57 protein-coding genes and 1 tRNA gene (2 of these 58 running past the window's edge) are annotated in these 55496 nt (G+C 59.2%); 32 read left to right on the top strand and 26 right to left on the bottom strand.

Annotated features, from left to right (window positions below; genetic code table 11):
- A protein-coding gene (locus GbCGDNIH8_RS01760) for a methanol/ethanol family PQQ-dependent dehydrogenase (RefSeq protein WP_072571880.1) crosses the window boundary here: on the bottom strand, positions 1-1450 show its 5' portion. 428 nt of this gene lie to the left of the window's left edge; 1450 of the gene's 1878 nt are visible here — the first part of the coding sequence; the start codon lies at positions 1448-1450; its stop codon lies beyond the left edge, outside the window.
- Positions 1451-1667: 217 nt separating this feature from the next.
- On the opposite strand from GbCGDNIH8_RS01760, the gene GbCGDNIH8_RS01755 reads away from it, so the two are divergent.
- A complete protein-coding gene (locus GbCGDNIH8_RS01755) occupies positions 1668-2273 on the top strand; it encodes an SRPBCC family protein (RefSeq protein ID WP_253736074.1) in 606 nt (201 codons plus the stop codon).
- 66 nt (positions 2274-2339) lie between these two features.
- On the top strand, positions 2340-2924 hold the full coding sequence (locus GbCGDNIH8_RS01750; protein ID WP_072571878.1) for a DUF1643 domain-containing protein: 585 nt from the start codon (positions 2340-2342) through the stop codon (positions 2922-2924).
- Here the strand turns inward: GbCGDNIH8_RS01750 and GbCGDNIH8_RS01745 are convergent.
- The 3 genes from GbCGDNIH8_RS01745 to GbCGDNIH8_RS01735 form a co-directional block, all read right to left on the bottom strand.
- Positions 2876-3808, bottom strand: a complete 933-nt coding sequence (locus GbCGDNIH8_RS01745; protein ID WP_408874682.1) for a CDP-alcohol phosphatidyltransferase family protein — start codon at positions 3806-3808, stop codon at positions 2876-2878. The two genes, GbCGDNIH8_RS01750 and GbCGDNIH8_RS01745, sit on opposite strands and share 49 nt — an antisense overlap.
- Positions 3805-4476: a phosphatidylserine decarboxylase gene (locus tag GbCGDNIH8_RS01740; RefSeq protein WP_253736073.1), complete on the bottom strand. Its 672-nt coding sequence runs from the start codon at positions 4474-4476 to the stop codon at positions 3805-3807. Before GbCGDNIH8_RS01740 ends, GbCGDNIH8_RS01745 begins: the two co-directional genes overlap by 4 nt.
- Positions 4477-4565: 89 nt before the next feature.
- Positions 4566-5603, bottom strand: a complete 1038-nt coding sequence (locus GbCGDNIH8_RS01735) for a hypothetical protein (protein ID WP_072571876.1) — start codon at positions 5601-5603, stop codon at positions 4566-4568.
- Between the two features lie 121 nt (positions 5604-5724).
- On the opposite strand from GbCGDNIH8_RS01735, the gene GbCGDNIH8_RS01730 reads away from it, so the two are divergent.
- The 14 genes from GbCGDNIH8_RS01730 to GbCGDNIH8_RS01670 all read left to right on the top strand — a co-directional run bounded on the left by GbCGDNIH8_RS01730 (position 5725) and on the right by GbCGDNIH8_RS01670 (position 17004).
- Positions 5725-6423: a cytochrome b/b6 domain-containing protein gene (locus tag GbCGDNIH8_RS01730; RefSeq protein ID WP_081368782.1), complete on the top strand. Its 699-nt coding sequence runs from the start codon at positions 5725-5727 to the stop codon at positions 6421-6423.
- Between the two features lie 67 nt (positions 6424-6490).
- Positions 6491-7105, top strand: coding sequence for an LOG family protein (locus GbCGDNIH8_RS01725; protein ID WP_072571874.1), 615 nt, complete (start codon positions 6491-6493; stop codon positions 7103-7105).
- Positions 7106-7149: 44 nt separating this feature from the next.
- The gene (locus GbCGDNIH8_RS01720; protein ID WP_072571873.1) at positions 7150-8490 is read left to right on the top strand and encodes a hypothetical protein; all 1341 of its coding nucleotides are present in this window, start codon (positions 7150-7152) and stop codon (positions 8488-8490) included.
- 212 nt (positions 8491-8702) lie between these two features.
- Positions 8703-8779 (top strand) — tRNA-Pro (locus GbCGDNIH8_RS01715).
- A 57-nt stretch (positions 8780-8836) separates the two neighbouring features.
- A complete protein-coding gene (locus tag GbCGDNIH8_RS01710) occupies positions 8837-9307 on the top strand; it encodes a hypothetical protein (RefSeq protein WP_157692515.1) in 471 nt (156 codons plus the stop codon).
- 145 nt (positions 9308-9452) lie between these two features.
- On the top strand, positions 9453-9968 hold the full coding sequence (locus GbCGDNIH8_RS01705) for an adenine phosphoribosyltransferase (RefSeq protein ID WP_072571871.1): 516 nt from the start codon (positions 9453-9455) through the stop codon (positions 9966-9968).
- 218 nt (positions 9969-10186) lie between these two features.
- Positions 10187-11329, top strand: coding sequence for a hypothetical protein (locus tag GbCGDNIH8_RS01700; RefSeq protein ID WP_072571870.1), 1143 nt, complete (start codon positions 10187-10189; stop codon positions 11327-11329).
- Positions 11330-11365: 36 nt separating this feature from the next.
- On the top strand, positions 11366-12547 hold the full coding sequence (locus tag GbCGDNIH8_RS01695; RefSeq protein ID WP_157692513.1) for an OpgC domain-containing protein: 1182 nt from the start codon (positions 11366-11368) through the stop codon (positions 12545-12547).
- Entirely contained in the window at positions 12547-13440 is an 894-nt protein-coding gene (locus GbCGDNIH8_RS01690) for a hypothetical protein (protein WP_072571868.1), read from the top strand. Before GbCGDNIH8_RS01695 ends, GbCGDNIH8_RS01690 begins: the two co-directional genes overlap by 1 nt.
- A gap of 171 nt (positions 13441-13611) precedes the next feature.
- On the top strand, positions 13612-13734 hold the full coding sequence (locus GbCGDNIH8_RS13235) for a hypothetical protein (RefSeq protein WP_257786266.1): 123 nt from the start codon (positions 13612-13614) through the stop codon (positions 13732-13734).
- A 90-nt stretch (positions 13735-13824) separates the two neighbouring features.
- Entirely contained in the window at positions 13825-14319 is a 495-nt protein-coding gene (locus GbCGDNIH8_RS01685) for a hypothetical protein (RefSeq protein ID WP_072571867.1), read from the top strand.
- A gap of 61 nt (positions 14320-14380) precedes the next feature.
- Entirely contained in the window at positions 14381-15226 is an 846-nt protein-coding gene (locus GbCGDNIH8_RS01680; RefSeq protein WP_072571866.1) for a carbon-nitrogen hydrolase family protein, read from the top strand.
- A gap of 29 nt (positions 15227-15255) precedes the next feature.
- Entirely contained in the window at positions 15256-16059 is an 804-nt protein-coding gene (locus tag GbCGDNIH8_RS01675) for an NAD kinase (RefSeq protein ID WP_072573518.1), read from the top strand.
- A gap of 15 nt (positions 16060-16074) precedes the next feature.
- Entirely contained in the window at positions 16075-17004 is a 930-nt protein-coding gene (locus tag GbCGDNIH8_RS01670; protein WP_072571865.1) for a glycosyltransferase family 9 protein, read from the top strand.
- A 6-nt stretch (positions 17005-17010) separates the two neighbouring features.
- Here GbCGDNIH8_RS01670 and GbCGDNIH8_RS01665 read toward each other — a convergent pair whose 3' ends face one another.
- A complete protein-coding gene (locus GbCGDNIH8_RS01665) occupies positions 17011-18156 on the bottom strand; it encodes a glycosyltransferase family 4 protein (protein WP_172822878.1) in 1146 nt (381 codons plus the stop codon).
- Positions 18157-18244: 88 nt separating this feature from the next.
- On the opposite strand from GbCGDNIH8_RS01665, the gene radA reads away from it, so the two are divergent.
- From radA to GbCGDNIH8_RS01650, 3 genes are all read left to right on the top strand, one after another.
- Positions 18245-19627 (top strand): DNA repair protein RadA, encoded by a 1383-nt coding sequence (gene radA, locus GbCGDNIH8_RS01660; protein WP_072571864.1) that lies wholly within the window; start codon positions 18245-18247, stop codon positions 19625-19627.
- 2 nt (positions 19628-19629) lie between these two features.
- Positions 19630-20604: a retroviral-like aspartic protease family protein gene (locus tag GbCGDNIH8_RS01655; RefSeq protein ID WP_072571863.1), complete on the top strand. Its 975-nt coding sequence runs from the start codon at positions 19630-19632 to the stop codon at positions 20602-20604.
- An 887-nt stretch (positions 20605-21491) separates the two neighbouring features.
- Positions 21492-23114, top strand: coding sequence for a hypothetical protein (locus GbCGDNIH8_RS01650; RefSeq protein WP_072612670.1), 1623 nt, complete (start codon positions 21492-21494; stop codon positions 23112-23114).
- A 32-nt stretch (positions 23115-23146) separates the two neighbouring features.
- Here GbCGDNIH8_RS01650 and GbCGDNIH8_RS01645 read toward each other — a convergent pair whose 3' ends face one another.
- The 7 genes from GbCGDNIH8_RS01645 to htpG all read right to left on the bottom strand — a co-directional run bounded on the left by GbCGDNIH8_RS01645 (position 23147) and on the right by htpG (position 32932).
- Complete coding sequence (locus GbCGDNIH8_RS01645; protein ID WP_081368780.1) at positions 23147-23884, bottom strand: YoaK family protein; 738 nt, start codon at positions 23882-23884, stop codon at positions 23147-23149.
- A complete protein-coding gene (gene gyrB / locus GbCGDNIH8_RS01640; RefSeq protein WP_072571861.1) occupies positions 23877-26309 on the bottom strand; it encodes a DNA topoisomerase (ATP-hydrolyzing) subunit B in 2433 nt (810 codons plus the stop codon). Before gyrB ends, GbCGDNIH8_RS01645 begins: the two co-directional genes overlap by 8 nt.
- A gap of 128 nt (positions 26310-26437) precedes the next feature.
- On the bottom strand, positions 26438-27547 hold the full coding sequence (gene recF / locus GbCGDNIH8_RS01635; RefSeq protein ID WP_253736072.1) for a DNA replication/repair protein RecF: 1110 nt from the start codon (positions 27545-27547) through the stop codon (positions 26438-26440).
- Positions 27548-27614: 67 nt separating this feature from the next.
- Positions 27615-28742 (bottom strand): DNA polymerase III subunit beta, encoded by a 1128-nt coding sequence (gene dnaN, locus GbCGDNIH8_RS01630; protein ID WP_072571859.1) that lies wholly within the window; start codon positions 28740-28742, stop codon positions 27615-27617.
- 216 nt (positions 28743-28958) lie between these two features.
- Positions 28959-29342 (bottom strand): MarR family transcriptional regulator, encoded by a 384-nt coding sequence (locus tag GbCGDNIH8_RS01625; RefSeq protein WP_072571858.1) that lies wholly within the window; start codon positions 29340-29342, stop codon positions 28959-28961.
- Between the two features lie 204 nt (positions 29343-29546).
- Entirely contained in the window at positions 29547-30995 is a 1449-nt protein-coding gene (locus GbCGDNIH8_RS01620; RefSeq protein ID WP_172822877.1) for a leucyl aminopeptidase family protein, read from the bottom strand.
- Positions 30992-32932 (bottom strand): molecular chaperone HtpG, encoded by a 1941-nt coding sequence (htpG, locus tag GbCGDNIH8_RS01615; RefSeq protein ID WP_072573513.1) that lies wholly within the window; start codon positions 32930-32932, stop codon positions 30992-30994. The genes GbCGDNIH8_RS01620 and htpG overlap by 4 nt, the downstream gene beginning before the upstream one ends.
- Before the next feature lie 165 nt (positions 32933-33097).
- On the opposite strand from htpG, the gene GbCGDNIH8_RS01610 reads away from it, so the two are divergent.
- The 4 genes from GbCGDNIH8_RS01610 (at position 33098) to GbCGDNIH8_RS01595 (ending at position 36911) form a co-directional block, all read left to right on the top strand.
- A complete protein-coding gene (locus GbCGDNIH8_RS01610; RefSeq protein WP_072573514.1) occupies positions 33098-35656 on the top strand; it encodes a helicase-related protein in 2559 nt (852 codons plus the stop codon).
- A gap of 22 nt (positions 35657-35678) precedes the next feature.
- Positions 35679-36104 carry an RNA-binding S4 domain-containing protein gene (locus tag GbCGDNIH8_RS01605; RefSeq protein ID WP_081368779.1) on the top strand — a complete coding sequence of 142 codons (426 nt, stop codon included), beginning with the start codon at positions 35679-35681 and terminating at the stop codon, positions 36102-36104.
- A gap of 102 nt (positions 36105-36206) precedes the next feature.
- Positions 36207-36539: a ferredoxin FdxA gene (gene fdxA, locus GbCGDNIH8_RS01600; RefSeq protein ID WP_072573511.1), complete on the top strand. Its 333-nt coding sequence runs from the start codon at positions 36207-36209 to the stop codon at positions 36537-36539.
- Between the two features lie 108 nt (positions 36540-36647).
- On the top strand, positions 36648-36911 hold the full coding sequence (locus tag GbCGDNIH8_RS01595; RefSeq protein WP_072571857.1) for a DUF2165 domain-containing protein: 264 nt from the start codon (positions 36648-36650) through the stop codon (positions 36909-36911).
- A gap of 162 nt (positions 36912-37073) precedes the next feature.
- On the opposite strand, the gene GbCGDNIH8_RS01590 is transcribed toward GbCGDNIH8_RS01595, so the two are convergent.
- From GbCGDNIH8_RS01590 to GbCGDNIH8_RS01580, 3 genes are all read right to left on the bottom strand, one after another.
- Complete coding sequence (locus GbCGDNIH8_RS01590) at positions 37074-38264, bottom strand: phosphoglycerate kinase (RefSeq protein ID WP_072571856.1); 1191 nt, start codon at positions 38262-38264, stop codon at positions 37074-37076.
- A 16-nt stretch (positions 38265-38280) separates the two neighbouring features.
- Entirely contained in the window at positions 38281-39294 is a 1014-nt protein-coding gene (gene gap, locus GbCGDNIH8_RS01585; RefSeq protein WP_072571855.1) for a type I glyceraldehyde-3-phosphate dehydrogenase, read from the bottom strand.
- 216 nt (positions 39295-39510) lie between these two features.
- Positions 39511-40749 (bottom strand): Zn-dependent hydrolase, encoded by a 1239-nt coding sequence (locus GbCGDNIH8_RS01580; RefSeq protein WP_072571854.1) that lies wholly within the window; start codon positions 40747-40749, stop codon positions 39511-39513.
- Positions 40750-40847: 98 nt separating this feature from the next.
- Between GbCGDNIH8_RS01580 and GbCGDNIH8_RS01575 the strand changes: the two genes are divergently transcribed.
- The 4 genes from GbCGDNIH8_RS01575 to GbCGDNIH8_RS01560 all read left to right on the top strand — a co-directional run bounded on the left by GbCGDNIH8_RS01575 (position 40848) and on the right by GbCGDNIH8_RS01560 (position 43953).
- The gene (locus GbCGDNIH8_RS01575; protein ID WP_072571853.1) at positions 40848-41357 is read left to right on the top strand and encodes a hypothetical protein; all 510 of its coding nucleotides are present in this window, start codon (positions 40848-40850) and stop codon (positions 41355-41357) included.
- Between the two features lie 236 nt (positions 41358-41593).
- Positions 41594-42847: a 5-aminolevulinate synthase gene (gene hemA, locus GbCGDNIH8_RS01570; protein WP_072571852.1), complete on the top strand. Its 1254-nt coding sequence runs from the start codon at positions 41594-41596 to the stop codon at positions 42845-42847.
- A gap of 248 nt (positions 42848-43095) precedes the next feature.
- The gene (locus GbCGDNIH8_RS01565) at positions 43096-43434 is read left to right on the top strand and encodes a hypothetical protein (RefSeq protein ID WP_072571851.1); all 339 of its coding nucleotides are present in this window, start codon (positions 43096-43098) and stop codon (positions 43432-43434) included.
- A 132-nt stretch (positions 43435-43566) separates the two neighbouring features.
- Positions 43567-43953, top strand: coding sequence for a helix-turn-helix domain-containing protein (locus tag GbCGDNIH8_RS01560; RefSeq protein WP_072571850.1), 387 nt, complete (start codon positions 43567-43569; stop codon positions 43951-43953).
- An 82-nt stretch (positions 43954-44035) separates the two neighbouring features.
- Here the strand turns inward: GbCGDNIH8_RS01560 and GbCGDNIH8_RS01555 are convergent, their stop codons facing one another.
- Positions 44036-44422: a DUF6481 family protein gene (locus tag GbCGDNIH8_RS01555; protein ID WP_011631013.1), complete on the bottom strand. Its 387-nt coding sequence runs from the start codon at positions 44420-44422 to the stop codon at positions 44036-44038.
- Between the two features lie 272 nt (positions 44423-44694).
- On the opposite strand from GbCGDNIH8_RS01555, the gene GbCGDNIH8_RS01550 reads away from it, so the two are divergent.
- The gene (locus tag GbCGDNIH8_RS01550) at positions 44695-44982 is read left to right on the top strand and encodes a hypothetical protein (RefSeq protein ID WP_025319554.1); all 288 of its coding nucleotides are present in this window, start codon (positions 44695-44697) and stop codon (positions 44980-44982) included.
- Positions 44983-44989: 7 nt separating this feature from the next.
- Entirely contained in the window at positions 44990-45376 is a 387-nt protein-coding gene (locus GbCGDNIH8_RS01545) for a hypothetical protein (RefSeq protein WP_072571849.1), read from the top strand.
- Here the strand turns inward: GbCGDNIH8_RS01545 and GbCGDNIH8_RS01540 are convergent.
- Positions 45370-46515, bottom strand: coding sequence for an AI-2E family transporter (locus GbCGDNIH8_RS01540; RefSeq protein ID WP_081368777.1), 1146 nt, complete (start codon positions 46513-46515; stop codon positions 45370-45372). The genes GbCGDNIH8_RS01545 and GbCGDNIH8_RS01540 overlap by 7 nt on opposite strands.
- A 161-nt stretch (positions 46516-46676) precedes the next feature.
- Entirely contained in the window at positions 46677-47150 is a 474-nt protein-coding gene (locus GbCGDNIH8_RS13315; RefSeq protein ID WP_072571848.1) for a CsbD family protein, read from the bottom strand.
- 161 nt (positions 47151-47311) lie between these two features.
- Here GbCGDNIH8_RS13315 and thiM point away from each other — a divergent pair, with 161 nt between their 5' ends.
- Complete coding sequence (thiM, locus tag GbCGDNIH8_RS01530) at positions 47312-48136, top strand: hydroxyethylthiazole kinase (protein WP_072573509.1); 825 nt, start codon at positions 47312-47314, stop codon at positions 48134-48136.
- Positions 48137-48155: 19 nt separating this feature from the next.
- Here the strand turns inward: thiM and GbCGDNIH8_RS01525 are convergent, their stop codons facing one another.
- Positions 48156-48941 (bottom strand): class I SAM-dependent methyltransferase, encoded by a 786-nt coding sequence (locus GbCGDNIH8_RS01525; protein ID WP_072571847.1) that lies wholly within the window; start codon positions 48939-48941, stop codon positions 48156-48158.
- A gap of 135 nt (positions 48942-49076) precedes the next feature.
- Between GbCGDNIH8_RS01525 and GbCGDNIH8_RS01520 the strand changes: the two genes are divergently transcribed.
- Positions 49077-49883: an AraC family transcriptional regulator gene (locus GbCGDNIH8_RS01520; RefSeq protein WP_072571846.1), complete on the top strand. Its 807-nt coding sequence runs from the start codon at positions 49077-49079 to the stop codon at positions 49881-49883.
- 286 nt (positions 49884-50169) lie between these two features.
- Here GbCGDNIH8_RS01520 and GbCGDNIH8_RS01515 read toward each other — a convergent pair whose 3' ends face one another.
- From GbCGDNIH8_RS01515 to GbCGDNIH8_RS01505, 3 genes are read right to left on the bottom strand one after another with little or no spacing between them, the layout of a single operon-like run.
- Entirely contained in the window at positions 50170-50409 is a 240-nt protein-coding gene (locus tag GbCGDNIH8_RS01515; RefSeq protein WP_072571845.1) for a ribbon-helix-helix domain-containing protein, read from the bottom strand.
- Positions 50406-51467: a tRNA epoxyqueuosine(34) reductase QueG gene (gene queG, locus GbCGDNIH8_RS01510; protein ID WP_216634496.1), complete on the bottom strand. Its 1062-nt coding sequence runs from the start codon at positions 51465-51467 to the stop codon at positions 50406-50408. Before queG ends, GbCGDNIH8_RS01515 begins: the two co-directional genes overlap by 4 nt.
- Positions 51468-51483: 16 nt before the next feature.
- Entirely contained in the window at positions 51484-52410 is a 927-nt protein-coding gene (locus GbCGDNIH8_RS01505; protein ID WP_072571844.1) for a LysR family transcriptional regulator, read from the bottom strand.
- Positions 52411-52515: 105 nt separating this feature from the next.
- On the opposite strand from GbCGDNIH8_RS01505, the gene wrbA reads away from it, so the two are divergent.
- A complete protein-coding gene (wrbA, locus tag GbCGDNIH8_RS01500; protein ID WP_072571843.1) occupies positions 52516-53115 on the top strand; it encodes an NAD(P)H:quinone oxidoreductase in 600 nt (199 codons plus the stop codon).
- On the opposite strand, the gene GbCGDNIH8_RS01495 is transcribed toward wrbA, so the two are convergent.
- The 4 genes in view from GbCGDNIH8_RS01495 to tgt are tightly spaced (at most 5 nt apart) and all read right to left on the bottom strand, a layout consistent with a single transcriptional unit that may run on beyond the window.
- Positions 53079-53558, bottom strand: a complete 480-nt coding sequence (locus GbCGDNIH8_RS01495) for an acyl-CoA thioesterase (protein WP_072571842.1) — start codon at positions 53556-53558, stop codon at positions 53079-53081. The two genes, wrbA and GbCGDNIH8_RS01495, sit on opposite strands and share 37 nt — an antisense overlap.
- Positions 53559-53560: 2 nt before the next feature.
- Entirely contained in the window at positions 53561-54352 is a 792-nt protein-coding gene (locus GbCGDNIH8_RS01490) for a fumarylacetoacetate hydrolase family protein (protein WP_072571841.1), read from the bottom strand.
- A 5-nt stretch (positions 54353-54357) separates the two neighbouring features.
- Positions 54358-54819 carry a preQ(1) synthase gene (gene queF / locus GbCGDNIH8_RS01485; protein ID WP_072571840.1) on the bottom strand — a complete coding sequence of 154 codons (462 nt, stop codon included), beginning with the start codon at positions 54817-54819 and terminating at the stop codon, positions 54358-54360.
- On the bottom strand, positions 54812-55496 hold the 3' portion of the coding sequence (tgt, locus tag GbCGDNIH8_RS01480) for a tRNA guanosine(34) transglycosylase Tgt (protein WP_072571839.1). It continues 443 nt past the right edge of the window; 685 of the gene's 1128 nt are visible here — the last part of the coding sequence; its start codon lies off the right edge, out of view; it ends in the stop codon at positions 54812-54814. Before tgt ends, queF begins: the two co-directional genes overlap by 8 nt.

Raw genomic sequence — 55496 nt, 5'->3', positions numbered from 1 at the left:
TCTGACCCAGACCTTCATAGGTCTGACGATTGCCCTTCGGACCCGGATACATGTTCAGTGTCGCACCGACGAAGAACTGACCAGCGCGATACGGCAGCATGAACGGTTCCCAGTCCATGCAGATGTGATTCACACCCAGGAAGAACTGCTGCTTTTCCGGAGAATAGCTGTCGAAGCCCTGGTTGTGATAGCCCATGGCGGACGGGCAGATATCACGACCCTTGTGATCCATATAGGTCGCGTATTCAGGATCGCGAACCGGAATACCGGTCTTCAGATCGACATGCTTCACCCAGTTGACGGTGTCGTCGATCTTGTTGGCAGAAACCAGATCGCCATTCGTACGATCAAGGGTATAAACAATACCGTTACGATCCGGATGGGTCAGCAGCTTGCGCAGCTTGCCATCCTTGTCTTTCTGTTCGGACAGCATCATCACGTTGACGCCCGCATAGTCCCATTCATCGTGCGGGGTCTTCTGATAGCCGAACTTTGCTTCACCAGTGTCAACATCGCGGCCGAAGATGGTCATCGTCCACTTATTGTCACCGGGACGCATCGTTGCGTTCCACGGAGACGGGTTACCGCTTCCGTAGTAGATCAGGTTGGTACCGGGGTCATACGCATACCAGCCCCAGTTCGTGCCACCACCGATCTTCCAAGTTTCTTCCTGCCAGGTCTCGGTGCCGAGGCCGAACTGACCGTATTGCGGGTTGTGGATGTTGAAATCCTTGGCCAGCAGCAGGTCCGAATCCGGGCCGGTTTCGTAAGCGCGCCACTTCTGCGCACCGGTGTGCACGTCGTAGGCGGTGATGAAACCACGAACACCCAGCTCGGCGCCGGAGCTACCCGTGATCACGATGTCTTTGACGACATACGGGGCCTGGGTCTCGGTCTGACCCACCTTGATGTCACCGTTTTCCATCTGCCAGACGACTTCGCCGGTCTTGGCATTCATCGCAGTCAAGCGGCCATCGAGCAGGTTTTTGAAAATCAGGGCCGGGGTCTTGTCGTCACCGGGCCAGTAGGCCATGCCGCGGTTCACAACGTCACAACATGCCACAGAACGTGCATTGGCGCTCTGTTTCGGGTTGTTTTCCCAGAGAATGCGGCCAGGATTGTCCAGACCCAACGCAAAGGTGCGGTTGGGGAACGGACCCGTGACATACATCGTGTTGTTGACGACGAGCGGCGCACCTTCATGGCCGTTCAGAACGCCGTCAGAGAAGGTCCATGCAACCTTCAGATCCTTCACGTTTTTCGTGGTGATCTGCTTCAGAGGGCTGTAGTTCTGGGCCTCATAAGTACGGCCCGGCATCAGCCAGTTTTCATTGCTTTTGGACAGCTCGATCAGCTTGTCCTCAGCCATGGCGGACGTAGCGCCAGTGGCAACGCCCAACACCGCACAGAGCGATGCAGACGCGAGCAGTCCTATTTTGGATTTGCGCATCGACTTTTCGTCTCCTCCCGTTTCGTTGGGCGGATCGTATGAACGCCTTTGGTCGACTTCCTAGAGGCAAAATTCAATTAAGGACTTATTGTCTAAATCAAGCATATAGTGTTTTTTGTAAGTTATAAATTAGAATTTAGATTTGCATTATATGCAGAAAATAATAGAAAAAACCCCGATTTATTCCTCTTTTCAATAACAACCCTCTTCATGAGGTTTGCGTGTTCTTCGCGCTTGCGTACAGCCGTGCTGCTCACATGCTTCGCAAGAGGGTTATTCGATGAAAAGACGGCTTTTTATGGGCGCGATTCTCGGCGTTTCCCTGATTTCGCCCCTCACCGCGCATGCGCACGGCCCCACGCCGCAGAAGGTAGACGAATCCGTCACCGTGTCGGCACCACCTGACAAGGTGTGGGCGATCGTCAAGGACTTCAACGGAATCGGCAAATGGGATTCCCAATTTACGGCTGTCACCTTCAAAAACGACAAGGATCAGGGACAGGAACGCACGCTGACCCTCAAATCCGGCAAGAAAATTGTCGAAGGTCTGGATTTTATCGATGAGAACGCCAAACAGATCGGCTGGCGGCGCGTCGATGACGATGTCACCGCCCTGCCGGTCAGCTCCTATAACGTGAAGCTGACAGTCACGCCGGATGGCAGCGGATCAAAAATCACCTGGGATGGCCGCTTCTATCGTGGCGATACCGGCAATGAGCCGCCGGATAATCTGAATGATGCTGCCGCTGTGAGCGCCATGACCACGATGATCAAAACCGGCCTTGGCAACCTCAAAGATTATATCAATAAAAATGTAAAATAAGACAGAGTCGGAAAGGGGGCGGCCAGCCCCCTTTTTTGCGGCCCGTTTGCGTGCCAGAACAGGGCCATGACCACCATCGCTCGCAGCCGCCCGGCCTCTTCCTCCCTGCCTGAACATGATCCGGGCGGAAAACGTCTGCTTGCCCTGCCCCCCGGCACTGTTGGCAGTGCTGTTTTTGATGGTCCCGGCAATTGCTACCGCTATGAACTCCGCCGGTGCTGGGAAAAGTCTGCACCTGCGGTCATGTTCATCATGATGAACCCCTCCACCGCCATTCCTACCCATGACGACCCGAGTGTCGCCAAATGCGGCCGCTATGCCCGACGCTGGGGATATGGAACGCTGCTGGTCGGCAATACATTCAGCTATCGGGCGACCGATCAGCTTCAACTGGCCGCAGTCAATGATCCTGTCGGGCCGGGCAATGACGCAGCCTTGCTGCGCATGGCCGCTGAAGCCGATCTGGTCGTCCTGGCTTATGGTCGACCAAAGCTGAAACCGCTTCAGTCACGGGGGCCTGCCGTCATGCACCTGCTGCGTGACGCGGGGATCGTGCCCCACGCCCTGCGCCTGTCAGCCGATGGTTGCCCCCATCATCCGCTTTATCTGCCGGAATCGCTGACGCCGTTCCCCTGCCCTTCTGCCTCCTGATCCTCCAGCAGCGCCTCATTCTGCAAACGGTGGAAGCTGCGGACGCTGAAGGGCAGCATGGCGGCATACAGCAACCCAAACGCCGCCAGCGCCGCCCATGGATCCGCCACAAGGAAAGCAATATAAACCGTCAGGCCAAGCAACAGCGGCAGAACATACTGCGACGGCACCTTGAAGTTCTTGAAACTCCAGACCGGCAGGGTGGACACCAGCAGCAAGGCGGTACCGATCAGAATCGGGGCGCAGAACAGCGGGGAATGCGACAATGCCAGCAGGCCCGGCCACTCCATTTCTCGCGCTTCCAGCCCGATGAACAATGGGAACAACACAAGTGCAGCCCCCATCGGCGCCGGCACGCCGGTGAAGAAATTCTGCACATAGGCCGGTTTGCTGACATTGGAGTCCTTCGGCTCATCCAGCGCAGCATTGAACCGCGCAAGACGCAGCGCCATGCAGACCGCGAACATCAGACACGGCACAAAGCCGAATCCATGAACAGGGCGCAGCGACCACAGATACATCACGAAAGACGGAGCCACCCCGAAGCACAGAAAGTCAGACAAACTGTCGAATTCAGCCCCGAAGCGGGTGGTGGCTCGCAACAACCGCGCCAGCCTGCCATCCAGACCGTCAATACAGGCAGCAACACAAATCGCCACCGCCGCCCATCCGAACCGTCCCTCCAAAGCCAGCCGCATAGAGGTCAGCCCGGCACAAAGCCCAAGCAAAGTCAGCAGATTGGGGATGATCCGGTTGAAAGAAGGCCCCGCAAAACGCGGGCGACGGCGCAACCGGCGACGGCGGCGCATACTGAGCGATTTGGCAAAACGCGGATGCCTTGGCGCGTCTCCGTGCGGTCTCGCCGGTGTTTCGTCACCGCTCATGGTGTCAGATCAGCGATGACGGTCTCGCCACCGATCATGGTCTGGCCTTCCGTGACCAGCGGCACGACGCCTTCGGGCAGATACAGATCCGTACGACTGCCGAAACGGATAATGCCGAAACGGGATCCGGCATTCACCACATCGCCCTCCCGCGCATCGCAGAGGATACGGCGGGCAATCAGACCGGCAATCTGTACCACTGCCACTGTGCGCCCATCCGGCATGCGGATGGCCAGTGCATTGCGCTCATTATCCTCACTGGCCTTGTCGAGACTGGCATTGACGAATTTACCAGGTCGATAGGCGATTTTCGTGACCGTCCCATCCACCGGCATACGGTTTACATGCACATCCAGCACAGACAGGAAGGTCGCCACCCGCCAGCGCGGCGTATCCCCCAGCCCAAGCTCCGGCGGAGGAACGGCGGGGGCCACAGAGACGACATGACCATCGGCCGGTGCCAGCGCCAGCCCGGTCCGGCCCGGCGGCACACGCTCCGGATCACGAAAGAAGAACAGGCAGAACAGCGTAAAGGCAACGCCCAGCCAGACGATCCAGTGGGACAGAAACAACCCGACCAGCGCGACACCCACACCGCCGATCAGGAATGGTCGCGCCGCCGGATGCGGAGGAGCGAGAACCATTTTGACAGATTGAACCATGGACATCTGGGCAGACTTCCCTTTGGGGATGGAGCGTACGGTTATGAAACCTTCTGAATAGAGGAGCAAGCGAGAGGGGGGCACGCTGCTGCGGCCTATCGCAATCCGGTCAGGGCGGCTGCTGAATAGGTTACCAGGGCGGTCAGCAGGACAGCCATCATGGCTGCAACCGGCTCCGGCTTCAGGAATCGTCCCCTCCGCCGGAAGCGAGCGAATAAGAAAAGGCCTATCCAGGGGGGCAGCCAGATCAGCCCGGCCGCATATCCAGCTCTGGAGAGCGGAGAAACAGATGCTCCGCCCGGATGCAGGGCGACCAGCGCCACGGCCAGTATAAGTGTCGCCGCAGCACATTGAAGCGGCAGCAGAGGGTGGTCTTCCTGCTCCGCCCGATCCGCCCCAAGGGACAAGGCAGGCTGCTTGGTCTGCCCGTTTTTTTTCCCGGTGCTATGGGAAGCGCCCGACGTTTTTTTGCCCGCAGCCGGGCGTTTAACAACGGCAGGCCGCTCCCTTCCCCCGGCGAACCACGTTCCCAGCGCAGCCGTCGCCACAACCCATGCCAGACCGGACCATCGCAGCCCCACCGGGCTCGTCACACGACATGCGTCCAGCGTCAGAGCCAGACAGGCCGCCATGGTCAGCAACCCCGCTGCCCTCTGGCGCATGGAACCGTCAAGCAACAGAACAGCGCCAGTACCAGCCAAAGCAAACATCGCCCATCTGGCGATACCTACAGGTATCCCGATCACGCGGGCCAGCCACCAGCCTGCTGCCAGCAGGAGAAGCCCACAGGAAATAATCGGCACCCCGCTTTTCCCAGCACTGACAGCGGTCACCGCGCGGGACAGAAAGGATGGTAATCGCCATGGCAACAGCAAAGTAGACACAACCGCCAACAGCAGCAGCGACTCGAATAATGAAACCGCTTTGCCACCTGCATAAGAAGGCGCCAGCAGCAGCCAGCCCGCCAGCATGGCGGCACCGCCCCCGATCGTCGCCAGACCGTTCAGGCCGGACCATGCTGCCCCCCGCCTCAACAACCATGGTATCAGGGCCGCCAGAACCAGCGCATAGGGCACCGGACCACCCGGTATCGTCTGAAGCAGGCCCGGCGGTTGGGATGCCGCGATTGCCATGCGGTGCTGGCCTCCACAAAACGGTCAACTTGTCGCAAAAGGGGATCGCGTGATGCGCTGCCTTGCGTCAAGGTGCCGCAGCTTCGACCCTGAATAAACGGCCTGAACAAACGGATAGAGCATGAAATCGGCGAGTGGTATTCGGTTATCGATGCGAGTGTGGGATGCGCCTCTGCGCCTGTTTCATGGGGCATCCACCCTTCTGGCGGCCCTGCTGGCATTGAGCTGGGTCGAAGGCTGGCCTGATATTCACCGCTGGACCGCAGAGACGCTTCTGCTTCTGCTGCTGTTCCGTCTTGGCTGGGGATTCGCCGGGAGCGAGACCGCCCGCTTCAACGCCTTCCTCGTCGCACCGCTGAGCGGGGTGGAGAAGCGGGAGACAAAACGCCGCACAACAACCCGACTCACGGCTGCAGGACCCGGTCAAGCCACACGTACCGATTTCGGCCATGGTGCTGCTGGAGGATGGCTCATATTGGTGATGCTTCTGGCCCTGTCAGGAGCCTGCCTGACGGGATTATGTGCCTCACCATCAGATCCCTTTTTCCACCTGCTCCCGCCGGAGGCGACTGCCAACGCCGCTTTTGCGCATCGTATTGCCCTGATAGTGCTCGGTGCCCTGTTTGCGCTGCATCTGCTCCTGCTTCTGATCGCCGGGCGCATCTCCGGGGAAAACCCGTTACGGCAGTTCATCAGCGGGAAAAAACGCATGCCCGCCGCCACCAGAACACCAAAACTTGCCGGACCGGGCATGGCAGCGCTGGTCTTTTTGTGCGCCCTGCTGCTGACCCTGCTGCTCTTGCGGCAATTCGGGGGCTGATTGATCCTTCGCCTTATTCCTTTTCGGACATCGCGCAGTACAGGAGCCACTCTTGAAAGACGCCGGCATGAACGGGCTTCCTCTTATTACCACCACTCCGTACCCCATTGCGAAAGCGGTCGCCGTTTTCTGCGGCTCCCGCACTGGCAATCGCCCGGTCTGGTACGAAGCCTCCGTAGCGCTGGGACGCGGGCTGGCCAAAGCCGGAATCACGCTGATCTATGGCGGCGGCAAGATCGGCCTGATGGGTGCGGTCACGGATGGCGTGCTGGCCGAAGGCGGCAGGGTCACCGGCGTGATCCCCGATTTCCTGCGTCAGAAGGAGGTCATGCATGAGCAGGTCACGGACATGATCGTGACCGACAGCATGCATACCCGCAAACGCCATATGTTCGATCTGGCCGATGCGTTCGTCACCATGCCCGGCGGTCTCGGTACATTCGATGAAACGTTCGAGATCGTAACCTGGCGGCAGCTGGGCCTGCACGATAAGCCGATCCTGATCTGTAACATTGATGGCTGGGCCGATGCTCTGATCAAAGTACTGGACACTGCCATAGCAGATGGCTTCGCCGATGCCAGTTGCCGGAGATTGTATGAGGTGGTGCCGGATGTGACCGCCCTGCTCGACCGGTTACAAAAGATGCCTGAAAAGGAAAATGGCGATTCAGGTCGCCTGTAAAAACATGCCACCAGAAATTATAAAAAGCAGTATATAATAAAAATATGACACATACAAAAAACATTATTCAGAAAAAAATATTTATTTCATCCTTTTTCATAACAGCACTCATTCTGTTTTTCTGGATTTATCATTACGGCCCCATATGGCCCGCCAATGATTCTTATGGTTTTCTAAGATACATTAATTTTATTTCTAATGGAGATTCAGGTTTAATTGATGTGATCAGGGCGCGTAGCAACGAACATCTTATTGCATTTCATCTGGCTGTCGCTCTCGCAACCCTGCAAGCGACTGGAATCTGGATGAAAGCACTTATTTATGAAAACGCCATTCTTCTGTTGTCGAGTGGTATCATGCTTTGGTTTGCATTGCGTCAATCAACAATCATAAAGATTTATCCATTTCTGACCACTATGGCCGTTACCCTTCCACTTCTTAATCCGTCACAGACAAGTTACCTGCTATGGAGCTTCCAGATATGGTGGTATCTAGATCTAGCCATGCTGGCAGGTTCGTTTTTATTGATCGAACGCTATGGCTTCCGCGCCTATCCTGCTATTTTTATCATATGCCTTCTTGCAACAGGATCTGAAGCCCAAGGTGGTGCTCTGTGGCTGTCAAGTGGCGCACATTTTTTCATGATCTCGCTACGCTCCAGAGAAATACGCAAGGGCCTGTTTATTGGCTTGCTACATGCCATTCTTTTTGTTGTTGCTGTATGGCTGACACTGCTTGTATCCAGCACAAATATTCCGAAACCAGAAAAGGCAATAGGCCTTCTTGGGCACCTGATTTATTTCACCAAAATGATAGGAGGTGGATTTGGCAATCAAAACGAGTTGTTTGCCCTCATTACAGGGGCAATTTCACTGATCCTCTGGGCGTTGCTATTTATCCGCTCCCTAAGCTTTAATACAGTAGAAAAACGTCTTGGCGCTGTATTAACCGTGATACCGTTATTGTGGACAGCAGAATTTTCAGTTGGACGTGAAAACCTCGGTGTTAGTTGGGCATTTAGTGACTTTCACGAAGCACCTATGCTCGTGCCTTTCTTTATCGGTATCTCGATCTATGCATTAGATTCCCTTCCAAGAAAATTCGCCTCTGCTGTAGCAACGGCTTTCATAACTATTCCGCTCATGACGGGTGCGTCCTGGGGATATGCTCGTTCAGTAGAAATGCGTGCTATTTCCAACCTCGCAGCAGCAGCGAACTGCTCTGGCATAGCTGTTCCCCGCAAAGACATGCTTCGACTGATTCTTCTTGATAATTACGGTTCTATCTACGATGAAACGGCAAATTTCGTGCCCCAGATGTGCCACCATGCCGGCGATGTATCGAAGTGGATACCCGATCTGCAGGCCTACCTGAATCATCGGTGACCTCAAAAAAGCACCATCACTAACCAAAAGCCAATGATGGTGCTGACCCCCTTATCAACCCGTTTTTCCATAATTTTGCAGAAAACACTGATTTCTCTTTAAAACCATATACCAATGCCATCCGGAACAGAAAAAAGAACGATTAGGCTACTTTTATTATGCCCAGGCACCTTGCATGATCACAGGAGGTTGGGTATACGCCCGGCCTCGGCCGGAGTGTAGCTCAGCCTGGTAGAGCACTGTGTTCGGGACGCAGGGGCCGGAGGTTCGAATCCTCTCACTCCGACCAGCCGATTTTCTTTCCCGCATGTCTGATGGACTCCATCACATGGCTCGGGCTTTTCCTATGATAATATATCCTGTCAAAGCTGTGACGTTGTTGTGCCTGATGGCCGGTAGCATGGCCAATGCAAAGCACTCGGAACAGCCTGCTCCCTTTGCGGTTGATGTCACCCTTTCGCCATTGGCTCGGCAAACGCTGCTCAAGCGCCATGAGGCCATTACCGTTGCCGTCTTTTATGATGGCCTCCCCACCCCGGCGACTCAAAAAGAGGCCACGGAAGGGGAAATTGCTCTTGGTCAGGAAAAAACGACCCTCCCTGCAACTGGGGGCCGTACTACCATTTCCGGAAGCGGCTTCAGACAGAAAAATCTCGACAAGATCATACCGGACTCTGCCAGAATTCTGATCAACGTCTATTCGGCCAGACGCTCAGGCCCCGACAATCTTCTCGACTGCACCAGCCACGAAGGTCCACTGCCCAGACAGGGCGGGAAGACCATTCCTGTTCATTGCCGCCTGATCGGAGAGCGATAACGGGCCTGGCGGAACACATCCTGCATTTAAACGCCCTGCAGTTACCGCTATAGAAGCGCGCCCGCGGTTACCACTGAGAGGCGCATCCGCGCCATGCGACCGGTCCGGGCAGGTAAAATTTTGGACGAAAGCAGGACCCGCGCGCATGGATCTCAAGAAGTATATTCGGGATATTCCGGACTTTCCAAAGCCTGGAATTCTGTTCCACGACATCTCCACGCTGCTGGCAGATGCGGATGCCTGGCAGGTCACCATGGGTCGACTCGCCAACCGTGTGCGCGTTCACCATCCCGATATACTGGCCGGAGTTGAAAGTCGTGGCTTCCTGCTGGCCGCCCCGCTGGCGCTGAAGCTGGGCTGCGGCTTTGTCATGCTGCGCAAGCGCGGCAAACTGCCGGGCGAAACCATCGGGCTGGATTATACGCTGGAATATGGCACCGACCGTCTGGAAATTCAGGAAGGCGCAATCAAGCCGGGACAGCGCGTGGTCATTGTGGACGATCTGCTGGCAACAGGCGGGACACTCGCTGCCGGGATCAAACTGTTGCAGAAAGTCGGTGCTGACGTCGCCGCTGCCGCCACCATCATCGAACTCAGTTTCCTGAAAGGCCGCGAGCGGCTGAGCGTTCCGTGCGAAACGCTGGTTGATTATCAGGACTGATCCCATTTTCTGATGATGTGTCATTTTATATCCTGATTTCAGGCAAATTCATGGCATATGCGCCGTGTTTTCGCCTGAAAACGGATGAAAATATCTTTTGCATTCCCCGGAGCGTTTGCTGTCACCGCCCAACTCGGTTAAGGCAGATGCTTCGGACCGTGAGGAGACCGGGCTGGGCCGGCCCTCCTCCACCTCAGGGATGAAGGTAGGGGAACCCGGTGCCACATACCAATCAGCCGTTATTGTCAGGCATCAGAAACAGGGAAGGAGCTCCTGACACCCTGCTGACGGAGCAGGCCCGTCGCTCCTTCCTGATCAAGCTGTTTTCCTGCGCTGCTATGGGGGCGATTCCGGGGTCTGTGCTGGCTACTCCCCGCTATGGCCGTGCCCAGGGCACTCCTTTAAATCTTCAGACCATTCTGGTTGCCGGAACCGAACACGGCGCACTGGCGCCGCTGGCGCATGCTATCGCGGGTGCTCTTGGCGGGTATCTGAACGGATCAGCCCTACCCGCCATTGTGTTTCAAGGTGCAGCCGATGGCGTGACGGGCGCCAATCAATTTGAAGCCCGCACCGCACCGGATGGACAGACCGCCCTGCTGGCACCCGGCGCTGCCGTCCTTGCCTGGCTTGCCGGAGATACACGGGTTCACTTCGATGCGTCAGGCTGGGTTCCGGTCATGGCCGGAACCGTATCGGGCGTCGTACTCTGTCGGCGCGACAGTTTCTCGTTGAAATCAGGCAGTCGCCCCCGTATCGCCGTTTCCGGCTCTATCGGGCCTGAAATGCCGGTTGTGCTTGCACTGGATCTGCTCGGTCTTGACCCGGTGCCGGTGCTGGGTATCACGGATACAGCGGCCGCCTGCTCGGTTCTGGCCAATGGCTCGGTGGATGCCATTCTGTTACGTGGCCCGGCGATCCATACGTCTCTGCCAGCACTGAGCAGTGTCGCGCAGCCTCTTTTCACGCTCGACTGCGTGACCGAAGATGGCGCGCAGGAACGCGATCCGGCTCTGGCAGGTATTCCACGATGCGGAGAAATTCTGGCGCAACACGGGGTCAGAGGAGTTTCGAGCCCGGCCCTGCTGCTCGCGTTGAATGCCGCCATAGCAGCATCACGCCTCAGCTTCTCACTGGTTCTGCCTCATCTTTCCCCGGCAGCGACGATTGCCTTGTGGCGCCGGGCCTCCGGAGAGGCCGTCACAGCGACCGATCTGACCACTCTCGCAGAGTCCAGAACCATCAGCCTGCTGGCTCATGGGGCCGCCACCAGCAACACACTGGCCACCATTCCCACCACGGAAGCGTTGCTACAGCTTCGTCAGTGGCTGGGCCGCCGGATGAACTGGCGTCCCGCCTGACACGGAGGGGCCAATATTTCTGAGGCCACCCGCCATGTGGAACAAGACACCGCCATGGATCTGATCCGCTTCAATCGTGACCTCAGGATCGATTTTTTCCGGGGGGTGGCACTCTGGATGATCTTTGTCGATCACATGCCAGGCAATGTGCTGGGTGAGATGACGTTGAAAAACATCGCTCTGTCCGATGCGATGGAAGTCTTTGTCATGCTGGCCGGATACGGGGCCGGACTGGCTTACGGAAAGGCGATGGATCGCAGCGGCTGGCTTTATGCAGCTGCCGAGTGCGCTAGGCGGGCCTGGACGCTTTATATCGCCCATATCTTCCTGTTCGTGGTCTTCGCGGCCCAGGTCACCTATGCCGCTCAGTTCATGGACCGCACCGATTATCTGGATGAGATCAATCTGGATGTGCTGGGGGCAGACCCTTACGGGGCGCTGCTGCATGTGCTGTTGCTGCACTACCAGCCTGCCTACATGAACATCCTGCCGGTCTATGTGGTTCTGCTGCTGGCTTTTTCGGTCCTGATGCCTCTTCTGAGGCTGCCATGGCTGCTGGGCGGATTGTCTCTGACGCTGTATGCTGCCACCCGGCTTGATGGGTTGATCCTGCCGAACTGGACCGGCGGGGGATGGTATTTTAATCCGCTGGCATGGCAGGTGCTGTTCATGATTGGCGCAATCGTCGCCTATGCGCCCTCCACTATTCCGCATCCCCGTCAGCGGAGCCTGCAAATCGGCCTTGATGCGCTGGCTGCCATCATGCTGATTCTGGGGCTTGGTCTGCAAATTCTCTCCCGTTGGCCGGATACGGTTCATGACCTTTCTGCCACGCTGCCACATCTGCTCTTCTCCATTGACAAGGAAAGCCTGCACCCGCTGCGCCTCGCCTCCATTCTCGCTATGGCATGGCTGGCAGCGCGACTGATCCCGGCCTCGGCCACCTGGTTGCGGGGACGCATCGCCGCACCATTCATTCTGGCGGGGCAGCATTCTCTGCCGGTCTTCTGCAGCGGTATTTTCCTGTCTTTCATGGGTCGCCTGCTGATGGAGCAGGAAAGCGGCCTGTGGCGCCAGATCTGGGTCAATGCCTCCGGCACCCTGTTTCTGGCGGGGATTGCGATGGTAGCCGCCTGGTATCAGGCCAAAAGCCGCGATCGCTCCACCCGCAATGTCCAGGCCGCCAAGCCAGCGCAGGAAGCTGAAGGAGTCCGGTGATGAAACAGACTTTTTCTCTCTCCTTCCCGACCAAACTCTGGACAGTGCTGCTGCTGGCCACCGGTAGCAGTCTGCTCTTCACTATGCCCCTTGCTCTGGCCGGGAATGATGCTCCGCACGGGGCAGGTCTTCCGGCCACCATGGTGGAAATCACCCCTTCCGATGTGGCCCTGCTGCCCTCCGGACCGGCCGAATGCCCCCCGGATGCCGGGGCGGAAGATCCGGGTGAACTCGCCCATGTGCGGCAGGCCATACAGACCGGCCATCTTCTTCGCATCATCACGCTGGGACCATGGGGAACGCCAGCCAGCCGGACCGGCAAGGCCATGCCTGCCGTCCCATGGCTGACAGCGGTCATGCTGAAACAGGCCCTGCCGCAGGTTACGATTTTTCTCAGCCAGCAAGGTGCACGCGGCGAACAGGCGCAGACGACCGCTGACCGGCTACCCAGTATCCTGAAAGATGCCCATTACGATCTGGCGCTGTGGCAGAGCGGCACTGTGGAAGCGGAACGGAATATGCCGCCTTCAGCCTATTACGATGCGCTGAAGGACGGGGTAGGGCGTCTGTTGTCCGCCAATACCGATATCGTGCTGATCGACCTGCCCTACAGCCACCTGCTGAACACCTATGCCGATCCTACCCTTTACGAAGATGCGTTGGAGCAGGCCGCCGTGCCGGATGGTGTCGCGCTGTATCCGCGCTTCGACATCATTCGGCGATGGGTCACGACAGGGGCGATGCCACGGCATACGGAGGGTCATATCCGTGTCAAGGACATCGCCCTGCAGCATCGTGTATGCCTTGCCCGCAGCCTGATGCATTTCATCCTGCAGGGGGCCGGCATCACACCGGAAAACCCCGCAACACCCTACCCACCCCCCGGAAAATGAAGCAGCTGTCATCATCGGCGGGTTAATCATGTGATTGATGTAACATACAAAGGAAATAAGGTATCGCGTGCAACCGACTGTATCGGCAGCACTTATCACCCTATGATGGCACACTACCCTTTACAGCAAGGAGGCACTACCCGCCCCTCGGGTGGTGTCAGGAAACCGAAAATGGCCCAGGATGTCCTTGATCTATGGGTCAGCCGCTCTCTCAAGGGCAGTCTGGCCAGTGTTCTGGAAGAGCCGCTTCCCGACGAACTGCGTCAGCTTGTAGAGAAACTGACCCACCAGTAGCCGGCGCGGCGTTCATCAAGAGCGTAAAAACCTGTAAGCCCCTCTGAAACGAGGTGCAATGACGGTTGATTTCCAGATACATTCAACCGCATGACGATACCTTTTTCCCTGCCCGACTGGGCTCCTTCCTGGCTGACCTTCGCGGTTCTGGTCCCGGCGCTGCTGTATATGCTGGTTTTTCTGCTGATGCCGTTCAGCGTTTTCGGCGTCAAAAGCCGGCTGGATAATCTGGAAGCCCGACTGGACGAGATACAGGGGGAAATTCGTGCTCTCACCCTGCGCCTGCCCGAGCCGATACGCGGACAGTATGACGACATGGCGCTGAACTATCTGTCTCCTCCCGTGACCCGAAAGGAGCCGGATCGCCCTGCCTACACGCGTCCGCCAATTCCGCCAGCGCCACAGGAAGCCGAGTATTTCCCTCCCTCGGCCTATGACGCACCCACCTATGGGGATGATTTGCCCCCGATGCGTGGAGAGTCCCGGCGACGGGTGGATGATATGCGGACACCCCGCCAGAGCAGCCGACCACGGGACGGGGCAACCCGTTTCAGCAGATCAGAGCCGCGCTTCGACCGGGAGTGAGCCCGAACTGTTTGCCGCTATAAAAGGCGCCTCTTACACAGAGCCGGGAAGAAACCTGCCCATGCGCATCACCGTCATCCAGATGAATCCCGGCCATGACCGGGCTGCCAATATCGCGCAGGCGGCCACATTGATCGAGGCTGCCGTCGCAGCAGAACGGCCGGAAATGGTGCTGCTGCCGGAAATGTGGGCCTGTCTGGGGGGGGAACGGGTGGATAAATTCGCTCAGGCGGAATACCTGCCCGCACCCGGCAGCGATGCGGAGGCTGGCCCGGCCTATGCCTTTCTGCGCGATACAGCCCGTCGTCACGGCATCTATCTGCATGGCGGCTCCATCGGCGAGCGTGATCCGGCAGGATCGGAAGAACGCCTGTTCAACACCACACTCGCTTTCAATCCTGAAGGACAGGAGCTGGCCCGTTATCGCAAAATTCATCTGTTCGACGTTCAGACTTCGGACGGAGTGGGGTATCTGGAAAGCGCCACCTATGGCGCAGGACGGGAGATCGTCACCTATCGCGCCGGTCCGCTGACCGTGGGATGTGCGATCTGCTATGATGTGCGTTTTCCGGAACTGTTTCTGGCCCTACGACGACAGGGCGCAGATCTGATCATGCTGCCAGCCGCCTTTACCCTTCTGACCGGTAAGGATCACTGGGAAACCCTGATCCGTGCCCGCGCCATTGAAACCCAGTGCTGGCTGGCTGCATCCGGCACCTATGGCCGGCATGAAGAAAAAGGAGAGCCACGCTTCACCTATGGCAACTCCATGATCGCCGATCCGTGGGGCATGGTGGTGGCCCGCGTGTCTGATGGCATGGGTTGGGCAACCACGCGGATCGACACAGCCCTGAGCGCACGGGTCCGCCAATCCATGCCGGTCCTGACGCATCGGGTTCTGGCTTGAGTCCCCGCCCGCTTTCTTCCGCCCCGCTGATGCCGGAGGCCGCTTTCAGCTGCCGTGCAGCCGAGGCAGCCCCCGGGCGGATCGCTTTCCAGGCTGCACCAACCTCGCTGGCCGAGGAGTTCCGGGCGCGGCTGGTCGCCCAGTATGGAGATTGCCCGCTGGAAGAGGCCGTCTGCGTGGTGGCGCTGGGCGGTGATGGCTTCATGCTGGAGACACTGCATCATGTCATGGGGAAAGACCTGCCAGTCTATGGCATGAACTGCGGATCGGTCGGGTTCCTGATGAATCCGGCTCAGGAATCCAGCCTGCCGGAACGCCTTCGTAAGTCTCACGCGGCTCATCTGCATCCGCTGCGCATGCGGGCTGTCACGCGGGACGGCACCGTGGAGGAAGCGGTGGCGATCAATGAGGTCTCCCTGTTGCGGCAACGCAGCCAGACCGCCAAAATCCGCATTCTGGTCGATGGTCGGGTACGGCTGGAGGAATTGATCTGCGATGGCGTGCTGGTTTCAACCCCGGCTGGCTCCACCGCCTATAATCTGTCAGCCCACGGGCCAATCGTACCACTCTCGGCCAATCTGCTGCCATTGACGCCGATCAGCGCGTTCCGCCCCCGTCGCTGGCGCGGTGCGCTGCTGCCCTGCGATGCTCATGTCGTGTTCGAGGTGCTGGAGGCTGACAAACGCCCCGTTGCTGCGGTTGCCGATTCACGCGAAGTCCGGGACGTCGTCTCCGTCACGGTCAGCGAAGATCGCTCCATGTCGCTGACCGTCCTGTTCGATCCGGACCACAACCTGTCCGAGCGGATCATCGCCGAGCAGTTCACGGTCTAGCCACACGCGACAGTGATGGAACGGATTCTGGTCATCAAGCATGGTGCGTTCGGCGATCTGGTGCAGGCGCTGGATGCATTTCATGCCATCCGGCTTCATCATCCTGCCGCCCGGATTACCTTACTGACTGCACCAGCCTATCGCGGGCTGACCAGCCTGATTCCGTGGTTCGATGACATCACCTTCGATCCGCGCCCGGCATGGTGGCGGCTGGATGCCCTGCTGTCACGGCGGCAATGGTTCCGCCGGATGCGGTTTCAGCGCGTGTATGATTTACAGTGCTCCAGCCGGACGGCGCGCTACTTCGCGCTGATTCCTCATCACGAGCGACCCGAATGGATCGGTGCGGCACGGGGAGCGTCTCATCCCAATCCGGATTTTTCCACCGGCACATTCTCCAACCGGGATAAAATGGCGGCACAGCTCCGCACCGCCGGATTACCTCCGCCTGCGCCAGCACCGATGGACTGGCTGGATGCGAATATTGATGCCTTGGCACTGCCATCACGCTTTGCCCTGCTGATTCCCGGCTGCTCTGCGCATCTGCCATGGAAACGCTGGCCTGCACCGGGCTATGCCGCGCTGGCCACGGCCCTGGAGCGACAGGGACTGGCCTCCGTCGCAGTGGGAACAGGGGCGGATCGGGATGCCATTCGTGCTATCCGGCAGCAATTTCCGGCTCTGATTGATCTTGCTGGCCGCACATCCCTGCCTGCTCTCGCGGCGGTAGCGCGGCGCAGCGCAGTGGCTGTCGGGAATGATACCGGTGCGACTTTCCTTGCCTCCGCCCTTGATACACCGACCCTGATGCTGATGTCGGCACATACCGACCCGGTCATTTCCGCGCCATGGGGAAACGGAGCCTGCTGGATCAAACGGGATGATCTTTCCACCCTGCCGCCGGAAGACGTGCTGGCCGCTCTGCCCGCAATCAGGCCGGGCTGACCAATCTCAGCGCTGCCCCCAGCCGCTGATGGTTTTCAGGCGCAGCGCATCCAACCGGGCCGCGGCCAAAGCTGCGTCAAATTTCACCGCCTGCGCCCGTCCGGCTTCCGACAGGGCGGCCCGGCGCGCATCATCACTGGTCAGAGCCAGGAGAGAAGACTCAAATTGCTCCGGCTGTTCCGGGTCGATCAGGATCGCAGCATCGCCGGTGACTTCCGGAAGACCACCCCGGTTGCTGGACAGGACAGCAGCCCCGCAGGCCATGCCCTCCAGCGCCACCAGACCGAACGGTTCCTCCCAGATGCTCGGCACAACCAGAATGGCTGCCCGCGCCATGGCCGCCAACACCGCACCATGCGGCTGATAGCCATCGACCGTGATACCTGCCGCCTCTGCCTCCGCCCGCACACTGCGTGCATAGGGAAGATCCTCCCCCGGCCGCAGACGGGACGCGCCGATCATCATGGCCCTCCATCCCGGCCTCTGCGGCAAGACGGCGCGGCAGGCCGCCACAAAACGGTCAGCACCTTTTTCCTCCACCAGCCTGCCGGCAAACAGGATCAGCTTTTCCCGCTGCTCCGGCGGCAGAGAGGGTGGCAGGGCGGCCAGATCAAGGCAGTTGGGCTGAACCTCCGGAGCGGTCATATCCGCGTGGCCACTCATATAGCGATCCCGCAGAAAGGCGGAGACCACCGTTACCCCGGCCAGCATGCGGCTGAGCCTGATCCGCTTTTCGACCGTACGAGCGCCTTTCATGGTGGTAGGGTCGTTGTGCAGGAACAGACTCACCGGACAGTCCGGAAAGCGCCTTGCCAGGGCAATCGCAAGGCGCGGCCTGTTATGCACTTCGATCAGATCAGGCTGAGCCTGCGCCAAAGCCACTTTCAGTGCCTGAAAATAGCGCGCGGAGCGGGGAATCGGCAATGGCAAAGGACGGATCGGCCAGAATGGAATGCCGGGAAAGGCTGCCTCCTGCTTCGGTCCCGTCGCGAAAATAACCGGCCGGGTATGGTAGGCGTGCGGTGCCAACTGAGCCTGCAACAAGGCAATCGCGCCTGCGGCTGAAGGCTGGAAACGTTCATTGCCCGGCAGGACGACCGCAACCAGCGGACCACGGGCAGAGCGAGAGGCATTGGATCGGATTTGGGGCACAGCAGGGGCATAGCAAGCCTCCACCCAGAGCTCCAGCTTTCAGAATGGCGGCTTGACGATGATGCCATCCACCTGTTTCTGATCGGGGATGGTCAAAGATCGCGCCCGCTATGTATGTCAGGCCTGCGGAGCCGTTTACCCCAAATGGGCCGGACGCTGCGAAGCCTGTGGCGAATGGAACAGCATTGTTGAGGAAGCGCCCTCCTCGGCTCCGGTGCGGGTCACGCCGGGGCGCAAGCTGGCTTTCGTCAATCTGCCCGCCAGTGGCGCGGATGCCGCCCCTCCCCCCCGCATTGCAACCGGGATTGAGGAGCTGGATCGTGTGTTGGGGGGCGGTCTGGTTGCTGGCTCTGTCATTCTGGTGGGGGGTGATCCCGGCATCGGCAAATCCACCCTCATGTTGCAGGCCGCGGCGGCGCTGGCCCGGGCAGGCGGCAGAGCGCTTTATGTCTCCGGTGAAGAAGCGGTGGAACAGGTACGTCTGCGGGCACGCCGCCTGCATCTGGCCGATGCACCGCTGGAACTCGCTGCCAGCGGCCATGTGCGTGATATCGCCGCCACGCTGGAAACAGCCCGTGATGCGGCGCTGGTGGTCATCGATTCGATCCAGACCATGTGGCTGGACAGTCTGGACAGCGCCCCCGGCACCGTGGCGCAGGTCCGCGCCTGCGGTTTCGAGCTGATCCGTCTGGCCAAAAGCGTCGGCTTTGCCTTGGTCCTGGTCGGCCATGTCACCAAGGAAGGGGCCATTGCCGGACCGCGCGTGCTGGAGCACATGGTGGATGCCGTCCTGTATTTCGAAGGTGATCGGGGCCATCAGTTCCGTATTCTGCGCGGTGTCAAAAACCGTTTCGGTGCCACGGACGAAATTGGCGTGTTCGAAATGACCGATCTGGGTCTGGCCGAGGTCGCCAATCCATCCGCCCTGTTTCTGGCCGAGCGACGCGGCAATATCGCGGGCAGCGCGGTTTTTGCAGGGATGGAAGGCTCCCGCCCGGTCCTGCTGGAGGTGCAGGCCCTGCTGGCCCCCAATGCGGGCGGATCTCCGCGCCGGGCTGTGGTCGGCTGGGACAGTGCAAGACTGGGCATGCTGCTGGCGGTTCTGGAAGCGCGATGCGGGCTGAAACTGGCTCAAAACGACGTCTATCTGAACATCGCAGGCGGGCTGCGCATCACTGAACCAGCCGCCGATCTGGCCGTTGCCGCGGCCCTGATCTCGGCCGCAACAGAACAACCCGTCGCAGCCAACGAAGTCTTCTTTGGAGAAGTCGGCCTGTCCGGCGAAATCAGGCAAGTACCGCAGACGGAAGCACGGCTGAAAGAAGCCGCCAAACTTGGCTTCGAAGCTGCCTGCCGACCGCGCCGGGTAGCACGCGGCAAAAATCGTCCCTCCCCGCCAGAAGGGCTGAAGCTGGAGGAAATCGGGCATCTGTCTGATCTGGTCAGGCGGTTTGTTCCCGACCAGTCCTGATCATGTGGAGCCACACCCTGCGTTACACAGCACAGAGCCTGATCAGCCCCTTGCTGAAAGCTATCAGCATGCGGCGTAAAGGGTGGCTGCTGCTGCCCTTATTACTGTCCGCCTGCGACGCCTCAGCTGAATCCCGTTGTCAGCTGACGCGCCATGCCCATCTGACGCTGATCCCTTATGGGCATCTTTTCGCGGTGCCAGTCATCATTGATGATCAGCCAGCAACGATGATCGTGGATACGGGTGCAGCCGCAACCGTCATTGCCGTCAATGCCATCCAGAAACTGCATCTGGCGCCTGATCCGACCCAGTCCTCCATCATCCAGGGCGTAGGTGGTTTGTACAGCCATGCCAATGTTCAGTTGCATACATTGCAACTTGGTCAGGCCCGCATACATGATATCAGTCTGGCGGTCGCAGGTGTTCCGGATATCGAGGGTACCGCCTCCCCGGCGGTGGGCCTGCTGGGCCTTGATATACTGGGCCAATATGACATTGCGCTCGATATTCCTCATCGCACGCTGGATCTTTACGACAGCGAAGCATGCAGCGGCGCTTTTCTGCCATGGAAAGGTAAATATGCCGCCTTGCCCCTGCACACCGACTGGCAGAACGCACTGGTTCGACTGCCGGTGTACGTTAATGACACGTCTCTGACGGCTATTCTTGATAGTGGAGCCTCCATATCCGTCATCACCTTGGCCAGCACACACAAGGCGGGAGAAACCCTCCACCCTGATGATGTGCTGAATCATGGCTCAGGCATGGATATGCATCCGATCTCCATTTATCGTCATGCCTTTAACAGACTGACCGTCGGCAGAGAGGAATTCCTGAACCAGTCCATCGCCGTGGGCGATATCACACTTCCCGGTGGCGATATGCTGCTGGGAACCGATTATCTGGCCACCCGACGGGTCTGGATTTCTTTCAGGCATAAAACCATTTTTGTTCAGCAGCAGGAAATTGAAAAATAGTTATTTCCTGCTGCTTTCATCAAAAAAAATTTGTCTGATGACAGAATGCGTGCTCTTAATATTACTTTCTCTATTTTTATAAAAAATCTCACAATGAGCAGATAATTTTCTTTATTTTTCTTCTTTTTATTGTTATGCAAAAAATATTTTCAATATTTCTTATTTCTATAAATCAATCTGTATCAATGTAGATAATCAATTAAGAATTGAACATATATTCATTGACAATTTCATTTTCAACTGAACGTTATATATATTAATAATATTTAAAAATGATGTATTTAATATTATTCTTCTTGAAAAGAAATCTATTATTTATGATTAAATACAAATCAATGCAGAATTTTACAAATTTTCAAGTAATATTGTTAAAGAAAATTGAATGATAGCACACAAATAATTCAATAATATAATCTTCAATAAATACTCTTGTTATTGCGATAATATTCATTTTTCTACAAATTTTTATAAATATCACAAATAATATAACATCTTTTCAATTGTTCAAAAATAATATTTTGATTCAATTTAACAAACAAAGTTATACTACCATAAAGTATAACAATATTTGTTATATACTATAAATCATAAATTTACAGATTTTTTTCATAAATAAAGGAATCTATTCTTTGAAGTTTTTTGAAAAACAAGTTGATTTATCAACTGTAAGTTTTATATGTTAATATCATCAATAAATGATGATTGATACGTAATGTTTCTACTTTTGTAAGAAAGCCTCTTTTATGCCCAAAATATCGGCTTTCAATAATCCAAGTCTCCTTTCCCCCCGCTTCAGGTTCAATACCGGCTCTGTCGACAATGGCAGGGCAGGATATTACGCGAATCCACCTGATCTTCCCTATGCTGTAAATTCTCAGTGGAACATCATGCAGTGGCATTCCCAGAGCTTTCTGAATCCTGCGATCTATACCACCGAAAACCCGCTTTATACCGACAATATTCTGGGAACCGCTGATTACACATGGGCCAACGAGGACGCGACAATGGCGCTGTCCGTCTATGGTGCGCCTGATCAATGGACGTATCGTATCACGACAATAGACGGGCGGGACGGTTCCTCCGCCAATATTGGCGACACATCGCCGGGAGGCCGCAATCTGTTTTTGTCGACCTCGCTTAATGCTGCATCAGACTACACTTTCAACAAGCAAATTACTTTTTCTTCTGAAGAACGCCTGTCCGAGATTTTCCAGAATGGTCACGGACCAGGTGCAAGTTTTGGGCTGAATTCCTTCACCATCGCTTTTAACAGCCAATCCAACGCGAACTATAATCCCAATCTTCCCACCCTGAACGGTTTTCTCCAGTTCCCACTGGCAGATTCTCGTGGTGCACCACCGTCATGGGGGCGTCTATATTTTTCAGGCACAACCTTTGCCTGGAATGCACTCTCCTCTGATGCGGGCGGCGATTATCTGAAATGGGGAGAAGATCAGGGAGCGCTGCATCATATTACAATCGACCTGAATTCTGCTGTTGTAGATCTGGCCAAAAATCTTGCTCTGGAACATACATCATACACGTCATCCCTGATGAACATGTCTCTATGGAGTCTTGGTTCGTATTTCTATGGCAGTGAGTCCCTCGATGGAACGGGGGCAACACTCGACATCGCCAATCCTGTTATAACCCGGGATACCAACCAGAATTTTGACGCCTCCATGGCAAGTTCAAAATTCGTCACCATCGCCAACAACTATCAGACATTGTACGATACCGGGCTTGCCAGCACGGCAAAAACCCAGTGGTGGTTTGCATCTCCGTCCGGCAATGCATCCATTGATATGGATGGTCAGACACTTCATACCAATGTCGTCATCAGCAACAACGATACGGTTTATGCAGGATCGGCGGATGGTTTTATTTTTGCCAATGGTCCCAGTATGAAACTGGTCGGAGGCAGCGGTTACAGCGTGCCGGTCCTGTCCACGGGGAATGACACCTTGACGGGCGGAACCGGACAGCAGCTTGTATTTTTGGGCTCAGCCGGCACGCTTTCCTATAGCACGGACGCTTCAACTCTTCAGCCCGCTGGAGACAGCACCTATCGCCATTGGGTCATTGGCGATGGTCTTAACCAGGATCAGACTCTGAATTTCGTCGGTGGCGGCGTGAAAAGCGCGATTTTCCTTGGCCATGAAGATGCCAGCCTGCAACTGGGAAGTGCCGGGGATTTTGTCTCGATCGGTTTTGGAGCCACCAGACCAACCCTGGGTGGTGGTACCGTTTCTATCGTGATGGGCGCAGGAGATGACACCGTCTGGGTCAACAGCCTGGCATCAGGGCCCCTGACAATCAAAAATTTTGACCCTGATCATGATCGTATTGCGTTGATCGGTCAGCAGGAAGGCATCACGCGTACCTATCCCACCAGCGATACGGCAACGCGATATCTTCTCAACAGCGGCAAATATCTCGACATCTACACATCGGACGGAACCAAGCTTGCATCAGGAGATAATCTGATTAACGCCGTGCTGATGCAGTAGCGCAGGAAAAAAGCTGCTGTCGATCCTGCGTCCTATTTCTCCGGTCGGTTAGGATAATACCGATGCATGATCATGATCACGACGGCAAGGATCAGGGCCAGCGGCACACAGGTCAGTAACCCAACCTGGGTAAAGCTCAGTACTCCCAGCACACCACCCAGAAAAAACGATGTCACCAGACAGAGCAGCAGAACCAGCTTGTAGGGGTTGGAGGTCAGGCTGGGGATCACCCGGCGTCCTGACCGCTCATAGAGCAGTCGACCGATTTCAGTGCCGATATCGGTTACCACCCCGGTAATATGTGTGGTACGCATCCGCGCGCCAGAGATTGTGGTGATCGTCGCGTTTTGCAGCCCCATCAGGAAGCTGAAACCGATCACGACATCATAACGCCACTCCGGCAGCGCCATGGTCGAACCGATTCCATAGGCTGCAAGCAGGATTGCTTCCAGAATCAGCGGCCAGATATAGACGTTCCGATAACGTCTACGGACGGCTTCATTGACGATCATGGCAGAGCAGGCCGCCCCGGCCACGAACAGCGCGAACACCCCTGCCATCAGCAGAAGAATCTCGACCTCTCCGGCTGCTGCATGAAAGGCCATGGTCGAGACGACGCCGGACATATGTGACAGGAAGCGCCCGACCGCAAGGAAGCCACAGGCATTTGCAGCGGCCGCAACAGCGGTCAGCGTCAATCCCAACTGAGATTCCGGCTCCGTAACAACGCGTTCCAGTGCCGACAGGATCACCTTTGCGCGGTCATACATCCAGATTAGCCACTTTCAAGGCGTTACCGACGATGAAATCGCGCCGGGGCTCGACAACGTCGCCCATCAGCGTGCTGAAAATCTGGCCTGCATCTTCGATATCACCGACCTTCACCTGCAACAGGGTGCGGGTCGCCGGATCGAGCGTGGTGCTCCAGAGCTGCTCCGGGTTCATCTCGCCCAGCCCTTTAAAGCGCTGGAAGGAAAGACCCTTGCGCCCATGCGCCAGAATACGCTCCAGCACCGAGGCCGGTCCGGCAAGCTCCAGCCGGGTTGCATCCAGCGCCAGACTCACCGGCTGCGTATAGCGGGCTGCCAGTTGATCGGTCCGCTCCGCCAGCCAGCGGGCTTCCGCACTCCGCAGGGCGGTGGCTTCCAGTGTATGACGCTCCGCGACACCCCGTACTGTGCGACGCATGGTCAGCCCCTCGCCTTCCGAAGCGACGATCCAGCCGCGTTCGGACGCGGGAGAAATAGCATTGAGCCGCGCGCTGAGTGTTTGCAGGGTATCCGGCGTAGCATCAGGACGCAGCGCCCCTGCCACCACCGCCTGTTCCAGCAGCGCCAGAGGAATACCACCGGCCAGCCTGCGCATCCGGGCAGCAACATCACGCAGATGGTTGACTTCCTCGGCCAGTTCGTCACCGGCAAACACCCGTCCATCCGCCAGAGTCAGTTGCGCCTCGTTGAGTGCCTTGGAAAGAAGATACTCTTCCAGAGCACGCTCATCTTTCAGATAGCGCTCATCCTTGCCGCGTGTGGCCTTAAACAAAGGCGGCTGGGCGATATACAGATGTCCATTGGTGAAAAGCTGCGGCATCTGACGGAAGAAGAAAGTCAGCAACAGGGTACGGATATGGCTACCATCCACATCAGCGTCGGTCATGATGACGATGCGATGGTACCGCAGCTTGGCAATATCGAATCCGCCCTGCTCCGGCTCTCCACGACCGATACCGGTGCCAAGCGCGGTGATCAGCGTTCCGATTTCAGCACTGCCAAGCATACGATCGAAACGTGCCCGCTCTACATTGAGGATTTTACCCTTGAGTGGCAGAATCGCCTGAAATTTACGGTCACGGCCCTGCTTGGCGGAGCCACCGGCGCTGTCACCCTCGACGATGAAAATTTCGCATTTGGAAGGATCACGTTCCTGACAATCGGCAAGCTTGCCAGGCAGCGAAGAAATATCCAGCACACCTTTACGCCGGGTCAGTTCACGCGCCCGCCGGGCTGCCTCACGAGCCGAGGCCGCATCCATCGCCTTCTGAATGATGGAGCGGGTTTCCTTGGGATGCGTTTCAAACCAGTGTCCGATCGCATCCGCGACGGCTGCATGAACCACCGGCTGCACTTCGGAGCTGACGAGCTTTTCCTTGGTCTGCGAAGAAAATTTCGGGTCCGGAACCTTGACTGACAGAACGGCGGTCATGCCTTCCCGCATATCCTCGCCAACCAAAGCAAGCTGCTCTTTTTTGCCCAGCCCTTCAGCATATTTGGAAACAACGCGGGTCAGCGCCTGACGGAAACCGGCCAGATGCGTGCCACCATCACGCTGGGGAATATTGTTGGTGAAGCACAGCATGGTCTCATGGAAACTGTCGTTCCAGACCAGCGAAAATTCGACCTTGATGTCTCCCTGCTCGGCGCTGGCGGAGCCACCCGCACTGATCGGCGGATCAAACAGCGCCACCTTGCCGCGATCAAGCCATTCGACGAAAGCGGTCAGCCCACCTTCATAGCAGAACACGCTTTCCTGAGCCGGAACATGACGTTCGTCACGCAGCACGATCTTGAGGCCGGAATTCAGAAATGCCAGCTCCCGCAAGCGACGTTCCAAAGTGGCAAATTCAAATTCGACCCTGGTAAAGGTCTGATTGCTCGGCTTGAACGTGACCTGCGTACCGGAGTTACGTGCTGAGGGACCGATCTCGACCAACGGAGCCTCCGCATCGCCATGACGGAAGCGGATGAAATGTTCACGCCCCTCTCTCCAGATGCGCACTTCCATCCATTCGGACAGAGCGTTGACCACCGCCGCGCCCACGCCATGCAGACCGCCGGAAACCTTGTAGGAATTCTGGTTGAACTTACCGCCCGCATGCAGGCGGGTCAGCACCACCTCCGCCGCGGAAATGCCTTCCTCGGCGTGAATGTCCGTAGGAATGCCGCGTCCGTCATCGGTCACAGTCACGCTGCCATCCCCATTCAGGGTCAGAGTGACTTCGCTCGCGAACCCGGCCTGAGCCTCATCCACCGCATTATCGATAATTTCAAACGCCATGTGATGCAGGCCGGAGCCATCATCAGTGTCGCCGATATACATACCGGGGCGCTTTCTGACTGCATCAAGCCCCCGAAGCACGGAAATCGAAGACGCATCGTAAGCATCAGAGTCGGACGGCAACGGCGTAGGATCGGACATGCCGGCAAAAAGCTCCAGAAAAGCGCGGGAATCGCTTGTTTATACTCGACTATCACCACGAGGGACAGCCCTAACCGGGGCTGGCTCCATCAAGCGGCCCCATCAATCCCAAAAGGGGAGCATATCCTCTAGGATGCCGGGTGCAGGCATCCCTCCAGGCAGGTAACGCAGGATATATCCGCATCGAATGCATCGCGGTCTGTCGCTGTCAGCAAACCTTGTCCACCCAGCCCCCGCAATGCCGTCAGCAAAAGCTTCCGGCGTTCAGCGTCCAGATGGGTCATGGGCTCATCCAGCAGCATCACCGGCGCCCGCCCCCTCACCTTCCGCAACAGAACGGCGTGGCCCAAAGTTACCCCGATCAGCAGGGCTTTCTGCTGGCCGGTACTGGCAATCGATGCCGAGCGGCCGGTTGCCGCATCCTTCATCAGCAGATCGCTGCGATGGGCACCTATTCCCTGCGTGCCACTCTCCCCGTCAGTCTCGCGGCTGTCACGCAGGGCGGCACGCAGCCAGTCCTCAACCTCCACTGCCGGATGGCAGGAAAGACGGGTGGCAATGGCACAGTTCAGCTCCAGCCTTGCAGACGGAAAACCTCCTGCGCCGTCCTGAGCCAGGACATCATTCAACCGTGTGACATAAGCAAGGCGGGAAGCTGTCACCGCCGTCGCATGACGGGCAATGGAATCCTCAACCGCTGCCAGCCAGGCCGGATCGGCCCGCATGGCCAGCAGCCGTGCCCGTTCCGTAAGACTCGCCGCCTGAGCCGCGACTTCCCGTGCATGCGCCGGTTCCAGCCCGTAAACCAGACGATCGAGAAATCTCCGACGTCCGGCAGGGCCCTCCTGAAACAGCCGATCCATCTGAGGGGTCAGCCAGACTGTGGTGATATGGGTGCCCAGCTCAGCCTGACCCCGTATGACATCGCCATCAATCCGCACCTGACGACGCTCATTGCCCGGGAGCACACCGGTTGCCAGTTCTACCGGCCCTGTTGAAGACAGTATCCGGGCATGCACTGCCCAACTGCCATCTCCCCCTTCCCCCTGCCTTGCAAGCTGGTCCGTGCGGGCATTGCGCAGCCCGCGACCGGGGGAAAGCAGGGAAATTGCTTCCAGCAAATTGGTCTTGCCGCTGCCATTGGGACCAACAACCCCCACCAGCCCCGGCGGCGGAGACCATGCCAGCGCGGCATAATTTCGGAAGCTGGTCAGCGTCAGCGTCAGGATATGGGGCAACGGCCCCTCCACGCCGGGGAAAGCAGCCGCTTCAGCCGCAGAAAGAGAGATAACCAGCAGTTACCCCTCAGACGCGCATCGGCATCAGCACATAAAGCGCGCTGGAATCCGCCGCATCCTGCACCACGGTAGGGGCGGAACCATCGGCAAAGCGGAACTCAACTTCCTCGGCAATCTGATCGGTGATGTCGTTCAGATAACGTGCCTGGAAACCAATCTCCAGCGCCCCGGATTCATACTGGATGCGGTCACCATCCAGTTCCTCCGTTGCGGTTCCCTGATCCGGGCTGGAAGCGGAGAGTACCAGCAGATTGTGGTCGAGCGCCATTTTCACCGGGCGGGAGCGTTCGGAAGAAATAGCCGCCACACGGGCCACAGCAGCGGAGAAATCGTTTTTCCCCACCCGCAGAACCTTGTCGTTATCTTTGGGGATCACGCGCTCATATTCCGGGAACGTACCGTCGATCAGTTTGCTGGTCAGGGTAACTGGTCCCGCCACAAACTGGATGCGGGTATCGGAAAGGGCGACATCGACCGTATCCGTTACCTCATCCAGCAGCTTGCGCAATTCCGCGACCGTTTTGCGTGGCACGATGACTCCCGGCATACCGAGCGCGCCTTCGGGCAAAGGTTCCTCGACACGCGCCAGACGATGCCCGTCCGTCGCCACAGCACGAAGGGCTGCTCCATCAGGGCCACCCTGGGCCGCATGAAAATAAATACCGTTCAGATAGTAACGGGTTTCTTCAGTGCTGATGGCAAAGCGTGTACGGTCTATCAACCCCCTCAGCACATTGGCTGCCAACTTGAATTGATGCGGCAGAGCACCAGTGGTCATGCTGGGGAAATCATCGGTCGGCAACACTACCAGCTTGGTGGCATAGCGCCCGGATTTCAGCATCAATTGCTGGTCGCCGGCCTGATGATCAAGCTCCACATCCGCCCCGTCAGGCAGCTTGCGGACAATTTCATAGAGCGTACCAGCCGGAGCCGTTACAGCACCATCACGAAGGCCCTCCGCGGGAACATCCTCGACAATGGCAATTTCCATATCGGTTGCGGTGAAACGAAGGGCACCGTCTTTCACCTCAAGAAGCACATTGGCCAGAATCGGAATGGTGTTCCGCTTCTCGACCACGCTTTGAACATGCGCCAGCGCCTTGAGGAGCACAGCGCGTTCGGCCTTGAACTTCATTGCTTCAATCCTGCCAGCGCCCACAGCACCATGCATGAGCGCCCGGCTGCGGGGGCGACGAGACTAGCAACGCTTTTCCCAATGGAAAAGGCCGCCTTGCCCATATCACCCCATAATCAGTCAGCTTTTATGTGTTTATAAGCGGACATGCACCCGCCCCGCATACCATCGGATCACAGTTGATGGCAGCGGTCGGTGGCAGGAAGCGGGCGACAATCAGCCGTTCGCAACGCGTCGTCCTTCGTTGCTGCCGCGACGCTGCGGGGCAGCCGCCTCGGCCATGATCGAACGCAGATCGCGCAGGAAAGCATTGCCTTTCATGGTTCGCTGCACCAGCACGCTGCGACGATCCATCGGGTCCACCTTGCGGCGGGCCAAATCCAGCTCACCCAGCCGATCAAGCGCACGAGTAATGGCCGGCTTGGAAACATTCAGTTCCTGCGCCAGTCCACGCACTGTATGTGCGCCGTCCTGCATGTAGCAGGTCAGAAAAACGCCAAGCTGCCGGGCGGAGAGATCGGGACCGTCACGACGCACCATCGCAACAACCGTGTCGCGCAGAATGCCGACCATTTGATCCGTATTGCTAACACTACCCATAATAATGATCCTTTCCCTGCTTGTAACGCAACAATTGCAGAAATCGTTTCAACAGCCGAGTTACAAAATGTTTTATCCAGCCAACAACCATATATTATCCGATATATGGCAGACCACTCTACATCTGCGATGCAGCGTGGTCTGTGCTGATAAGGAAAATACTATCAAATTTACGATCGTGTTCTTAAAACTTCTCGTAATGAATTATTTGTAATAATGGGATAATGAACCTACAAAGCCTCGCAATATCTGGCCTTCACCACCGCGCGGACGACCCGGCCTATTCTCATCGTTCCATGCATAGAGGTCGTAATGAACCCATGCAGTCTCAGGCGGAACGAAACGGCGCAAAAACAGGGCTGCAATAATCGCACCGGCAAACGGACGGCTGGACACACTATTCAGATCGGCCACATCGCTGGACAGCCATGAATCATACCCGTCCCACAGAGGCAGCCGACAGACCGGATCAGAGACGTTGCCGCCCGCCCGTTCCAGCCGGTCCGCCCAGAGTGGATCGTTGGAAAACAGCACCGGCAGATCAGGACCGGCCGCGACACGAGCCGCCCCGGTCAGGGTGGCGGCATCGACCAACAGGGAAGGCGATTCTTCAGCGGCTTCTGCCAGAAGATCACACAACACCAAACGACCTTCAGCATCCGTATTGCCGACCTCGACCGTCAACCCGCTGCGCGTGGGCAGAACATCGGACGGGCGCATCGCGCGGCCGGAGACGCTGTTTTCCACGCACCCGACCCGCAGCACCAGCCGGACCGGCAGATCGCGCTGCATGATCAGCCGTGCCGCCGCCAGCATCACCGCAGCACCGCCCATATCTTTCTTCATCCGCAGCATGGCGGCGGAGGGCTTCAGATCATACCCGCCCGTGTCGAACACCACCCCCTTGCCGCACAGCGCGATCAGCGGAGAAATCTCATCGGCCCGGCTACCTTGCCAACGCAGAATGGCAACAGCAGGAGGCCGGTCTGATCCCGCCCCGACTGCGGCAATGGCCGGATAGGCTGCCTCCAGCGCCGGACCTGTCACGATCTCCACTGCCGCGCCTGCCTCATGGCCAATCCGGCGCACGGCTTCCGCCAGTTCCTGCGGTCCCAGCCGGTTGGGAGGCGTGTTGATGAGATCACGCGCCAGCCACACGGCACGGGCTTCTTCCAGCGCCCACGCACTTTCCGCCGGCACAACCAGACGGGCCGGGACGGGGGCATCCTGCCGCCCCTTGAACAGGTCGAACCGGTAAGCGCCCAGCGCGAAACCGAGCGCCGCCTGATCGGGGGCATAATCCCCCGCCTCCAGATGCCACACCGTGCCGGCAGGCAGGCGACTGGACAGATCACCGAAAACCCACGGATCACGGCTTGCGCCAAGACCAAGCACCGCGCCACCCGGACCAGTCCCGTCCGCTGCCGGATACAGCAGAAGCTGCCCCGCTTTCGCCGTCAGCCCGGCCCCACGCAGAAACCCGGCAGCATGCGCGCCCTCTCCAGCGAGAAAAGCTTCCAGACCCTCCGGCCGCAACGGAAAGATGGGGAGAGAATGACTCTCCCCCTCCACGAAACACTCCAGAGGCCGCCCCCAGACAATTTCATCCGGGGAAGCAACCACCCGTGAGCGGCCCTCCGGAGCGCCGCTCACGCGGAGGCCTCGTCCGCAGCCTGATGACCGGGCAGCCCCTGCTCGATCCAGTTCATAACCCGCCCGGCAAAGGCGGTCGGGTCGGCTGGTGCCTCACCTTCCTGAATCCGCGCCAGATCGAGCAGGGTTTCCGCGACACTTTCCATGCCGCGTGTCTCGCCCTCCCCCTGCGTGGCGGCACTGGCGAGGGAGGCGATCAGCTTATGGCGCGGGTTGATTTCCAGCACCGGCGGAGCGGGGGGCAAGCCGCGTCCGGCACGCGCCAGCAGGCGCTGCATCTGAAGATCAGGCCCCACGCCCGCAGAAGAAAGAATAACCGCGCTGGAGACCAGACGAGTGCTGGCACGCACCTCCGACACGCGCTCGCCCAGGGCTGCTTTCAGGGCGGAGGTCAGCGTCGACACATCCGGCACGTCGCCTTCCGGTGCCGCCAGATCCTCCGCCGAGCGGGCCACCGAGCGGATCGGCTTATCCGCGAACGACTCGGCACGCTCCGGCCAGAATGCGTCGATCGGGTCTTCCAGCAGCAGCACTTCGTAGCCCTGCGCCCGGAAGCCTTCGAGCTGGGGTGAGTTGCGCAGAGTCTCCACCCGGTCTCCGGCAAGGTAGTAGATCGCCTTCTGGCCTTCCTTCATGCGCGAGACATAAGCGTCCAGCGAGGTCAGGCCGCCATCCTGATCCGCCGGAATGGCAGAGGATGCGAAACGCAGCAAAGGCAGCAGATCCTTGCGATGCTCGGAATCGTCCCACACGCCTTCCTTCAGCACGCGGCCGAAATTCTGCCAGAAACCGCGGTAGTTTTCCTCGTCCCTGGCGCGGGTTTTCAGCTCCGTCAGCACACGGTTCGTCACCGCCTTGCGGATACGCGCCAGCACCGGAGTGGCCTGCAACATTTCGCGGCTGACATTCAGCGGCAGATCATCCGTATCAACCACGCCATGTACGAAGCGCAGCCAGGCAGGCAGAATCTCGGCACGATCGGTGATGAACATCCGCTTCACATGCAGACGGACGCGGCTCTCACGCTCCTCATCCATCGGCGTGAAGCCGGGACTGCCGGGGATAAACAGCAGGGCGGAGAAATCAATCGCCCCTTCTGCCCGCCAGTGCAGGGTCGCCCACGGCTTGTCGAAAAAGCTGCCGACATGGCGGTAGAAGGCTTCATATTCCTCCTCCGTCACCTCCGACTTGCTCTTGCGCCACAGCGCGGCCCCATCATTGGCAGCCCGGTCCTCGCCATCTTCCTGCGCCACCAGCACGGGAACAGCGATGAAATCGGCCCATTTGCGGATAATATTTTCCAGACGCCAGGAATCGAGGAATTCGTCAGCATCGGCTTTGATATGCATCACGATGGTCGTGCCCGCCGTATCCCGGCTGCCGGGCGCGATGGCAAACGTACCGTTCCCCTCCGACGACCATGTCCAGGCTTCATCCGTGCCGGCGCGGCGGGAGGTCACCTCCACCCGGTCGGCCACCATGAAGGCGGCATAGAAACCGACGCCGAACTGGCCAATCGTGGTCGGCTTTTCAGCGCCTTCCTTCTGCTCCTCGCGGGCTTTCAGAGCCTCGCCAAAGGCGCGGGTGCCGGATTTGGCAATGGTGCCGAGATGGGTGATCAGATCATCCCGGGTCATGCCGATACCACCATCGGCAATGGTCAGGGTGCGGGCGGCCTTGTCAGCGGAGATCCGGATCTTCGACTCATCCGCGCCAGCCAGCAGGGCGGTGTCGGACAACGCCTCGAATCTGCGGCGCTCGATGGCGTCGGCGGCGTTGGCGACCAGTTCGCGCAGGAAAATCTCGCGCTCGGTATACAGGGAATGAATGACGAGATGCAGCAGCCGGTCCACTTCGGCCCCGAAACGATGCTGCTCCGAACCGCTGGCCCCGGTTTCTCCGGCGGTGGCCTGTCCGGTTGTTGTCTGGTCGCTCATGATCTGAGTACGCTCCATCGTTGAAATGCTCAAACACGGCGGGAAAGGGAACCGGCCCCTGACGGCGGACGGACCTCCTCTTGCATTCCCCTCCGTTTCAGTCATGGAGATGGCGCACATGATGCCCGCTTGCAATCCGTCTCCCTGCACACAGACTATATATCCATGACGCAGTTACTCCCCCGGGTGAAGGCCGTGCTCGGCCCTACCAATACCGGGAAGACGCATTTGGCAATGGACAGGATGCTGGCGCATGCAAGCGGCATCATCGGTTTTCCCCTGCGTCTGCTCGCCCGCGAGAATTATGACCGTATGGTGGCCGCCAAAGGGGCCGATCGCGTCGCGCTGATTACGGGGGAAGAAAAAATTATTCCGCCCGGAGCACGGTGGTTTGCCTGCACCGTGGAGGCCATGCCGCTGGACCGGCCGGTCGAATGGATCGGGGTGGATGAAATACAGCTCTGCGCCGATCCTGATCGCGGGCATGTCTTTACCGACCGGCTGCTGCATGCGCGCGGGATGGTCGAGACCATGTTTCTGGGCGCGGAGACAATCCGGCCACTGCTGAAAAGCCTGGTACCGCAGGCCGAGATCGAGACCCGCCCCCGCCTGTCCGAGCTGCGCCATGCAGGGGCCGCGAAGCTTGGCCGCCTGCCGCCCCGCAGCGCCATCGTCGCGTTCAGCGCCGGCGATGTGTATGCCATCGCCGAGCTGATCCGCCGCCGTAAAGGCGGCTGCGCCGTGGTGATGGGACGACTCTCCCCCCGCACCCGCAATGCCCAGGTGGCGCTGTATCAGGATAAGGAGGTCGATTTTCTGGTCGCCACCGACGCGATTGGCATGGGGCTGAACATGGATGTCGACCATGTCGCCTTTGCCCGGCTGTCGAAATTCGACGGCCACCGCGCCCGCCGTCTGGCCGCTCCGGAGATTGCCCAGATTGCCGGGCGCGCCGGTCGCGGCATGCGGGACGGCACCTTCGGCACCACCGCCGACTGTCCCCCCCTGCCGGAAGAACTGGTCGAGGCGGTAGAGACCCATCGTTTCGAGGCGATCGGCCAGTTGGCCTGGCGCAATGCCGATCTCGATTTCAGCGATGGCGATTCCCTGCTGGCCAGCCTCAACGCGCCGCCACCCCGCACCGGGCTGGTGCGCGGGCATGATGCCAGCGATGTCGAAACCCTTGATGCGCTGTTACGGGATCAGGAGATCCGCGCGCTGGTCTGCGGCCACAGCACCAGACGCAGCCGGGTGAGGCTGCTGTGGGAGACCTGCCAGATCCCCGATTTCCGCAAGCTGGCGGACGATACCCATACGAAGCTCTGTGGCCGGGTCTTTTTGCAGGTTTTGCAGCGCCGCACCTTGCAGGCTGACTGGCTGGCCAGCCAGATCGACCATCTGGCCCGGGCCGATGGCGATATCGACACGCTGATGCAGCGCCTGTCCGGCATCCGGGTCTGGAGCTATATCGCCGCGCATCAGGACTGGGTGAATGATGCTCCGTTCTGGCAGGGCCGCACCCGGGAAGTTGAGGACCTGCTTTCCGATGCGTTGCATGAAAAACTCACCGCCCGCTTCGTCGATCGCCGCGCCACACATCTGCTGCGGCGGCTGGAGGATCAGGATGACAGCCCGCTGCTCTCCGCCGTTACACAGGCGGGGCAGGTGATCGTGGAAGGGCATGCGGTCGGTCACATCACCGGCTTCGGGTTTGAACCGGAAGCCGGTATCGCCGGAGAAGAAAGAAAGCTGGTGATGCGCGCGGCAAGGCGTGCCTTGCGAGAATCCATGCCACGCCGGGTCATCAGTCTGGAAGCCACGCCGGATCAGGCCCTGTCCATCTCCGATCGGCTGGAGATTTTATGGGAAGGCCACCCGATCGCACGGTTGCGGCCCGGCCCCACCCTGCTGAATCCCATGATCACGGTCACGGACAGCGAGTTTCTGGACGGCAGCCTGCGGGAGCGTATCCGGATGCGGCTGCAAGCCTGGCTGGACAGAACAATTGCCACCGCCATGGCACCGCTGTTTCAGGCGCAGGAAGCCGCCCGTCCGCATCCGATGCTGCGCGGACATCTGCATCGTCTGATGGAAAATGGCGGTCTGGTGCCCGGCGCGACCGAGGATACCATTCCCCCGGCGGAACGCAGCGCCCTGAAGCAGATCGGGGTCCGGGCCGGACGATTCGGCCTGAGCATTCCCGCTTTGCGCCATGCCGCCTCCGTCACGGTACGCGCCAGATTACTGAGCATTGCCCGTGGGCTGAATACCGTTCCCACCCTGCCCCACCCGGCGCTGGTATCGATGCCGCTGGCCGAAGCCAGCCGCCTTGGATGGCCATCCGATTTTGCGGAAGCGATGGGATGGGTCCGGACCGGCCCGGTCTATCTGCGGCTGGACATTGCCGAACGCATCGCCGCCGAGCTTCAGTTCGCCGCAAGACGCGGCCCGGTGCCGTTACCTGCCGGCCTGCCCGGACGCCTGTCCGTTCCAACCACCATCCTGCCCATGGTGCTGAAAGCGCTGGGCCTGCGGATTGCCAGCAAGGGACTGGAACCATCCTTCTATGGGCCGCCCGCCCCGCCCATGCTGGTGCCACTACCGCGGCGGGAGTCACACCGGGAAACCGGTCGCGAGACAAGCCGCCGACCGCCGCCCCCGAAAAGGCCAACGCCGGTTGCGCCGGACCACCCTTTCTCCGCGCTGGCCGCCCTGCGGCGCTAGCTTTTATACAATCACAGGATCGATGAGCGGCAAGCCTGCCTTCCCCAACCTCTCCCCCCACAATTCCGGCAGCCCCCAGAACTGGCAGCGACTGGATAGCTGGTTGTGGTGCGCCCGCTTTCTGAAAAGCCGCTCCCTGTGCGCAAGGTTGATTGAGCACGGGTTGATCCGGCTGAACGGGCAGCCCACCGACAAGCCGCACGCCAGACTCCGGATCGGTGATGTGCTGGTCGTCCCGTTCGGCGACCAGCCGCAGCGGCAGACCGTGCGGGTACTACGGGTGCTCTCACTGGCAACCCGCCGGGGTCCGGCCAGCGAGGCACGGGAACTGTATGAGGATATTCCGGGCAGCGGGGTGAAGGCGGGAAATGCCGCCTCCACCCCGCCTTCCTCACCGGCCATGCTGCCAGCGGAAAGCGGCATCCCGCCCGAAACGGACGAAAACTGAGCGGCAATCCTTGCATCGGGGTGGAAAGCCCGGCATATGCCCGCCACATATTCGGCGCGGCATCAGAAAACGGTGCCGCTTTGGGCGATCGGGAGTGACTTTATGGCCTACGTGGTCACCGAGAACTGCATCCGCTGCAAATTCATGGACTGCGTGGAAGTCTGTCCCGTGGACTGCTTCTATGTCGGCGAGAACATGCTCGTCATCCATCCGGATGAGTGCATCGATTGCGGCGTGTGCGAGCCGGAATGCCCGGCGGAAGCGATTTTCCCTGACAGCGACGACCGCGCCACCGCCTGGGCGGAGAAAAACCGCACCTATGCCAGCGTCTGGCCGAACATCACCCGCAAGGGCGAGCCTCCGGCGGATGCCGAGGAATGGAAGGACAAGCCGGGCAAAGCCGGGTTGTTCTCCACCGAGCCAGGCGAGCCGTAAGAATTTGCCTCCATTCCTGTGGAAACCATGCTGACAAAAAAGACCTGAGCGATCAGGTCTTTTGCGTTTGATCCCTGCAGCCTGACATAGCAATGGGATCATGATGCAATGATCATACGCCTGTGCAAGATCGCAGTGCTGGTACTGATCGCATTATGGATCACCCTGACCGCCTTCGATAATCTGACCGATGATGGCACCAGCTGGCCATTCGTGCAGCACGTGCTGGCGATGGATACAATTTTTCCGGATGTACACATCCACTACCGCGCCATTCAGTCGCTGCTGCTGCAACACACAGCCTATGCTCTGATCATTATGGTGGAGGTGCTGGCTGCCACGCTATGCTGGCTGGGTGCGGGGCGTTTATAGCAAGCACGTCACGCGACGGCAGTGGCTTTCCAACATGCCAAACACCTTGCCGTACTCGGGCTGACATGACCGCAAAAAGCGCGTGGACCTGGCCTTGCCAGCTCTTTTGTCTTCCCGCTCTCCTTCCTGTCCCGACCGGAACAGGAAGGAGAGCGGCATTTATCAGGCGCGCAGCACCGCGACACCCGGCAGTTCCTTGCCTTCCATCCACTCCAGAAAGGCACCGCCCGCGGCGGAGACGTAGGTCAGACGCTCAACCACACCAGCATGTTTCAGCGCCGCGACGGTGTCGCCACCACCCGCCACGCTGACCAGACCGGCCGCTTCCGTCAGCGCTGCAACAGACTGGGCCAGCGCCACAGTGGCCTTGTCGAAGGGACTGATCTCGAACGCACCCAGCGGGCCATTCCAGACCAGTGTTTTCACACCGGACAGGCGCTCCGTCAGCAGACGCACCGTTTCCGGTCCGACATCCAGCATCATCGCATCCTCCGGGATCTCGTTGATGCTGACAGTGCGGGTCGGCGGATCGGCCCGGAACTCAGTAGCCGTCACCGCATCGACCGGCAGCAGTATCTCGCAACCGGCCTTCTTCGCGGTCTCCAGAATGGCGCGGGCGGTATCGTGCATCTCCGCTTCCTGAAGCGACTTGCCAACCTTGATGCCCTGCGCGGCCAGGAAGGTGTTGGCCATCGCCCCGCCAATCACCAGCACATCCACCTTGGTGGAAAGATTGCCCAGCAGATCAAGCTTGGTGGACACTTTCGCACCACCGACAATCGCTGCCACCGGACGAGCGGGCGAACCGAGCGCCAGTTCCAGCGCCTCAACCTCCCGCTGCATCAGCCGCCCGGCATAGGCGGGCAGATGGGCTGTCACGCCATGGGTGCTGGCATGAGCACGATGCGCGGCAGAGAACGCATCATTGACATAAACTTCGGCCAGCGAGGCCAGCAGGCGGGAAAATTCAGCATCGTTCTTTTCTTCCGCGGCGTGGAAACGGGTGTTTTCCAACACCAGAACGTTACCATCCTTCATCCCGGCCACAGCTTCTTCCACCGTGCCGCCGATGCAGTCATCCACGAAAGCAACCGGTTGACCCAGCGCCTCGCCCAGCGCCTCGGCAATCGGGCGCAGGGACATTTCCGGCACCCGTTTTCCCTTCGGACGGTCGAAATGGCTCATGACGATGACACGGGCGCCGCCTTCGGCCAGTTCCCGTATGGTCGGCGCCTGACGCTCGATGCGGGTGAGATCACTCACCCGCCCGTCGCGCATCGGCACGTTCAGATCAAGCCGGACCAGCACCCGGCGTCCACGGACATCAAGCCCGTCCAATGTGCGAAACGACATATCGTACGACCGTCTCTTACAGGCTGCCGAACAACGCAGCGGTGTCGGACATACGGTTGGAGAAGCCCCATTCGTTGTCGTACCAGCCCATCACACGCACCATCTGACCATCCACAACCGCCGTCTGCGTCGCGTCAAAGGAGCAGGACGCCGGAGCATGGTTGAAGTCGATACTGACCAGCTTTTCCGTGTTGTAGGCGAGAATACCCTTCAGCTCGCCCTCGGCGGCGGCTTTCATCGCAGCATTCACCTCTTCGACGGTCGCGGTCTTTTCGAGATTCACGTCCAGCGACACCAGCGAGACATTCGGCACCGGCACGCGGATCGCGGTGCCATCCAGCTTGCCCTTCAGCTCCGGCAGGACGAGACCGACGGCCTTGGCGGCACCAGTGCTGGTCGGAATGGTGGACATGGCGGCGGCACGGGCGCGATGCAGATCCTTGTGCAGCGTGTCCACGGTGCGCTGATCGCCGGTATAGGCATGGATCGTCACCATATAGCCGCGCAGGATGCGGAAGCGGTCATGCAGCACCTTGGCCATCGGCGCGAGGCAGTTTGTGGTGCAGGACGCGTTGGAGATCACCGTCATATCCGGGGTGATCGTGTTGTGGTTCACGCCATAGACGATGGTGGCATCCACCCCGTCGCCCGGCGCGGAAATCAGCACCTTGCGGGCACCGGCAGTGATCAGCTGCCCTGCCGTATCCTTCTTCGTGAACAGGCCGGTACATTCCATCGCCACATCCACGCCCTGCAATGGCACCTTCGCAGGGTCGCGCTCGGCCGTCACGCGGATCGGGCCAAAGGTGCGGCCGTTATGGCGGATGATGATGCTGTCACCGTCTACCTGCACCTCGCCGGGGAAGCGGCCATGCACACTGTCATAGCGGAACAGGTGGGCGTTCGCCTCGACACTGCCCAGATCGTTGATGACGACGGGGATGACATCCTCGCGCCCACTTTCCACGATTGCGCGCAGGACCAGCCGTCCGATACGCCCGAAACCATTGATCGCGACTTTGACCGCCATGGCGTTCTTCCTTTTCCTCAAGCGCTCCACCAACCCACCGAGACGCAAGAATATCTCGCGCAACAGGCGATCTGGCGTAACATTTTTTCTCCAGCGCGCCTTCCGCGCCGGTTCTCGCGATCATTCGTTATACAGGCCCCTACGAAGTGCGGAAGCCGCGAACCCAACAGAAACAGAGAAGAATCGACAGTCTGGGTTCAGCCATGCGCGCCACGCTCATCCTACGATCCCGGCCCGCGCCAGAACCGCATCGAACAGAACCTGCGCTCCGGCCTCCGCCTGGGCCCTGGTGATGCTTTCGGCCTCATTATGGGACAGGCCGTTCAGACAGGGCACGAAAATCATCGCCACTGGCAGCCTGCGCGCCACATAAATGGCATCATGGCCGGCACCGGAGACAATCTCGCGCGCTGCATAACCATGACGCGCCGCGGCCTCCGCCACCAGCGCCACGCAGGACGGGTCAAAAGGCTGGGATGCCAGCCTCAGCACCGGTTCCAAGGCCAGCGAGACATCGCAGTCACGGGCGATGAACCCGGCCTCTCGCGGGAACTGGGCGGCAATGCGGGCAATCTCGGCATCATCGGGATGGCGGAACTCCACGGTAAAGCGCACCTCCCCCGGAATCACATTGCGGCTGTTAGGCAGCACATGCAGCTCCCCGACCGTGCCACGCCCGGCCTCGCCCCGTGCGCGCATCATCCGATCCACCAGATCAATGATCCGGGCCGCGCAAAGCAGCGCATCCTTGCGCACGGAGGGCGGAGTGGTGCCTGCATGGGCATCCTGACCGGTGACGATGACATCCCACCAGATCTGGGCCTGTGCACCGGTGACGATTCCGATATCGGCATTCTCGGCCTCCAGAATCGGCCCCTGCTCGATATGCAGTTCAAAATAGCTGTCCGCCGGGAAAGCCTCTGCCGGGGCATCTCCGGCAATCCCCTCCAGAGCCTCGGCCACGCTGATACCGGCATGATCACGCAGGGCCAGAGTCTCCTCCAGCCCGTTCACACCCGCCCAGACTCCGGACCCCAGCAATCCCCGGCCAAAGCGACTGCCTTCCTCATCGGTCCAGTTGACCAGCTCGATCGGGGCCTGCGTGACGATGCCGTGCTCATCCAGTGTCCGCAGCACTTCCAGTGCTGCCATGACCCCCAGCGCCCCATCGAATTTGCCGCCGCTCGGCTGGCTGTCCAGATGGCTGCCGAGCAAAACCGGTTTACGGTCCGGAGTCTCCCCCTCCCGCCGCAGGAACATGTTGCCGATCGCATCAGTCCTGACCGCATAGCCCGCCGCACAGCCAAGCGCCGCCAGACGGTCCCGTCCCGCCCGGTCCTCCGCTGTCAGGGCCAGACGCCGCACGCCCCCTTTCGGCGTTGCCCCGATCTGCGCCATCTCCATCAGGCTGTCCCACAGACGCTCGCCGTTGATCCGCCGATTACTGCCGCTCATGCTGCCCTGTTCCTGTCTGCTGCACGTCCTGTGCGGCAATGATCTTGCCCTGCCTGCCAAACCCTGCAAGCCTGCGCGCATCGCGGAGCCGGAGCACAATGCCTTTCCTGCACAGATTACTGTCCCCCTCGCTTCATCCATGGGTGAAGCCGGGATCCATACTGGTCCTGATGTTTGCGGCTGCCCCCGGCCTTGGCGGGTGCAAGCTGGTGGATCGCACCACTTTCGGGGCGGCCCCTGCCAAACCGCCCCCCTCCGCGCTCATATCCGCCCTGAACTCCGAAGGGCGCATTCCGCTGCTGACTATCCGCTATGATGGTTATGACGATGCGGATCGCAGCTATACGGATGCGTTGAGAACGGCTGTGCAGCAGGCCAATATCTCCCATCCCGGGATTGTCTATGTCGTGACCACCGTCGTCCCCGCGACAGGCAACCCAACGCAGCAGATAGGGCGCGCCAAGGACGCCCGCACGAAAGCCATCGCCGTTGCCGAAGACATGATGCTGATGGGAGTCGACTCTGACCAGATCAGCCTGGCCGCCATGACAGACCCCGCCATTCAGGCCTCGGAAATCAGAATCTTCGTCAAACGGGGACAGAATTGAACCAGCATGGTCATGATAATTCCGCCATGCACCCTATCCATTTGTGCCGATTACTAAATCTTGACGCCACCATCCCCAAAGAACAATTGTGTGTTACCGTTCCGTCGGGTATCCGGTAAGATCAAGTGACGGGCGATCCAGGGGTTGGCGCATCGGCAACGGAGCGTCGCTTCCTCAGGACCAGGTTGAAACCGGCACGCCATGGCGTGAGCCAGCAGGAAGTAGACGACCACATCATGCATGCTTTCAATGATCTCTGTCGCCGGTCGCTCGACGACATCAAGGCACAGGGCCGGTATCGCACGTTCACCCCTCTGGTAAAGCAGGCCGACAAATTCCCCGTCTACCACCGGGAACATGAAGGACGCGTGCAGGAAGTCACCGTCTGGTCGTCCAACGATTATCTGGCGATGGGCACGTCCGAGATCACCATTCAGGCCGCCATCGCCGCCGCGCATGAGATGGGCGCAGGCGCGGGCGGCACACGGAATATCAGCGGCACCAACCCCCTGCACGATGCGCTGGAAGCCGAACTGGCCGCCCTGCATGGCAAGCAAGCGGCACTGCTGTTCACCTCCGGCTATGTCTCCAATCAGGCAGCGCTGGGTACTATTCTGAACAGTCTGCCCGACTGGCATGTCTTCTCCGACGAGAAGAACCACAACTCCATGATTGTCGGCATGCGCGCCGCTGCCAATGCAAAGCGGCAGATCTTCCGCCATAACGACATGGAGCATCTGGAAGAATTGCTGGCCGCCGCCCCCACCGGAACGCCCAAGCTGATCGCCTTTGAGAGCGTCTATTCGATGGATGGCGACATCGCTCCGATCGGCGCGATCTGCGATCTGGCCCAGAAATACGGCGCCATGACCTATCTGGACGAAGTGCATGCCGTGGGGATGTACGGCCCGACCGGTGGTGGTGTGTCAGAACGGGATGATGTCGCTCATCGCGTGGACATCATCGAGGGCACGCTGGCCAAGGGCTTCGGCGTGCATGGCGGCTATATCACCGGCAACACAGAGATCGTCGATTTCCTGCGCTCGACTGCGGCCGGTTTCATCTTCACCACCGCTCTGCCACCCATGGTCGTGGCAGCCGCGCTGGCCAGCATCCGCCATCTGCGCAGCGATCCCACAAGGCGCATCCAGCTGTTCGAGCGGGCCGATACGCTCAAGCGCAAACTGGATGAGGCTCAGCTGCCCCGTATGCAGTCCGAAAGCCATATCGTTCCGGTTTTCGTAGGCGATGCCGCGCTGTGCCGTGACATCAGCGCACGCCTGCTGGATGAATTCGGGATCTATGCTACCCCGATCAACTACCCGACTGTGCCCAAAGGAGCTGAGCGGCTGCGCCTGACCGCAACACCAAAGCATACGGATGAGATGATCGACCGACTTGTGGAAGCACTTCAGATCGTCCTGCCGCCCAGTGAATGCAAGAGCAGACTCTATCGTCCTCAACCCGCCTGGACCGGTGCCGGCGGCTGATCAGACAATCAGAAGAGTAGCGCCACCCTTTTTCACGGTGGCGCTACTCTACCCTTCCGTTCCATGACAGGAGCGGAATGCGGCGAACGGGCAACATAACGCTTTTTCATCAATGCAGTTGCAGGTTTTACTTGATTGTCCGGCAAGACAGGCGAATTCTGGGACAGTTACAAAGCAGATCGGATAGCCGTCCGGCAGACAGATGAGGACGGGAGACGCGCTTTGGCGCTGGGAGGCAGAATAAAGTCATGAAACCGGTATTCAGGGCAGGACTGGTGGCGGTGGTGCTTTGTATCCCGTCTTTGACAACGGCTTTTGCCGCTTCTCCCTCCGAACAGACAACCATCAGCGCCACGCATCAGGAAGACTATACCGCTGCTCCCATGCCTAATCTTGATGTCGGTGAGCCCACCAAGCCGGTCCAACCCGCAAAACCGTATGTTTCGGCTACTCTTTACCAGCCGAGAGACCAGTTCCGGGGTGATGGCTATACCTGGAAAGACTCGTCCCAGGTGGTGATGGAGCGTAACCTCCAGCCAACCCCTACCATGCTGGTCAAGGTTCCCCTGCACGGCGACGATAACTGATCCCGCCCCTTTCTTTTCACCCAGTCTCGCCCTTGTCTCATCATAACGGGCCGGGCCGCTTTTCTTCCGTGTCCCATCTGCTTTAAGAACGCCCCCAAGACATAGTCATCATCTTTGGGGAGCCTGTCGGGTATGGATTTCAAACCGATCCGCGATGAAGCCGATCTGCAAGCGGCGCGTGTGGAAATGCATCGCCTGATGAACAACAACCCGGAACCGGGTAGCCGTGAACATGAGATGCTGGGCGTCTGGGCCATCCTGACCGGGCACTACCTCGCTTCCCAGGCCGATCCCAAAAGCACGGATCCGATTACCCTGATCCGCAATGCCATGGCTGAACGCTCCATTCCGCCGCGCCTGTTATCCGCTATTACCCGACTGCCGGAAGAAGAGCTGAGCGCCATCCTGCGGAAGGATATTCCTCTTCAAACATCGCATATCGAGGCCCTTTGCCCCGCGCTTGATCTACCGCTGGAGGCGCTGCTGAAGGCGCATGCCGATTCGGTGGCGAAACGCTGAAGTAAAAAAAAGCGGCGCGAAGGGATGCCCCTCGCGCCGCTTCCTGTTGCGGGAATGGTCCCGCCTCATGGCTGGCGACCGGTTATTTGCGACCGGTCCGGGCCTTACGCGCAGCATAGCGGCGGTCCCGCTCGGCCTTCTGCTCTGCCAGCAGAGCCAGGGCACGGGCTTTTTCCTCGACAGCCGCCGCGGCCTTGGCGGCTTCATGCGCACGCTCTTCCTCGATGCGGGCCTTTTCGGCAGCGGCTTTTTCCGCGGCAATCCGGGCAGCTTCTTCTGCTTTCAGGCGCTTGCGCTCGGCCAGACGGGCCTCACGCGCTTCATAGGCGATGCGCTGTTCCTCCAGCTTCTGCTTGATGTCGGGATCATCAAGGCTTGGTGCACTTTTGAAGCGGTCCAGCATGGCTGCCTTTGCTTTCGCGGCAGCCTCACGTCGGTCGTTAAAGGCGTTGAATTTAAACGCGCTCATTCTCGCTTTCTCTTAGCATTATCCACATTGCAGGCCGAAATAGGCATGGTGCGCCCGTATAGAACCCTCTGACGAGATACACCACCGCCGCTTCCTCCTTGGCAGCCATACCGAAAACAGCCCCGATCTGCTGCCCACGACCCGAATCCGAAGATCGGCAGAAAAAATGGAAACATTTGGGACAAAACCCTGTCCGCTCTTGCCAGCACGGAGCATTGCACTTTTCCTGTCTGTGTTGGCACAGACCGATTCGCAATCAACGGAGAAAATTGATGCAGGCCAGAACATTATATGGCGCCCTGATGATTGCAGCCCCGTTACTGGTATCATTGAGTGCGTGTGGAAGTGACACGCCAAAGGCTGCCGACACGGTCTCGATCACCTGTGACAGCAATGTCGTGCTGGTGGGAGCCACGCGCGTTGAAATGGCCGCCGAGCCAAAAAACGGAACTATTATCCTGACCTATCCTGATCCGGTAGATAGCACCAAAACCGGCTCCCTGACCGTCAATCGCAGTCAGCATTGCACGATTGCCCCCACCCGCAATACAAATTCCTGAGATTACGATGGGTATCAGACTGATCAGGCTGACAGCGGCGGCATTGTTCCTTCCTGCTCTGGCTGGATGCGACGCGCCTGCCCCCAAGGATCCGGCCACCGCACGGCTGACAGCGGAGCTGAACCTGTTGCAGGCTCATAAGGGCCAGGCCAGCAACGACTGTCTCAAGGCCATGAAGGATTTCAATGCGTCCGCTGATCTCGTGATCAATAACCAGACCGTCAGCAAGGCCGACCCGGTGTCGGTCGATATTATGGAAGGCAACCGGCTGATCGCGGAACGATCATGCCGGGCCGGCGCAGAGGCGATCTGTGACACGGCAGACAATCTGCCGCCTGAGCAGATGCAGGCGTGCCAGATCCTCCGCACCATTCCTGCGCCGCGCTATTACTGACCGTCCGGGGTCTGTTCAAGCGGAGGCAGCAGGGCGCCGTCGCGGTCACCGAGAATGCTCTCGACATAGATCATTCTCACCGCGACCATTCCGACCGCAAAAATCGGTGTGGCCAGAATCAGGCCTACCGGCCCGAAAATCGTGCCCAGTACGGTCTGGGAGAGGATCGTCAGCACCGGCGGCAAATCGACCGTGCTTTTCTGCACGATCGGCGCAATCACGTTCCCCTCCAGCGCCTGCACGCCTGCGAACATCATCCCCACATAAAGCGCCGTTTGCGGTCCCTCACCGAACGCAACCAGCACGGCAGGAACGGCACCCGCAATAGCACCCACATACGGCACGAAATTGCACAGCGCCGCGATCAGGGCGAGCGTACCGGCCAGTTTCACTCCCAGAAGGGACAGTCCAATCCAGGTCAGGACGCCGATCATCACCATATCGACCACCTGCCCGACAAACCACCATTGCAGCGCATGGGCCGTTTCATGCATCACTTCAGCCCCACGCGGCCGCCATGATTTTGGCAGACACCGCAAGGTGCCACGCACGTAGATGCCCGGCGAAGCGGCCAGATATATTGCGACGATCAGGATGACCGCCAGACTGCCGATGCCACCGAGCGTACTGGTTGCCGCCCCCGCCGCGAGACCGGCGATCTTCTCCCCTGCGGATGACAGATAGGCACGTGCCCTGTGCACCACCTGCTGCGCATAATCGAGCGAGCCAAGCCGGTCCCAGACTGCACTGAACTGATCATTCAGCCTGCCGCTCAGGGCTTCGATTTCCGTGATCAGAGTTGGTCCGCGCAACCATATGGCACCGGCGATGATCCCGATGAAAAGCAACAGGATCAGGGATAGCCACAACCCCGGTGTTCCTCCCACCCGGCTTGCGGCAGCATTGGCCGCGCCACGCAACAGACAGGCTGCCAGAATGGCCGCAAACAGCAGCAGCAGCACATCAGAGAGCAGGCTGAGCACGGCAACAGCGAGAATGGTGCCCGCCACCCATGCCAGAATACGGGCAATACGCTCCAGTGCCTGGGCCTGCCGTATTCCTCCCGCCACATGAGCGTCACTGGCAGAGCCTGAAATTTTCAGGGTTGGGATACCGTCAGAATAAGTCACATCAGACATGAAAGCCGGGGATATTGCATCCCCGGCAGAAGGTGTTGACTGGCTCAAAGCCCTGTTTCCGCTTTCTCTGGTGGGGTCGGGACTATACCCTGTCCTCCCCCGCTCTGCACAGATAATGAACAGGCGGGAGGCAAAAGACCGTCACCATGAAGCCACTGTCATCAGAACAGCCAGCGACGTTTCGGCGGAGGCTCCGGGGCCAGCGGGCTTGAGGGAGAATGGATCATGAAAGCCGCCAGATACCCGACCACACCGGCCAGCGCGACAGAGAGAACCGGCTTCTGCTCAAGGCTTTCCCCCAGCTTCTGCCCCCCGCGCACACTCGTTTCATAGACTTTGCCGCCCGCATCGGCGGCCTTTTCCCATGCCGTCTCGGCAAGCTCACGCAGCCGGGCGGTCACAGTCTCTGCATGCTGACGCGCATGTTCTTCAGCGCCATTCACTTTATCCCGCAGGTGATCAACACCTTCCTGAACCGCATCTGCGGTATCGTGAGCAAACTGCTTTGCCTTGCTGATGCCCTGATCCAGCTTGCCTTCTGCCTGGAGCCCGGTATCACCGGTCAAGCCGCCCGCAGCGTCCTTCACCTTACCCTTCAGATCGGTGACTGCAGCGTCTATATCACGATTACCCATGCAACATCCTCCTTGATCTGCGAGGCGCGCGGACTGGCGCGCATTTCATATCCCGCACCGTCATATCGATGGCGGTACTGTCTTTGGTCTTTACGTCCCAGCCGGGATCAGGTTTCCCTTCTTCTGCCGGGGGATATATTGCCCCGGATGGAGCGCATGCGATGACAGACCAAATTTTATCCGCTGCATGGCTGACAGAGCGGACCATTTATCTGCTCACTCTTCTGAGAGAAAAACGACCGCTGGTGCACAACATCACTAATCTGGTGGTGACCAATACCACCGCCAACGCATTGCTGGCGCTGGGAGCCTCGCCCGCCATGGTGGAGGGGGTGGAGGAAGTGGACTCCTTTGCACGCATGGCCGACAGTCTGGTTATCAATCTCGGCACCATGTCCTCCCCCCGTGCCGCTGCCATGAGGCTGGCCATGGCGGCAGCCCGTCAGGCCGGAAAACCGGTGGTGCTCGATCCGGTGGCGGTCGGTGCCCTGCGCTATCGCACCGAACTGGCCCGTGATCTGCTGGAGGCAAAGCCGCATATTGTACGCGGCAATGCCTCGGAGATCATTGCCCTGGCTGGAGATGGCAGCGGCGGGCGCGGCGTAGACAGCCTCGTCTCCTCCACAGCGGCGCTGGAAGCGGCTTCCATACTCGCCCGCCGCACCGGCGGAGCGGTGGCCGTGACGGGAGCCACGGATTACGTGACCGATGGTACGCGCCTGATCGGCATCGCCAACGGCCACCCGATGATGACCCGCGTCACCGGCCTTGGCTGCACCGCCACCGCGCTGATCGGCGCTTTTGCGGCAGTGGAGCCAGACCCGCTGATGGCTGCCTGTGCCGGATTATGCGCCACCGGTCTGGCCGGAGAACTGGCCGCTATCCGCGCCGATGGTCCCGGATCGTTACAGGTGGAACTGCTGGATGCATTGTATGCGCTGGACAGCGCCATTCTGCGTGATACCGCACGCTGGGTTCTGCCCTGATCACTCCATTTTCGTAGTCTTAGACCTGCCATGCGATGATTGAGATGGGGAAAAACAGCCGCAGACCATCGACAGCACGGTAAGCCTGCACACCCAGACGATCGTCACCGGAGCGGATATCGGCCTCGAACATCTCCGTCAGGGCGGGCATAGCCTCCGGATCGGCCAACTCCTCCAGCTTCGCTTCCAGACGGTAGCCGTCGATCAACTGTTCAATCAGCCCACATTGCCGCCCGATCTCCCTCAACTGGATCAGAGTGAGAGCAGAGGTATGAGATGGATCGCGTATCCGTTCCATCCTGTCATAAGCGCTCTGACTCTCTGGTGCAGGGGTTGCATCGATCACCACCACCCGGCCACCTTCACGGCAGACCCGCTTCATTTCCGCCACGATGCGCCCCGGATCGGTCATGTGATGCAGGCTGTAGCGCGTGGTCACACAGTCGAAAGACCCATCCTCAAACGGCAGTGATCCGGCATGGCCCACATGCCATTCCAGATTGCGCAGACCGGCTGCATTCTGCCTCCGCCTTGCCTCTCCGATCATCGCCGCGGTCAGATCAATCCCGGATACATGCTGTGCCTGCTCCGCCATGGCGCATGCCAGAATGCCTGGACCGCAGGCAACATCCAGCACACGGGAAGCCGAGGTCAGGGCACAGGCGGCCAGCGTGCGGACCATGGAGGATTGTTCCGCATGCACAGGTAAAGCCGCAAAAGTCCCGGCCCATCGCGTAAATTGTGCGATCACCGCATGATCATGACTCTGCCGCGGCCCGTCGGGGGCGGTGTCTGATGGGGTCATGGCCTCTCTCTCCTGCTGGGGCGGGAAAGATAGGCAGGGACATCGTTGACCGGCTAACGCTTACAGGCCAAATACCAATGATCAACGGCCACACCTCACGACCATGCCACACCTCACGACCATGAAAGTGCCGTCATGAAGATCCTGAGCCGGGACGAAACAGCCGATATTCTCCACCGTTACGGTATCGACAAACCATACGGAACGGGTTTTGCGTTCCGGGACCATGCGCGCAACACCACCTATGACTGGCACACCCATCCGTATCACCAACTGATTTACGCTGCCTCCGGGGCCATGCGGATTGAAACCGAAACCGGGCAACATATTCTGCCGCTGGGGCAGGCGGTGTGGATACCGGCCAACATCCGTCATCGCACCACGATTATGGATATGGACAGTGCATCGCTCTATTTTTCACCGGACTGTGTGATCAACGGTACGGAAAGGGTCCGCATTCTCCATGCACATCCCCTGATGCGTGAAATGATCCTGTACGCCACGCGCTGGCCGGTCGGCGCATCAGAACATGATCCTCTGGCACGCTGTTTTTTCCAGTCTCTGGCAATGCTCTGCGAAGAATGGCTGGAGGCCGAATTGCCTCTGTTTCTGCCCGGTGCACGAAGCACGCGCATGACGCGCGCCATGGATTACGCGCTTGCCTCACCCGGACAGGCCACACAGGCCGGCGCGATAACCGCCGCCGCTTTGTCGGAACGCAGCTTCCGGCGCAGCTTTCAGCGTGAAACGGGTATGAACTGGCAGGCCTGGCTGACACAGGCACGCATGCTGCACGCCATGAGTCTGCTGATGGAAGGTCAACAAGTCACCATGGTGGCTGCCGAATGCGGCTATGCCTCGCTCAGTGCCTTTGCAAAAGCCTTCGCCGCTGTTGCAGGGGAAAACCCTTCCGTTTTCAGGGCACGCCAGACGCAATCATAATTCTTCCTCATGGCGCATTGATCAGGTCCAAAAAAGCTGATCTGCCTTCCTGCGGTGCCTATCCAGCGTCTGCGGACGTGTCTGCTCCGCTTCCGGTATGGTTGCGAGTTCCTGCCTGATCAGCGCATCAAGTTCAGGATAGCGGGCGCTGTTCGTTGGTACGCCGTTTCGCCGCGATCAGAGTGTTAATCTGTTCCAGCAGAGGTATTTCGATCACATCACCGGCCCATGCAGGCGCAGATACTCATCAGGGGGAGACTGATATTCAATTTTTGGTTCAGATCATTCAGTCCTGCTCTGCCTGTTTGATACCTGTCATGCTCAGCGCTGCTTCCAAAGCCAGCACCCGCAATGCCGAAGCCAAAGGACGATCCGGATTGCGGGAGGCATCGACCATGGCAATCAACTGCGCCAATGTCTGCGACTGACCGGAAGCAATATCCGTCAGCATCGTCCAGAATTCCGGCTCCAGCGCCACGCTGGTGCGATGACCGGATAAGGAGAAGCTGCGTTTGATCAGACTCATGACGGCTTCTTGGCTTCTGCCAGTCTGGCAGCAGCCCAGCGCGCCGCGTCAGCAACAATGTCTGATGTATCGTCAGTCAGTGCCTGCACCTTTGGTAACAGGGACGGATCACCGCTATTACCAATCGCATATAGTACATTGCGGATAAAACGATCCCGCCCGATGCGCTTCACCGGCGAGCCAGAAAACAACAGGCGAAAATCCGTATCATCCAGTTGCACAAGCTGATCAAGTCGAGGCGACACCAGCTCCGGACGGGCTTTTAACTTCGCCTCCGAAGCCTGTGCGGCGAAGCGGTTCCACGGACATACGGCCAGACAATCATCACAGCCATAAATACGATTTCCCATAGCCCGCCGAAATGGTTCCGGCACCGGACCATGGAATTCGATGGTGTAGTATGACACGCATCGCGTTGCATCCAGACGGTATGGCGCGGGAAAGGCGCCGGTCGGGCAGGCATCAAGGCAGCGATGACAGGTGCCGCAGCGGTCAGGATGTGGATCATCATGCGGCAGAACCAGCGTGGTGAAAATTTCGCCCAGCAGTAACCATGATCCGTGCTGGCGGGAGACAAGATTACTGTGCTTGCCCTGCCAGCCCAACCCCGCCTGCCGCGCCAGCGGCTTTTCCATCACCGGCGCCGTATCGACGAAAACCTTCACCATTCCCCCGTGTCGAGCAACGATCCTCTGTGCGATCTGTTTCAATTTCCCCTTGATGATATCATGATAATCCCGGTTTCTGGCATAAACCGAGATATTGCCGATCTGAGGCTGATCCAGATTGGCTAGCGGATTTTCCTCCGGCGCATAAGACATACCCAACGCGATCACGGTGCCGGCCTCCGGCCACAGGGCCCTTGGATCGGCGCGCTGATCACTGCGCTCCGCCATCCAACCCATGGTGCCGTGACAACCCTCCTCCAGAAACGCCGTCAAACCATCCTGCGCCGTCTGAGTCAGGGTGGCAGGCGAAAACCCGACCGATGCAAAGCCCAGTTCCCGCGCATAGGCAGCGATATCCTGTTTCGCTTTTTCCTGCGTCTTCAATGCCAAGGCTGGCTGTGGAGGGTCAGGCTGCCTTGTCACGAACAATCCAGCAGCATTTCGATAATTGCCCTGTCAGGAAACTGGCTACAGCCGCGATACGGGCCGGGCGCAACAGCGAAGGCGGCAGAACGATATTCAGATCCAGCAATGGCAGGGACCAGTCCGTCAGAACCGGCACCAGAGCGCCTGACATCAGATCATTCCAGATCAGAAAATCAGGCGCCAGCGCAAACCCCTGACCGCTCCGTGCCGCCTCCAGCAGGACGTCGCCATTATTGGTGCGCAGGCGGCCCTCCGGCAACAGCGAAGCTTCCTCACCCGTGCTTTCATGGCGCAGACGCCAGCGCCCGGCCATGGTGCCGTGGCCGTAGCCAAGACACAGCGCCATATCCAGATCACGAGGATGCTCCGGAGTACCACGTTCCAGCAGGGACGGCGCAGCAACGATCTTCATCTGCATCTGGGCGATCCGGCGTACCCGCAGACCGGAATCCGGCATCTGCGCGATACGGATCGCCATGTCATAGCCCCCTGCCACCAGATCAACGACCGCATCATCCAGGCGTAAATCGATATCAATCCCGGGATGCTCGGCCAGAAGCTGGGGAATCAGCGGCTTCAGATGCATCAGCCCGAAGCTGACCGGCGCTGAAATCCTGACCAGCCCACGCGGCGCGGCAGAAGAAGAGCGTGCGTTTTCCTCCAGACCCTGTGCCTGCTCCAGCATGCTCAGGGCGCGCTCAAGAGAGGCTCGGCCGACTTCTGTCAGGGATAAGCGGCGGGAGGTGCGGTTGAACAGCGGCGCGCCGATCCGCCCCTCCAGCCGGGCGATGATCTTGGAGATGGTGGCTCTGGACAGGCCCAGCTCCTCTGCCGCACCGGCGAAAGAGCCGCTGTCGGCCACACGGGCAAAGACCGCCCAGCCTTCAAGATCAGGAAGAAACGGCATCACAAATCCGGAAAAGATGCATTTCCATTGTTTCTCTTTCTGAACTCTCCGGCCTGCCCGATCATTATAACCGGAAAGCCGATCTCATAGGAAAGGAACGCACGCATGGCCAAAGTTCTGGTTCTCTACTACTCCACCTACGGACATATCGAAACCATGGCGGAAGCCGTCGCTGAAGGGGCCCGCGCCGCCGGGGCCGAGGTCGATATCCGCCGTGTTGCCGAGCTGGTACCGGAAGAGGTCGCCCGCGCCAATCATTTCAAGCTCGATCAGGCTGCTCCGCTCGCCAAAACGGAGGAACTGCCGAATTATGACGCCATCATCGTCGGTGCAGGCACAAGGTTTGGTCGCCTGCCCTCCCAGATGGCTCAGTTCTGGGACCAGACCGGCGGTCTGTGGGCCAAAGGCGCCCTGGTCGGCAAGCTCGGTGCTTCATTCACTTCCACCGCCAGCCAGCATGGCGGGCAGGAGACCACACAGTTCTCCCTGCTGACCAATCTGCTTCATCACGGCATGGTAATTACCGGCCTGCCCTATTCCTTTCAGGGGCAGACCAAACTGGATGAAGTCTCCGGCGGCACGCCTTATGGCGCCTCCACCCTCACCGGCGGTGATGGGTCACGTCAGCCGAGCACCAATGAGCTGGATGGCGCGCGCTTCCTAGGCGATCACGTTGCCCGGCTGGCGGCCAAACTCGTCGGCTGATCGGACAGACCTTCGGATAACGCCCTCAGCCGCGCGATGAGGGCGTTATCCACCCCCACCGGGCGGCGCGTGTTCCGGTCGATCAGCACCAGAACCAGCCGCACTGTGGCCACACAGAGCGTCTCGACAAACAGACCCTGCCGCAGCGTGATGCTGCTGCGCCCGACCCGTTCCAGCGCAGTGCCGATCCGCACCACAGCCGGATAGAAAATCTCGGAGCGGAAATCGATCTCGATCCGGGCTGCAACCGCCATGCGGCCGGGATCGCTCAGCAACCCGGCCTCCCGCATGAACGGCACATAGCCGGTCTCGGCGTAACGGGCGAAGGTCACGTTGTTGACGTGACCCTGCGCATCCGTATCCCCAAAGCGAACTGCGTCCTCGATCCATGCATGAAACTCATCAGGAGAGCAGACCGAAGGGGAAGTATCCGGTTGAGTCATTGTCAGGCGGCGACCGCATCGGCCTTTTGCGCGACCGTATTACGCAGCGTGCCGATCCCGTCGATCGTGACCTCCACCACCATACCAGGCCGCATCGGCAGCACACCCACCGAGGTGCCGCAGGCAATGACATCCCCGGCACAGAGCGTCATTTCCTGTGACAGCAGGCTGACGATCCGGGCCGGAGACAGGATCATGTCGCTGGCCGGGTAGTTCTGGCGCTCCCGCCCGTTCAGGGCGACGCGGATGCGGGCTTCCTGCCAGTTCAGGCCGGTAGCGATAGCAGGGCCGATCGGCCCGAACGTGTCACAGCTTTTGGCCCGCGCCCATTGCGGGAAAGACGGATCGGCATTGAGAATATCCAGCGCCGTCACATCATTCACCGCCGTATAGCCGAAAATCGCGGCCTCGGCGGCTGCCTCATCCGCGTTATGGATGTCCTGTCCGATCACGATGCCCAGCTCGCCTTCGTAGAGCACTTTCCCCTGATAGGATTCAGGCGGCACGATCTCCGCATCCGGGCCGACCACGCTGTCCGGAGATTTCAGGAACCAGAGCGGCTGTTCGGGAACAGACGTGCCGAGTTTGGCCGCCAGCTCATGAAAATTGTTCCACAGCCCGATGAATTTGCGCGGCGTGACCGGTGCCAGCAGATGCACCGCCTCCAGCGGAACGACTTCGCCAGAGGGTGCCTTCTCGCCGAACATCGTGCCGGTATGGGCCGTGATCACCCCTTCCGCCAACGTTCCGAAACCGGTTTCTCCATCCCGCGCAAAACGGACCCACAGAGCCATATGATTTAACCTCTTCCCCGATAACCCGGCACATCCTGCGCCGGAATCCATACACCATCCGGCGGTGCGCCGGTCTGCCAGAACACGTCGATGGGGATACCGCCGCGCGGATACCAGTAAGCACCGATCCTCAGCCAGACAGGATCAAGCAGGCTGACCACACGCTCCGCGATTTTCATTGAACAGGCTTCGTGAAAACTGCCGACATTGCGGAAACTGGTCAGAAACAGCTTCAGGGATTTGCTTTCGACAATCCAGTCACGCGGCACGTAATCCAGCACGATATGCGCGAAATCCGGCTGGCCGGTCAGCGGACAGAGAGAGGTGAATTCCGGTGCGGTAAAGCGGATCATATACGCTTTACCCGGCGTCGGATTGGGCACTTTCTCCAGCACTGCCTGATCCGGACTGGCGGGCTGGGAAATGGTCTGGCCGAGCTGGGTCAGACCTGCATAGTTTTCAGCCATCCTGTTTCTCCCGATCTCCGGCCGCCCAGGCGGCGCGCAGCGTGACGGCATGCTGCTCCAGCCGTCCATCCATGATCGCGCTGCGCAGGCCACGCATCAGAGACTGATAGTAATTCAGATTATGCCATGTCAGCAGCATCGGTCCCAGCATCTCTCCGGCCCGGAACAGATGATGCAGATAAGCCCGGCTGTGGCGTGTGCAGGCAGGACAATCGCAGGCCGGATCGATCGGGCGGGGATCATCTGCATAACGGGCATTGCGCATGTTCATCACCCCCTGCGAGGTGTAGGCGCGGGCAGTCCGTCCGGCGCGTGTGGGCATGACGCAGTCAAACATATCCACGCCCCGCATGACCGCACCCAGAATATCATCCGGTGTGCCAACCCCCATCAGGTAGCGCGGCTTTCCACGCGGCAGCAGCGGCAAGGTATGGTCGAGCGTGGCGAACATCGCCTCCTGCCCCTCTCCCACCGCCAGACCGCCCACCGCATAGCCGTGGAAATCATCGCCCAGCGCCGTCACGGATTGCGTGCGCAGATCATTATAGATGCTGCCCTGCACGATCCCGAACAACCCGTACCCGTCACGCGGCACGAAGGCATCCCGGCATCGCGCCGCCCAGCGCATCGACAGCTCCATGGAAGCAGCCGCCTCCTCATGCGTGGCGGGGAATTTG

The sequence above is a fragment of the Granulibacter bethesdensis genome (genome assembly GCF_001889545.1).
Lineage (GTDB): Bacteria > Pseudomonadota > Alphaproteobacteria > Acetobacterales > Acetobacteraceae > Granulibacter > Granulibacter bethesdensis_B.
The sequence above is the reverse complement of the archived record's forward strand: the minus strand, read 5'-3'. Positions and strand labels throughout refer to the sequence as shown.

Excerpts from the sequence above, each read along its gene's own strand:
- wrbA (WP_072571843.1), top strand. The coding sequence starts at position 52,516 with ATGGCCAAAGTTCTGGTTCTCTACTACTCCACCTACGGACATATCGAA.
- GbCGDNIH8_RS01745 (WP_408874682.1), bottom strand. The coding sequence starts at position 3,808 with ATGAGCGGTGACGAAACACCGGCGAGACCGCACGGAGACGCGCCAAGG.
- GbCGDNIH8_RS01565 (WP_072571851.1), top strand. The coding sequence starts at position 43,096 with ATGAAACCGGTATTCAGGGCAGGACTGGTGGCGGTGGTGCTTTGTATC.
- GbCGDNIH8_RS01545 (WP_072571849.1), top strand. The coding sequence starts at position 44,990 with ATGGGTATCAGACTGATCAGGCTGACAGCGGCGGCATTGTTCCTTCCT.
- GbCGDNIH8_RS01670 (WP_072571865.1), top strand. The coding sequence starts at position 16,075 with ATGGAACGGATTCTGGTCATCAAGCATGGTGCGTTCGGCGATCTGGTG.
- GbCGDNIH8_RS01595 (WP_072571857.1), top strand. The coding sequence starts at position 36,648 with ATGATCATACGCCTGTGCAAGATCGCAGTGCTGGTACTGATCGCATTA.
- GbCGDNIH8_RS01735 (WP_072571876.1), bottom strand. The coding sequence starts at position 5,603 with ATGGCAATCGCGGCATCCCAACCGCCGGGCCTGCTTCAGACGATACCG.
- GbCGDNIH8_RS01540 (WP_081368777.1), bottom strand. The coding sequence starts at position 46,515 with ATGTCTGATGTGACTTATTCTGACGGTATCCCAACCCTGAAAATTTCA.
- hemA (WP_072571852.1), top strand. The coding sequence starts at position 41,594 with ATGCATGCTTTCAATGATCTCTGTCGCCGGTCGCTCGACGACATCAAG.
- GbCGDNIH8_RS01490 (WP_072571841.1), bottom strand. The coding sequence starts at position 54,352 with ATGGCTCTGTGGGTCCGTTTTGCGCGGGATGGAGAAACCGGTTTCGGA.
- GbCGDNIH8_RS01590 (WP_072571856.1), bottom strand. The coding sequence starts at position 38,264 with ATGTCGTTTCGCACATTGGACGGGCTTGATGTCCGTGGACGCCGGGTG.
- GbCGDNIH8_RS13235 (WP_257786266.1), top strand. The coding sequence starts at position 13,612 with ATGGCCCAGGATGTCCTTGATCTATGGGTCAGCCGCTCTCTCAAGGGC.
- GbCGDNIH8_RS01625 (WP_072571858.1), bottom strand. The coding sequence starts at position 29,342 with ATGGGTAGTGTTAGCAATACGGATCAAATGGTCGGCATTCTGCGCGAC.
- htpG (WP_072573513.1), bottom strand. The coding sequence starts at position 32,932 with ATGAGCGACCAGACAACAACCGGACAGGCCACCGCCGGAGAAACCGGG.
- GbCGDNIH8_RS01515 (WP_072571845.1), bottom strand. The coding sequence starts at position 50,409 with ATGAGTCTGATCAAACGCAGCTTCTCCTTATCCGGTCATCGCACCAGC.
- GbCGDNIH8_RS01650 (WP_072612670.1), top strand. The coding sequence starts at position 21,492 with ATGCAGTGGCATTCCCAGAGCTTTCTGAATCCTGCGATCTATACCACC.
- GbCGDNIH8_RS01520 (WP_072571846.1), top strand. The coding sequence starts at position 49,077 with ATGAAGATCCTGAGCCGGGACGAAACAGCCGATATTCTCCACCGTTAC.
- GbCGDNIH8_RS01705 (WP_072571871.1), top strand. The coding sequence starts at position 9,453 with ATGGATCTCAAGAAGTATATTCGGGATATTCCGGACTTTCCAAAGCCT.
- GbCGDNIH8_RS01495 (WP_072571842.1), bottom strand. The coding sequence starts at position 53,558 with ATGACTCAACCGGATACTTCCCCTTCGGTCTGCTCTCCTGATGAGTTT.
- GbCGDNIH8_RS13315 (WP_072571848.1), bottom strand. The coding sequence starts at position 47,150 with ATGGGTAATCGTGATATAGACGCTGCAGTCACCGATCTGAAGGGTAAG.
- GbCGDNIH8_RS01610 (WP_072573514.1), top strand. The coding sequence starts at position 33,098 with ATGACGCAGTTACTCCCCCGGGTGAAGGCCGTGCTCGGCCCTACCAAT.
- GbCGDNIH8_RS01550 (WP_025319554.1), top strand. The coding sequence starts at position 44,695 with ATGCAGGCCAGAACATTATATGGCGCCCTGATGATTGCAGCCCCGTTA.
- GbCGDNIH8_RS01710 (WP_157692515.1), top strand. The coding sequence starts at position 8,837 with ATGATAATATATCCTGTCAAAGCTGTGACGTTGTTGTGCCTGATGGCC.
- GbCGDNIH8_RS01505 (WP_072571844.1), bottom strand. The coding sequence starts at position 52,410 with ATGCCGTTTCTTCCTGATCTTGAAGGCTGGGCGGTCTTTGCCCGTGTG.
- queF (WP_072571840.1), bottom strand. The coding sequence starts at position 54,819 with ATGGCTGAAAACTATGCAGGTCTGACCCAGCTCGGCCAGACCATTTCC.
- gyrB (WP_072571861.1), bottom strand. The coding sequence starts at position 26,309 with ATGTCCGATCCTACGCCGTTGCCGTCCGACTCTGATGCTTACGATGCG.
- GbCGDNIH8_RS01750 (WP_072571878.1), top strand. The coding sequence starts at position 2,340 with ATGACCACCATCGCTCGCAGCCGCCCGGCCTCTTCCTCCCTGCCTGAA.
- GbCGDNIH8_RS01605 (WP_081368779.1), top strand. The coding sequence starts at position 35,679 with ATGAGCGGCAAGCCTGCCTTCCCCAACCTCTCCCCCCACAATTCCGGC.
- GbCGDNIH8_RS01525 (WP_072571847.1), bottom strand. The coding sequence starts at position 48,941 with ATGACCCCATCAGACACCGCCCCCGACGGGCCGCGGCAGAGTCATGAT.
- GbCGDNIH8_RS01675 (WP_072573518.1), top strand. The coding sequence starts at position 15,256 with ATGCCGGAGGCCGCTTTCAGCTGCCGTGCAGCCGAGGCAGCCCCCGGG.
- GbCGDNIH8_RS01680 (WP_072571866.1), top strand. The coding sequence starts at position 14,381 with ATGCGCATCACCGTCATCCAGATGAATCCCGGCCATGACCGGGCTGCC.
- GbCGDNIH8_RS01580 (WP_072571854.1), bottom strand. The coding sequence starts at position 40,749 with ATGAGCGGCAGTAATCGGCGGATCAACGGCGAGCGTCTGTGGGACAGC.
- gap (WP_072571855.1), bottom strand. The coding sequence starts at position 39,294 with ATGGCGGTCAAAGTCGCGATCAATGGTTTCGGGCGTATCGGACGGCTG.
- GbCGDNIH8_RS01555 (WP_011631013.1), bottom strand. The coding sequence starts at position 44,422 with ATGAGCGCGTTTAAATTCAACGCCTTTAACGACCGACGTGAGGCTGCC.
- radA (WP_072571864.1), top strand. The coding sequence starts at position 18,245 with ATGGTCAAAGATCGCGCCCGCTATGTATGTCAGGCCTGCGGAGCCGTT.
- GbCGDNIH8_RS01725 (WP_072571874.1), top strand. The coding sequence starts at position 6,491 with ATGAACGGGCTTCCTCTTATTACCACCACTCCGTACCCCATTGCGAAA.
- GbCGDNIH8_RS01560 (WP_072571850.1), top strand. The coding sequence starts at position 43,567 with ATGGATTTCAAACCGATCCGCGATGAAGCCGATCTGCAAGCGGCGCGT.
- GbCGDNIH8_RS01575 (WP_072571853.1), top strand. The coding sequence starts at position 40,848 with ATGCCTTTCCTGCACAGATTACTGTCCCCCTCGCTTCATCCATGGGTG.
- fdxA (WP_072573511.1), top strand. The coding sequence starts at position 36,207 with ATGGCCTACGTGGTCACCGAGAACTGCATCCGCTGCAAATTCATGGAC.
- GbCGDNIH8_RS01720 (WP_072571873.1), top strand. The coding sequence starts at position 7,150 with ATGACACATACAAAAAACATTATTCAGAAAAAAATATTTATTTCATCC.
- GbCGDNIH8_RS01685 (WP_072571867.1), top strand. The coding sequence starts at position 13,825 with ATGACGATACCTTTTTCCCTGCCCGACTGGGCTCCTTCCTGGCTGACC.
- GbCGDNIH8_RS01690 (WP_072571868.1), top strand. The coding sequence starts at position 12,547 with ATGAAACAGACTTTTTCTCTCTCCTTCCCGACCAAACTCTGGACAGTG.
- GbCGDNIH8_RS01740 (WP_253736073.1), bottom strand. The coding sequence starts at position 4,476 with ATGTCCATGGTTCAATCTGTCAAAATGGTTCTCGCTCCTCCGCATCCG.
- thiM (WP_072573509.1), top strand. The coding sequence starts at position 47,312 with ATGACAGACCAAATTTTATCCGCTGCATGGCTGACAGAGCGGACCATT.
- GbCGDNIH8_RS01645 (WP_081368780.1), bottom strand. The coding sequence starts at position 23,884 with ATGTATGACCGCGCAAAGGTGATCCTGTCGGCACTGGAACGCGTTGTT.
- dnaN (WP_072571859.1), bottom strand. The coding sequence starts at position 28,742 with ATGAAGTTCAAGGCCGAACGCGCTGTGCTCCTCAAGGCGCTGGCGCAT.
- GbCGDNIH8_RS01655 (WP_072571863.1), top strand. The coding sequence starts at position 19,630 with ATGTGGAGCCACACCCTGCGTTACACAGCACAGAGCCTGATCAGCCCC.
- GbCGDNIH8_RS01730 (WP_081368782.1), top strand. The coding sequence starts at position 5,725 with ATGAAATCGGCGAGTGGTATTCGGTTATCGATGCGAGTGTGGGATGCG.